The sequence below is a fragment of the Gordonia sp. ABKF26 genome, from assembly GCF_041103195.1.
Lineage (GTDB): Bacteria > Actinomycetota > Actinomycetes > Mycobacteriales > Mycobacteriaceae > Gordonia > Gordonia terrae.
The window spans coordinates 3793566-3851236 of sequence record NZ_JBGCVZ010000003.1 but is presented as its reverse complement, the minus strand read 5'-3'; the positions used below and the strand labels follow the sequence as shown (position 1 = coordinate 3851236).

Here is a 57671-nt window from a genome sequence, read left to right as displayed (position 1 = left end):
AAGCCGAACGCGCGCAGGCACAACGGGCACAGTCCCAGGCGGCCCAGCCCGGTCAGGCGCCTGCCCCGGGCGGACAACCGGCGGCCGCCGGCGCGGGACCCGCGTCGGCAGCGGTCCTCGACGTCACCGAGGAGACGTTCGAGGCAGAGGTCCTCAACCGGTCGATGCAGCAACTCGTCGTCATCGACCTGTGGGCGGAGTGGTGCGGTCCGTGTAAGCAGCTCTCGCCGGTCCTGGAGCGTCTGGCCGCCGAATCGGGCGGGCGCTGGATGCTGGCGAAGGTCGACGTCGATGCGAATCCGCGTATCGCACAGGCGTTCCGGGTGCAGTCGATCCCCATGGTCGTCGCGATCGTGCAGGGTCAGCCGGTGACCGCCTTCAACGGTGTCCGCTCCGAGGCCGAGATCACCCAGTGGATCGACGACATCTTCGCCCAGGTCGGCGACGTCCTGCCCGGTGTGCCGGACGGGCCCGCTCCCGAACCGGAACCCGAGGACCCGAGGTTGGTCGCGGCCGAGGCGAAGCTGAACGACGGTGACTTCGACGGTGCCCTCGCAGACTATCGGGCCATCGCCGAGGCGGAGCCGGAGAACCTCGAAGCGGCATCTGCCGCACGCAATCTCGAGTTCATCCTGCGTGCGCAGGCGCACGATCCCGCGATCGTGGAGACGGCGTCCCCGCGTGACGTCGACGCGCAACTCGCGGCCGCGGATGTCCTGCTGCTGTCGCAGCAACCCGAGGCCGCGTTCGACCGCATCATCGACGTGGTCCGGGTGACCGCGGGCGAGGAGCGCACCCGTGCGCGCACGCGACTGCTCGAGCTGTTCGAACTCTTCGATCCCGCCGAACAGTTCGTCGTGAGCGCCCGTCGCAAGCTCGCCAGCGCGCTCTACTGACGGGGTGAGGCCACGGCGGGCCGGCTCCGCCGCGGCACCAGCCAGATCGCCGAGTTGGCGGGCAGCATGACCCGCGCCGACACGGGACGCCCGTGATATGACGGACCGTCCGCCGTGACCGACCCCATGTTGCCGCGTCCGGCGCCGCTGTAGGCGTCGGCGTCGGTGTTGAGGATCTCGTCCCAGACGCCCGCCGACGGCAGCCCGACCTGATAGTCGGAGCGATCGGAACCGCTGAGGTTGAACAGGCAGGCGACGACCGAGCCGTCGGTGCCGTATCGCAGGAAGCTGATCACGTTGTTCGCGGTGTCGTTGGCGTCGATCCACTCGTAGCCGAGTGGGTCGGTGTCCTGCGAGTACAGCGCGGGTCGCAAGCGGTAGATCCGGTTCAGGTCGGTGACGAGAGCCGAGATGCCGGAATGCAGTTCGCCCTCCCAGCCCTCCAGCTGATGCCAGTCCAGACTGCGGTTGTCGGCCCACTCGCCGGTCTGCCCGAACTCTTGTCCCATGAACAGCAACTGCTTACCCGGGTGCGACCACATGTAGGCGAGGTACACCCGCACACCCGCGGCCTTGGCGAACGAGTCGCCCGGCATCCGCGTCCACAGCGTGCCCTTGCCGTGCACGACCTCGTCGTGGGAGAGGGGCAGCACGAAGTTCTCGCTCCACGCGTACACCAGCGAGAAGGTGATCTCGTGGTGGTGGAAGCTCCGGTGGATCTGGTCGCGCGACAGATAGTCGAGGGTGTCGTGCATCCAGCCCATGTTCCATTTGAAGCTGAAACCCAACCCGCCGAGATCGGTCATGCGGGTCACGCCCGGCCAGGCGGTCGACTCCTCGGCGACCGTGATCACGCCCGGAAAGTGTTTGTGGACGGTCGCATTCGTCTCCTGGAGGAACTGCACGGCCTCCAGGTTCTCGCGGCCGCCGTGGACGTTGGGGCGCCACTGCCCGGCCGGGCGCGAGTAGTCCAGGTACAGCATCGAGGCGACGGCGTCGACGCGCAGACCGTCGATGTGGAATTCGCTGAACCAGAACAGGGCGTTCGCGACGAGGAAGTTGCGGACCTCGTGGCGACCGAAGTCGAAGACGTAGGTGCCCCAGTCGAGCTGCTCACCGCGCATCGGATCGGCGTGCTCGTAGAGCGGGGTGCCGTCGAAACGGGCCAGCGCCCAGTCGTCCTTGGGGAAGTGGGCCGGCACCCAGTCGACGATGACGGCGATGTCGCGGGAGTGGAGATGGTCGACCAGGTAGCGGAAGTCGTCGGGCGTCCCGAAGCGGGCCGTCGGCGCGTAGTAGGACGTGACCTGATAGCCCCACGAGCCGCCGAACGGATGCTCGGCGACGGGTAGGAACTCGACGTGGGTGAAGCCCTTCTCGACCGCGTACTCGGCCAGTTCGTGGGCGAGTTCGCGGTACCCGAGGCCCTGACGCCACGACGCGAGGTGGACCTCGTAGACGCTCATCGGCTCACGTTCGGGTGCCGACCGCTCCCGGCGAGCGATCCAGGCGTCGTCGGACCACACGTGTTCGGACACGGTGACCCGCGACGCGGTCGCCGGCGGGGTACTGGTGCGGAAGGCCATGGGATCGGCCTTGTCGCGGATGACGCCGTCGGCTCCGTGGACGCGGAACTTGTAGTGGGTGCCGTCGCCGACGTCGGGGACGAAGACCTCCCACACGCCGCTGACCCCGACCTTGCGCATGGGCGCGACCCGTCCGGTCCAGGCGTCGAAGTCGCCGATCACGGTGACGCCGTGGGCATTCGGTGCCCACACGGAGAAGGCGGTGCCGTTCACCTCGCCGTCGGTGGTCGTGTACGACGTCACGCGCGCACCGAGGGCGTTCCACAGTGACTCGTGACGGCCCTCGCTGAACAGGTGGATGTCGATCTCGCCGAGGCTCGGCAGGAAGCGGTAGCCGTCGGCGACGACGAATTCCGCGGTGCCGCCGGCGGAATCGGGATAGACGACGCGGTACCGATAGTCCATCAGGTCGGCCATCGGTACGGTGACCACCCAGAGGTCGTCGGTCTGGCGGGTCATCGGGTGATCGACCCCGCCGATGACCGCGGACACCGAGAGCGCGTCCGGGCGCAACGTACGCAGGATGGTGGTGCCGCCGGGGGCGTCGTGGGCACCGAGGAACGCGTGCGGGTCGGGATGGGTCTGCGCGGCCAGCCGACGGAGGTCGTGGTCGGTGGCAGCGGGGTCCGGCAGGTCCGGCAGGCCCGGCGGATCAGGGCGATCGGTCACGAATACCTCACTGGATCCGAAGGGCGAGTTGCTGTGCGACGGCGGGGTCGAGGGGCGGCAGGGCGAGGATGTGCGCCACCGCGCGCCAGGGCTCGAGGCGGACGTAGTTGTCCTGGCCCCACCAGTACTCCTCGCCCGAGACCTCGTCCCGGACGGAGAAGTGGTCGTACCACTCGAAACCGAGCTTCGGCAGATCGAGCCAGACCGTGGAGTCCTCCGCGCCGAACGGATTCAGGTTGATGATCACGACCACGCGGTCGCCCGAGACGGGATCGATCTTCGAGTAGGCGATGAGCGATGGGTTGTCGACGTGGTGGAAGTGGATGTTGCGAAGTTGCTGCAGCGCCGGGTGGCGGCGGCGGATCTCGTTGAGCGAGGTGATCCACGGCTCGAGTGACTCGCCACGACTCGCCGCGGCCTTGTAGTCGCGGGGCCGCAGCTCGTACTTCTCCGAGTTCAGGTATTCCTCGCTGCCCTCGGTGACGGCGACGTGCTCGTAGAGTTCGTACCCGCTGTAGACGCCCCACGTCGGGGCGAGGGTGGCGGCGAGGGCAGCGCGTAGGGCGAACATGCCCGGTCCGCCGTGCTGCAGGCTCGCGTGGAGGATGTCGGGGGTGTTCACGAACAGATTGGGACGGGCCTCGTCGGCGTGGTCGGCGATCTCCCGGCCGAACTGTTCGAGCTCCCACTTCAGCGTCTTCCAGGTGAAGTAGGTGTAGCTCTGGGTGAAGCCGAGTCGTGCGAGGCCGTAGAGCCGGGCCGGCCGGGTGAACGACTCGGACAGGAACAGCACGTCCGGGTGCCGCTTCTTGACCTCGCTGATCAGCCATTCCCAGAAGTTCGGCGGTTTGGTGTGGGGATTGTCGACGCGGAAGATGTCGACGCCGAGCCCGACCCAGTGCAGGACGACCTTCAGCACCGCGCGGTAGATGCCGTTGCGGTCGTTGTCGAAGTTCAGCGGGTAGATGTCCTGGTACTTCTTCGGCGGGTTCTCCGCGAACGCGATGGTGCCGTCGGGCTGGGTGGTGAACCACTCGGGGTGTTCGATCGCCCACGGATGGTCCGGCGCGCACTGCAGTGCCAGATCGAGCGCGACCTCCAATCCGAGTTCCCGAGCCCGGCCGACGAAATACTCGAAGTCCTCCTCGCTGCCGAGGAGGGGATGGATCGCGTCGTGACCGCCGTCCGCCGACCCGATGGCCCACGGCGAACCGACGTCGTCGGGTCCCGCGACGAGCGTGTTGTTGGGACCCTTGCGGTTGACCTCGCCGATGGGGTGGATCGGCGGCAGGTAGACGACGTCGAATCCCATGTCGGCCACGCGCGGCAGGTCCTGGGCGGCGGTGAGGAACGTGCCGTGGACGGGATTGCCCTCGCCGTCCCAGCCGCCGGTGGAGCGGGGGAACAGCTCGTACCACGAGCCGAACAGCGCCCGGGTGCGGTCGACCCACACCCGGTAGGTGCGGCTCTTGGTGACGAGTTCGCGAACGGGGTGCGCGGAGAGCAACTCGACCACCTCGTCGGAGATGGCCAGACCCACCCGGTTCTCGACGCGGCGCCGGCGCGCCCGGAGCTGACGAGCGGCGTCGAGCAGCAACTCGCGGTCCTCGCCGGAGACGAACCCGGCGGCTGTGTCGAGCACCCGCGCCCCGGTCTCGATGTCGTTGGCGAGGTCGGCCGCGCCCTGTCCGGCGTCGAGTTTCTTGATGACGGCCGACCGCCACGTGGCGTAGGGGTCGCTCCAGGCCTCGATGCGGTAGGACCAGAACCCGACGGCGTCGGGCACGAAGGCCGCGTTGAAGGTGTCCGGTTCCGGGGCCGGGACCATCCGGATGTCGAATGCCTCGCGGCGGGGCGCCTCGACGTGCAGTGTGACACCCAGGGCGTCGTGCCCCTCGCGCCAGGCCGTGGTGCTGACCGGGAAGTATTCTCCCACAACGGCTTTGGCTGGCTGCTGGCCCGCCGACACCAGGGGTGCGATGTCGTCGATACCCATGCGCCCGATCACGTGGAGCCTCCTGTCGTCAGCTCCCGTGACTGGCCGGGGTGCGCTGTCGGTCTCGCCTTCGTTGGTATCACCGGTACCCAACCTAGTGCCCCGCGGACGGGATTGTCTTGTCCTGGACCGCGCGGCCGTGTCGGCCCCGTCGGGTGCTCTCCGGGTCGGTCGAGGTCAGCCCACCGAACGAGCGGGATCGGTCAGCCGGGCGAGTGCCGACCGGACCACCGCGGGATCGGTGGTGCGCCACATCGGTGGCAACGACGCGAGCAGATAGCCGCCGTAACCGGCCGTCGCCAGCCGGGAGTCGAGGACCGCCACGACACCGCGGTCGTCGACCGAACGCAGCAACCGGCCGGCGCCCTGGGCGAGGAGCAGGGCGGCGTGGTTGGCCGCCACCGACAGGAACCCGTTGCCGCCGCGGGCGTCGACCGCGCGCTGTCGAGCGGTCAGCAACGGGTCGTCGGGACGCGGGAAGGGGATGCGGTCGATCAGGACCAGGCTCAGCGACGGGCCGGGTACGTCGACCCCCTGCCACAGGGACAGCGTGCCGAACAGGCAGGTCGCGGGATCGTCGGCGAACCGCCGGACCAGGGTCGAGGTGGTGTCGTCGCCCTGACACAGCACGGGATGATCGGTGCGGTCGCGGATCGCGTCGGCGGCTTCGCGGGCCGCGCGCATGGAGGAGAAGAGGCCCAGCGTGCGACCGCCGGCGGAGTTCACGAGTTCGGCGATCTCGTCCATCGTCCGCGACGCGATGCCCGAGCGGTCGGGCCGGGGGAGGTGGCGCGCGACGTAGAGGATCGCCGACCGCGGATAGTCGAAGGGCGAGCCGGCGTCGAGACCGGTCCAGCGGGCCGAACCCGAATCCGAGGGGACCGCCTTCCCGCTCGCGGTGACGTCGGAGACGTTCGTCTCGTCCGTCACCGGACGGTCGGTCCCGCGCCCGGACGCCGGGAGTCCCCAGGTCGCGGCGAGGGCGTCGAAGGAGCCGCCGATGGTGAGAGTCGCCGACGTGAGGATGACCGTGGCGTCGGCGAACAGCGAGGCCCGCAGGAGGCCGCCGACCGACAGTGGCGCGATGTGCAGGATCGGCCGGGGTTCGGCGCCGCGGCGCGAGGTGTCCAGCGACGCCCACACGACGTCGCGTCGTTTGGCCTCGTCGGGTTCGTCGAACGCACCCAGGATCCGCACGACGGTGTCGTGCATGTCCTCCAGTGAGGTCAGCGCGGCCGATCGGGCGGCCGCCGCACCGTCGTCGGCGCCGGCCATCCGGACGGGACCGATGGCGGTACGGGCCTGCCACAGTCGGTCGCGGAGCATGACCAGCACCGCGGTGGCGTCGGCCGGCAGGCCGGTCCACTGGCGCATCGGTGCGGAGTCGAGCAGCTCACCCAGCTGCTCACCGGCGCCGAGCAGGGCATCGGCGGTCTCCTCGTCGACGAGCTTCCCGCACCGGCGGGCGACGAGCGCCACCGAGGCGGCCGACAGCTCGTCGGTGGCCACCGAGGTCATCCGGTCGACGAGTTCGTGGGCCTCGTCGATGATGACGACGTCGTGCTCGGGCAGGACGTTCGCCGGGCTCGTCGCGTTGATGGCCAGCAGGGCGTGGTTGGTGACCACGACGTCGACCTTGCCGGACCGGCGGCGCGACTGCTCGGCGAAGCAGTCCTCGCCGTAGGAACAGTTGGCCGCGCCGAGACACTCGCGTGCGGTGACGCTGACCTGCCGCCACGACCGGTCGGACACGCCGGGGACCAGGTCGTCGCGGTCACCGGTCTCGGTGTCGCTGCTCCACTCTCGCAGGCGCGTCACCTCCCGGCCGGTCCGCGACAACTCGAACGGGTCGAACAGCTCGGTGTCCGGTTCCTCCGCGGTTCCGGAATGGATCTTGTTCAGGCACAGATAGTTTCCGCGACCTTTGAGGATCGCGAAGGTGGGCTCGCGGCCGATCGGCTTCTTCAGCGCCTTGGCCAGGCGAGGGAGATCGCGCTCGATGAGCTGACGCTGCAACGCGATCGTCGCGGTGGACACCACGACGGTGCGGCCGCTCTCGACGGCGTGGCGGATGGCCGGCACGAGGTAGGCCAGCGACTTGCCGGTGCCGGTGCCGGCCTGGACGGCCAGGTGCTCACCGGTGTCGATGGCGTGCGCGACCGCCGAGGCCATCGCGACCTGGCCGTCGCGGCGACGGCCGCCGAGTGCGGTGACCGCAGCGTCGAGCAGGTCGGTCACCGGGGGTGTGTTGGGCATGAGGTGGGTTCCGGTTGTCCTTGCTGTGGTCGCGGTGAGCTCGCGTACGGGTAAGGGCGTGTTGTCTCAGACGTGTCGCGGCGCCGGTCGGTTCCCTCGATCGACGCCAGGATCGAGAATCGCGAGGTCGGCGGGCCGGCTATCCGGTCCGGCTCGACCCGTCGTAGAGCAGGTCGCCCACGAGTTCCACGCCCGCCTCCCGCAACGCCGACAGCGCCGTCGAGGTCGTCTCCGGCGCGACGCCGGCGGTGAAGTTGAGCAGCACCCGGGTGCGGAACCCGGCCTCGACCGCGTCGAGGGCGGTCGCCCGCACGCAGTGGTCGGTGGCGATGCCGACGACGTCGACCGACTTCACCTTCCGCTCGCGCAGCCATGCGGCGAGGGTCGAGCCGTCCTCCGCCGCACCCTCGAACCCGGAGTACGCGGCGCTGTACTCGCCCTTGGAGAAGACCTCGTGCGTGGCGCCGGCGTCGAACTCGCGATGGAACGCCACTCCGTCGGTGCCGACGCGGCAGTGGGGCGGCCAGGTGTCGACGAAGTCGGGTTCGTCGGAGAAATGCGCACCGGGGTCGATGTGGTAGTCGCGGGTCGCGACGACGGTCCGATACTCGTCGAGGATCGACGTGACCGCCCGCGCCACCGCGGCGCCGCCGTTGACCCCGAGGGCTCCGCCCTCGCAGAAGTCGTTCTGCACGTCGACGACGATCAGCGCGTCGGCGGGACGGGTGCCGTCGCTGCGTTCGGCGCTCATCCATGTCTCCTGTCGTCGGGGGTCATCGGGTCCGGGCGTGTGGGGCGGTTCAGCCGAGTTCGTAGCGGGTCGGCACCGCGGGATCTCCATGGGACAGGCCCAGACCCTCCCACGGCAAACTGACCAGGCCGGCCGCCAGATGGGCGCGGGCATCGGCGAGTGTCGGCAGCGCCTCGACGGGCGTGCCGCCGCGGACGAGCGGGATCTGCAGGTCCCGGAAGCCGAGCCCGTTCGGCGCGGGGCGGGTGCCGTCGGCGCGATAGACGATCTCCTCGACGATCGTGCCGCTCGATCGTGCCGCACGCACGGCCGATTTGGCCCCACCGCGTGACTCCTTGTGGCTCGCCCGTTTGGCCACCGGCAGACCGTCGACCTCGACGAGCTTGTAGACCATCCCCGCCGTCGGAGCCCCGCTACCGGTGACCAGCGAGGTCCCGACACCGTAGGTGTCGACGGGCTCGGCGCGGAGCGAGGCGATCGCGTACTCGTCCAGATCGCCGGAGACCACGATCTTGGTCTCCGTCGCACCGAGGTCGTCGAGCTGTGCGCGTACCTGTCGGGCGAGCACACCGAGGTCGCCGGAGTCGATGCGCACGGCACCGAGCCCGGGCCCGGCCACCTCGATGGCGTTGCGCACGCCCTGGGTGATGTCGTAGGTGTCGACCAGCAGTGTGGTGCCGACGCCGAGGGCCTCGATCTGTGCGGCGAACGCGGCCTTCTCATCCGGGCCGTCGGGTCCGGTGAAGCCGAGGGTGAACGCGTGGGCGGCGGTGCCGGCGCTGGGCACGCCGAAACGGCGCGCCGCCTCCAGATTCGAGGTGGCGGCGACGCCCGCGATGTAGGCGGCACGCGCGCTGGCGACGGCCGCGCGCTCATGGGTGCGCCGCGATCCCATCTCGATGATCGGCCGCGACCCGGCGGCGCTGACCATGCGCGCCGCGGCCGAGGCGATCGCACTGTCGTGGTTGAGGATCGACAGGATCAGGGTCTCGAGCAGGACCGCCTCGGCAAACGTCGCGCGGACGGTGAGGATCGGCGACCCGGGGAAGTAGAGCTCGCCCTCGCGGTAGCCGTCGATGTCACCGGAGAACCGATAGTCCCGCAGCCAGGCCACCGTGTCGGGTTCGAGGAATCGTTCGACGACGGCGATCTCCTCGTCGCCGAACCGGAACGCCGCGAGCTCGTCGAGGACGCGGCCGGTCCCGGCCACGACGCCGTAGCGCCGACCGTCCGGGAGGCGGCGCGCGAAGACCTCGAATACGCACTGGCGGTGCGCAACCGGGTGGCGAAGCGCTGCCGCGACCATCGTCAGTTCGTACTGATCGGTCAGCAGCGCGGTGTTGTCGATGCTCACAATCGCTTACCCTGTCCCTATGGCGCCTGACGAAACTCGTGCGCACGAGGCTACCCCCGGCGGTACGGCGGTTGCCGAACCAGAGGTCGCCGACGGCGCGGCGGGACTCGACAAGCCCTGGATGACGATCGTGTGGGACGACCCGGTCAACCTGATGCGGTACGTCACCTTCGTCTTCCAGAAGATCTTCGGCTACTCCGAGTCCCGGGCCAATGAACTGATGATGCAGGTCCACACCGAGGGCCGGGCCGTGGTGTCCTCCGGCGACCGCGACAAGGTCGAGGCCGACGTCGCGAAGCTGCACGCCGCCGGTCTGTGGGCCACGATGCAGCGGGATTCGTGACCGGCCGGTCCGCTTCGCGCACACTCCGGGCACACTGAACGCGTGCGCACCTGGAAACGCAAAGGGCGCGGCGACACGATGCGGATCGCATCGCAGCTCGACGCGCACGAAGCAGAACTGCTCGCATCCATGGTCACCTCGATGTGCGAACTACTCACCGAGCGGGCCGATTCCGCGCCCCACGACGACCTGGCGACGCTCACCGGCATCAGTGTCGGTCACTCGGAGGCACCCGACGACGTCACCCTCGGGCGCCTCCTACCGGACTTCCATCGCCCCGACCAGGACGACGAGCTCTCCGCCGAGGTCGTCAACGGAAAACTGAACTCGGCGCTGCGCAGCGTGCACGAGCCGCAGATCATCGACGCCAAGCTCGGTGCGGCCCGGGTGCTGCTCGACACGCTCCCGGCGGGTGGCGGGGACCTCGTCCTCACGCCCGAGGAGGCCGCGGCCTGGCTCACCGCGCTCAACGACGTCCGGCTCGCGCTCGGCGCGATGCTCGGCATCTCCGAGGACACCCCCGAGCAGCTGCCGCCGGATCACCCGCACGCCGCGCATCTCGACGTCTACCACTGGCTCACGGTGATGCAGGATCTGCTCGTCGAAGCGCTGATGTGAGCCGACGTCCAGGGAGTTCGAGGTCTGTGTCCGCATCGACGTCAGGAGTTCTGTGAGCACACACGGTCGACCGGCCCGCGCCGGCAACCGCATCACCGCCATCGCAGGCATCTCCGTGGGGCATGCGCATCGCATCGACGACGATGCGCGGGTGGCCGGATCCCCAGCGGCGCCCGACGGCCACGGATGGGCCACCGGCACCACGGTCGTGCGCGTGTCGGCACCGGGCGCGATCGCCGCGGTGGACGTCCGCGGCGGCGGTCCCGGTACGCGCGAGACCGACCTGCTCGACCCGTCGAACACGGTGCAGACCGCGCACGCGATCGTGCTCGGCGGGGGGAGCGCCTACGGGCTGGCCGCCGCCGACGGCGTCATGCGCGCGCTCGAGGCCGACGGTGTGGGCCTACCGCTCGACGATCGGGGCCATGTGGTGCCCATCGTCCCCGCCGCGGTGATCTTCGACCTGCCGGTGGGTGCGTGGGATCACAGGCCCGACGCGGACTTCGGAGCGGAGGCGGTTCGGTCGGCGCACACCGAGTTCGCCGTCGGATGCGTCGGCGCAGGTGTCGGTGCCCGGGCCGGCGCGCTCAAGGGCGGGGTCGGGACGGCATCGGTGACGATCGACGCCGGCCCCGCGGCCGGGATCACCGTCGGTGCACTGATGGTCGCCAATCCGGTCGGTGCGGTCATCGACCCGCAGACCGGGTTGCCGTGGGATCTGGGCGAGGCCGAACTCGCCGATCTCGGATTGTCCCGTCCGTCGGCCACCGACCTCGACCGGCTCGCCGACCTCGCCGCGAAACAGACCGTGCTCAACACGACGATCGGTGTCGTGGCGACCGACGCCGTCCTCGACGCCCCGATGACCAAGCGGTTGGCGATGGCCGGGCACGACGGTCTCGGGCGCGCGATCCGGCCGGCGCACTCGCCGCTGGACGGGGACACGGTCTTCGGCATCGCGACCGGCGCGGTCCGGCCGGCGACGCCCGTGCCGGCGCCCGCGGGCATGCACGCCGACGTCGCGGTGGTCGCCGAGGTGTGCCGGGTCGCGGCCGACGTCGTCCAGCGGGCGATCGTCGACGCGGTCCTCGCGGCGGAACCGGTCGCATCGATCCCCACCTACGCGCAGGCGGCGCCGTCGGCGTTCCGATGACCGCTCCGCGGGCCGGGCTCCGACGCCCTCAGCCGTGCCCGCTGGTGCAGCCCCAGTAGTAGATCGAGCCGCCGCCCGCGTAGTAGAGCGCGTTGGCCTGGGCGGTGTAGAGCCGTGATCCCGTGCCGTATCCCCAGTAACTCGGCGACGACGCGATCGCGCCGCACCCGTTGACGAACTGCGCGACGACGCGGCAGTCGTCGGCCGGGCAGACCCGCGTCGCGGCGGCGGAGGCCGCGGCGTACGACCCGTAGTCGAGGGCGCGGCCGACCGAACCGGTCGACGGCGACAGCGCCAGCGCGCCGTAGTAGTCGTAGTACGCGTGCGCCGGAGCCGGGTCGGCGACCGCGGTGCCGACGAGGGCGGAGGCGGTCGCCGCCACGGAGGCGGCGAGCACGGTGACACGTCGGGTCAGGCCCGGGCGGGTGGATCTCACGGAAGCTCCTCGGTGTGCAGTGGCAGAGGTGGGCATGGCGTTCTAACCTCCGGCCGGTTCACGGGTGGGCTGGCCGGGAGTCGGGGTGCCGGAGGGGGTCTCGGTCGGCGTCTGGATCACGTCGGGCTTCTCCACGTCGACGGTCTCGTTCCACTTGGTCAGGTCGACGGTGATCGTGGTGTCCGGGTCCGCGGGGTTCGGGCTGAAGACGAGCCGGGCGAGCTGGTTGGTCCCGGTGGTCAGCCAGACAGTGGTCGGAACCGGCGCGTCCTGCGGCCCGACGACCTGACGCGCGCCGGTCAGCGCGGCGAGGGCACCCGCCGGCACAGTGCCGTTGATCTGTGCCGTCTCCACGCCGTCGACGGTCTCCGAGCCGACCTTGGCCGGGTTCTGGAATTCGCTCAGCACGTTGGCCAGGCCGTTCTCCGGGTCGAGGAACACCGAGACGTCGTAGATGGACTTCCCGTCCCCGTAGCTCAGGTATCCGTCCCCGGCGATGTCGGCGTAGAGCACTCCGTCGACGTAGACGAACGGGGCCGAGGCCTCCTGCGGGTCCTTGGTGCCGAAGACCACGGTGGCCTCACCCTTGGCGGCGTCCGCCGGGGTGGTCACCAGATCCGCGGTGACCTTCTTCGCGTTCAGGTTCGGGACCGTGCCGTCGACCACGAGGTCGAGGTGGGCGCCGGTCAGGGCCTCGGTGTTCGTGGCCGCGGCCGCGAGCTGGGCCGCCGGGTCGACGATCACCGTGGTCGAGGCCGACGCCCTGGTCGCGGTCGGCGAACCCGTCTGGGAGGTGGAACATCCGGTCAGAACGATCGCGGCGACGATCCCCGTCGACAGTGCGGCCGCGGCCACCCGTTGGGCTCGTTGCATGAGAAGCGCCTCCTCCGTTGACTTTTCGACACACCCCCGGTGCCGTTGGGACGCAACACTAGCGGCGTCCCGCGTCGGATCGGGGGTACGTACGGTTGCCGAATGACGTCTCGTCGGATGACGGTCGATCCGCTCATGCAGCCCCGCGCGTCGAGGTGGAGGGACCTGGTGGCGGAATAGGTGCCGCGACGCCGACGTTGCACGTCGGCGAGATCCGCCACAATGGGGACACCCGCGAGGAGACCTTCGGAAACGACCTCGGGGCGCGTACACGTCTGGACAGGAGAACGGGACACCGATGCTCACGATCGGGCAGGAGCTGGTCGACGCCATGGTCGCGCACGCACGCGCCGACCATCCCGACGAGGCGTGTGGGGTGATCGCCGGTCCCGAGGGGTCCGACGACCCGCAGCGCTTCATCGCGATGGTCAACGCCGAGCGATCGCCGACGTTCTACCGCTTCGACTCGGCCGAACAGCTCGCCGTCTGGCGCGAGATGGACCGCCGCGACGAGGAGCCGGTGGTCATCTACCACTCGCACACCGCCACCGAGGCGTATCCGAGCCGCACCGACATCTCCTACGCGGGAGAGCCCGGCGCGCATTACGTGCTGGTGTCCACACGCGATCCGGAGACCACCGAGATCCGTAGCTATCGCATCGTCGATGGTGCGGTCACCGAAGAAGAGATCGAGATCAGGAGCTGAGAATGTCTGTCACCGTATCCATCCCGACGATCCTGCGCACCCACACCGGCGGGGAGAAGCGCGTCGAGGGGTCGGGTTCGACGCTGGCCGCGCTGATCGACGACCTCGATTCGGGCAACGCCGGCCTGAAGGAACGTCTCGTCGCGCCCGACGAGAACGGCACCGCCAAGCTGCACCGCTTCGTCAACATCTACGTCAACGACGAGGACGTGCGCTTCTCCGGCGGCCTGGACACCCCGATCGACGACGGCGACGAGGTGACCATCCTGCCCGCGGTCGCCGGCGGCTGAGCGTGGCACGTTATGACTCCCTGATCGACTCGGTCGGCAACACCCCGCTCATCGGTCTGCAGCGGCTCTCGCCGCGCTGGCACGACTCCGACGACGGCCCGCACGTCCGCCTCTGGGCCAAGCTCGAGGACCGCAACCCCACCGGGTCGATCAAAGACCGTCCCGCCCTGCGCATGATCGAGCAGGCCGAACGGGACGGGTTGCTGCAGGCGGGGTCGACCATTCTCGAGCCGACCAGCGGCAACACCGGCATCTCGCTCGCGATGGCGGCGAAACTCAAAGGCTACGAGCTGATCTGCGTGATGCCGGAGAACACCTCGGAGGAACGCCGTTCGCTGTTGCGGATGTTCGGGGCCCAGGTCATCTCCTCGCCCGCGGCGGGCGGGTCCAACACCGCGGTCGCCGTGGCCAAGGAACTCGCCGCGGCGAACCCCGACTGGGTGATGCTGTACCAGTACGGCAATGCGGCGAACGTCGCGGCGCACTACGAGGGCACCGGGCCCGAGATGTTCGCGGATCTGCCCGAGATCACGCACTTCGTGGCCGGTCTCGGGACGACCGGCACCCTGATGGGCGTCGGGCGGTTCCTCCGCGAACGCAATCCCGACATCGAGATCGTCGCCGCCGAACCGCGGTACGGCGACGAGGTCTACGGTCTGCGCAACATCGACGAGGGGTTCATCCCCGAGCTCTACGACGACTCGGTGCTCACCCGGCGTTTCTCGGTGACCGGCGTCGACGCGGTCGCGCGCGTCCGCGAACTGATCGAGCTCGAGGGCATCTTCGCGGGGATCTCCACCGGAGCGATCCTGCAGGCGGCGCGTGGCATCGGCCGTCGCGCCCTGAAAGCGGGTACCCGTGCCGACATCGGGTTCGTCGTCCCCGACGCGGGATGGAAGTATCTGTCGACCGGGGCGTACGAAGGTAGTCTCGACGACGCGGAGCAGGCACTCGACGGCCAGCTCTGGGCATGATCCCGCTACCGAGGAACTCCGCTACCCGAGGAACCACCAGGCCATGAGCTCGTACACCCCGCCGGTCGGGCAGCAGCCCACCCGGCGCACCCGCCCGCTGTGGTTGCGATCGGCGATCATCACCGCCTGCATCGTCGCGGTGCTGTTCGTGATCGAGGCGATCGACGTGGCGACGAGCGTCGATCTCGACCAGAACGGCATCGAACCACGACAGGTCGACGGGCTCGACGGCATCGTGTGGGCGCCGTTCCTCCACGGCGACTGGCAGCACCTGTTCGCCAATCTGATGCCCGGCGCGGTGTTGTGTTTCCTCGTGCTCATGACGCAGCGGTTCCTGATCGTCACCGGCATCATCTGGGTGGTGTCGGGGGTCGGCGTCTGGCTGTTCGCGGCGCCGTACTCGGTGACCGTCGGGGCGTCGGGCATCGTGTTCGGCTGGCTCACCTTCCTCATCGTCCGCGGTCTGTTCAACCGCGATCTGTGGCAGATCCTCGGCGGCCTCGTGCTGTTCCTGGTGTACGGATCGATCCTCTGGGGCGTCCTGCCCTCGGATCCGCTGATCTCCTGGCAGGCCCACTTGTTCGGCGCGATCGCCGGTGTGTTCGCGGCGTGGGCGCTGGCGGCTCGCGATCGGCGCAAGCCGGCGGCCACCAACCCGGGGGTGACGCCATAATCGCGGCGGGCGGCCAGGACGCGCCCATCGGGATCTTCGATTCGGGCGTCGGCGGGCTGACGGTGGCACGCGCCATCATCGACCTGCTGCCGGACGAGGACATCGTCTACATCGGCGACACGGCCAACGGGCCGTACGGGCCGTTGACGATCCCGGAGATCCGACGCCACGCCCTCGCGATCGGCGACGACCTCGCCGAGCGCGGCGTGAAGGCCATCGTCATCGCCTGCAACACCGCGTCGGCCGCCTGCCTACGCGATGCTCGCGAGCGGTACGCACCGATCCCGGTCATCGAAGTCGTGCTGCCCGCGGTGCGTCGTGCGGTGGTCGCCACCAAGACGGGCCGGATCGGCGTCCTCGGCACCGAGGCCACGATCTCTTCACGGGCGTACCAGGATTCGTTCGCGGCGGCGCGGGACGCGGTGATCACCGCGGTGCCGTGTCCGCGATTCGTCGACTTCGTCGAACGCGGGATCACCAGCGGCCGGCAGATCCTGGGGCTCGCCCAGGGATACCTGGAGCCGCTGCAGCAGGCCGGGGTGGACACCGTGGTTCTCGGCTGCACGCACTATCCGTTGCTCTCAGGGGTCATCCAGCTCGCGATGGGCGACGAGGTGACCCTGGTGTCGAGCGCGGAGGAAACCGCGAAGGACCTCTTCCGGGTCCTCACCGAGGCCGACCTACTGCATCCGCACACGGGCCGCGACGCGACCCGCGTCTTCCAGGCGACGGGCGATCCGGACCTCTTCGCGAAGCTCTCGAACCGATTCCTCGGTCCGGTCATCGGAGCCGTGCAGCACGTCTGAGGAACCCACCGCGCTTCGCCGCGCAGTTGTGACCCGTATGCCGACGCCCGGGCGCGGAATCGTGGCACAGTGGGGCCTATGCGTCTCACGGTCCTCGGGTGCTCGGGCAGTGTGGGCGGGCCGGGCGCCGCGTGCTCCGGTTATCTGCTCTCCGTTCCCGGTGAACAACCGGTACTGGTGGACTGCGGCCCGGGAGTCTTCGGTGAGCTGCAGCGCGTTGCCGACCCCAGCAACGTCGCCGTCGTCCTCAGCCACCTCCACGCCGATCACTGTCTCGATCTCCCCGCGATGCTCGTCTGGCGGCGGTACGCGCCCGAGCCGGCCAGCCGGCGGGCACCGTTGTACGGGCCGCACGGCACCGCGCTGCGGATCGGCTACGGGTCATCGGAGTTCCCCGGCCAGCTCGACGACATCACCGACACGTTCGACGTCCACGAATGGAGCGACGATCAGGAGATCACGCTGGGCGGGATGCGGATCCGGGCGATGAACGTCAACCACCCGCCCGACACCTTCGGATTGCGGATCACCGGACCCGAGGGGCAGGTCATCGCCTACAGCGGGGACACGGCACCCTGCGACGAACTCATCGATCTCGCGGCCGACGCGGACCTGTTCCTGTGCGAGGCGTCGTGGACACACGCACCGTCGGAACGCCCACCGGATCTGCACATGTCGGGGATCGAGGCGGGGGAGGCCGCGACCAAGGCCAACGTCCGTGCGCTCGCCATCACCCACGTCGCGCCGTGGTCGGATTCCGCGGAGATCCTCGCCGAGGCCCGCAGTACGTTCTCCGGCCCGACCGAGCTCGTCAGCCAGGGACAGGTCATCGACCTCACCTAGATGTCGTGCGCGCGCCGGTCGTTACAGTGAGACCCGTGACCACACGAGCTGACGGCAGAGCCGACGACGAACTCCGTCCCATCACGTTCACCCGCGGGTTCACCAGCCACCCGGCGGGTTCGGTCCTGGTGGAGTTCGGCAGGACCCGGGTGATGTGCACCGCGAGTGTCACCGACGGCGTGCCGCCCTGGCGTCGTGGTTCCGGGCTCGGGTGGCTGACCGCGGAGTACGCGATGCTGCCGGCCGCCACCCACGATCGGTCGTCGCGTGAGTCGGTCAAGGGGCGGGTCGGCGGACGCACCCACGAGATCAGTCGGTTGATCGGTCGCTCGCTGCGCGCGTGCATCGATCTCGGCGCGCTGGGCGAGAACACCATCGCTCTCGACTGCGACGTCCTGCAGGCCGACGGCGGTACCCGCACCGCGGCCATCACCGGCGCCTATGTCGCGCTGGCAGATGCGGTCACCTACCTGCGCGCGGCGGGCAAACTGTCCGACCCGCAACCTCTTTCGTGCGCGATCGCCGCGGTGAGCGTCGGTGTCGTCGACGGCCGTGTCCGACTCGACCTTCCCTACGAGGAGGATTCGCGGGCCGAGGTGGACATGAACGTCGTGGCCACCGATGCCGGCACCCTCGTCGAGGTGCAGGGCACCGGCGAGGGAGCGACCTTCCCGCGTTCGACGCTCGATGCGCTGCTCGACGTCGCCGCCGTCGGTACCGAGAAGCTGTTCGAGGCTCAGCGCGCGGTGCTCGCCGAACCGTACCCGGGCGAACTCCCCGGACGGGCCTGATGTCCTCGGTGCTCCTGGCGAGCCGCAATGCCAAGAAGCTCGCCGAACTCCAGCGCGTCGTCGATGCCGCGGGCATCACCGGGGTCGAGATCGTCGGCCTCGACGCGGTGCCCGACTACCCGGAGGAGCCCGAGACCGGCGCCACCTTCGAGGACAACGCGCTGATCAAGGCTCACGCAGGTGCTCGAGCGACCGGGTTGCCCTGTCTCGCCGATGATTCCGGTATCGCGGTCGATGCCCTGAACGGAATGCCGGGCGTGCTGTCGGCGCGCTGGTCGGGCCGGCACGGCGACGACCCGGCCAACAACGCGCTCCTGCTGGCCCAGTTGTCGGACACCCCGGACGAACGCCGCGGCGCGGCGTTCGTGTCGGCGTGCGCCCTCGTGCTGCCGGACGGGACCGAGACGGTGGTGCGCGGCGAGTGGCGTGGACGCGTCCTGCGGGAAGAACGCGGGCCGCACGGATTCGGCTACGACCCGCTGTTCGCCCCCGAGGACGAGATCGCCGCCGGCCGGTCCGCGGCGGAATTGTCGCCGGGGGAGAAAGACGGGCTCAGTCACCGCGGAAAAGCGCTGGCGCAGTTGGTCCCGGCGCTGCGCGCGCTCGCGGGCTGACGCCCGTCGCGTCGACGCGCGGACGAGATCAGCTCGCCGTGCCGGTGTACATGTAGACGCCCAACGTATGGGGCCGGCCGTCGAGCAAGATGTTCATGTCGTCGGCGCCGGCACGCGACATCCCTTGTCGCTCATAGAATCCGAATGTGCACAGCGAGTCCGTGTACAGATGGAAGTCCGAGCGGCCGCGTCCCCGGAGATGGTCCAGGAACGCGCGGTAGAGTGCGGCTCCGACGCCGTGTCCCCGGGTGGTGGAGGCGACGGCGAAGAGGGTCAGTTCGTCGTCGAGCGGCCTGCCGGTGCGGGCGCCGAGCCGGTGGGCCACCGATTCGTATGCGAAGAAGCCGCGCAGCGACTTCAGCTGGGGTAGTCCGAGAACGGCGGCTCGGGCGGTGTGTGCCCAGAGCAGTGCCCTGTTCGTCGCCCGCTCGGGCAGGTGCGGCTCACCGTCGACACGTCCCAGGATGATCCCGACCACGTGACCGTCCTTCTCGGCGACGCGGCTCCAGGTGCTCGCCACCAGTTGCTCACGCAGATAGACCTCGAGTGCGCTGTCGAGAACGCGACGACCGCGGACGTACCGGTGGATGAAGAACGCCTCGTCGATGATCTTCTTGACGTCCTCGGCGTCGGTGGAACGGTATGGGCGATAAGTGATGTCGGTCATGATCCCTTCTTTTCGTAGGTGTTGTCGAGTGTGGTTGTCGGGTTGGGGGCGACCGGACCCGAGCCGTGGGTGAGTGCGATGAGGTCTGCTTCGAGTGCGGCCCGGTCGCCGTCGTCGAGGACCGCTCCCCAGAGCGGGGCGGTGTTCGAGCCATCGGCGGCCGCGATGATGAGTCGTGTGATCGCCGGGTCGAGGCCGTCGTCGGCCAGCGTGGTTCGCCAGTGATCGGCGTCCTGCTGGGCGAGTTCGGCCGGGCCCGGTTCGTACATCAGGCTCGCGGCCAAAGCGATCTGGTCGCGCAGACCGGCGGAGTCCCGGGCGTCGGCGAAACTCACCCGGATGTAGGCCCTGGTGAGTCGTCCCGGTGTCTCGGCCTCCTCGCCGGCGACTCGTTCGACCTCGGCCCGGAACTTGGCCATCAGGTCGGCGGCGAGTTCTTCGAGCAGTCCGTCTTTGGCGGGAAAGTGATAGAGCAACCCGCCTTTCGACACCCCGGCCGCGGCGGCGATCTCGGACACCGATACCGCGGCACCCTGGCGCGCGACGAGACGGGCCGCGGCGTCGAGGATGGACCGTCGCGTATCGGCGGCGGTGCGTCCGGATGTGCGTCCCATGTCGTCCTCCTTCTGATCGGACCCGGGGGTCTCCTGACGTCATCTACAACTGTACCGTCCAGACGGTACAGTTTCAATCCCCGAGGGAATGCGAGGGTCCTGGCGGTCTCGCCCGGTCCGTCGAGCGCGCGTCCGATCCCGTCGAGAGCGCGTCGACATTCGTCGACCGTGCACGGGAGAGGTGCGAGGGTGATCAGCTGCCGGCGTGGACACCCAGCATCCGCGCGACCGAATCGGGCCAGCGGTACTGGGTGGCCCGGTGCCGGGCCGCTCGTTCGCGATCGAGCCGAGGGAGGCTGAGCACCTGCCGGATCGCGCTGGCGAAGCCCGACCCGGAATTTTCGGCAGCAGCGCCGCACGTGTCGTCGACGAGGCTCGCGACGGCCGACGAGCGCGATCCGATGACCGGTGTACCGGCGGCCAGTGATTCCAGCGCGGAGAGGCAGAACGTCTCGTGCGGCCCGGGGGAGAGCGAGAGGTCGGCGCTCGCGAGGAGTGCGGCGACCTGCCGCCGGTCCGTGAGGTGCCCCAGAAATGTCACCGGTAGTCCGCGCGCCAGGTGTTGCAGCGGGCCTCGCATCGGCCCGTCGCCCGCGACCACCAGATGTGCGGGCGTCCCGGAACGGTGGAGCCTGTTGAGTGCCGCGATGCTTCGGTCGGCGCGCTTCTCCACCGAGAGGCGTCCGCAGTGGGCGATGAGCGCGCCGGTGCCGTCGGACCATTGCTCGCCCAGATTGGGATCGAGGTGCCGCGGGTCGAAGACGTCGAGGTCGACACCCAGCGGAGCACGGACGACGTTGGGCGCCGCGACGCGATCGAACTCCGCGGCGGCGAAGTCGGTGGTGCAGACGACGGTGTCGTAGTCGCGGGCGGTGGCCGCGTTGGCTCGATCGGCGAGCGCCCGCGCCGTCGGGCCGGGCATGATCTGACCGAGTAGGCGGTCGAGGCGCTCGTGGGACACCATCGTCGAATGGATGTCCCGGGCGCGCGCCCACCGGCCGAAACCGCGGAGGGTCAGGCGGTCAGAGACCTCGAGGGCGTCGGGGTGGAGATGGGCGAGGACGTCGGCGACGCGACGCGCAGACGCGAGGCGGTAGCCGCCCGAGGCCGGGATGCGTGGTGCTGCGACGGTGATCCGGGTGACACCGGAGGGAAGTGCCTCCTCGCCGGGGTCGGCGCCGGGGACGATCAGGACGACGTCGTGACCTGCCTCCACGTAGCCGGCGCCCCAGCGGTCCACCGCGGTGCGCAGACCGCCGGAGCGTCCGCCGTAGAAGTTCGCGAGCTGGACGATCCGCACGGAGTCCAGTGAGCCGGACCCGGGTGAACGGACGTCCAGCGTGGGGATATCAGAGGTTGAACTGCGCCTTCACTTCCTGGGTGCGCTTGTGCTCGAACCAGAAGGACAGGAAGGGAATCGTGCCGGCGATGGCGGTGATGACGGTCTTGCCCACACTCCAGCGCACCTTGATCGCCAGGTCGATGGCCATGATCAGGTAGACGAAGTAGACCCAGCCGTGCACGAACGGCACGAAGTCGAGTGCGTGATTGTCGAAGCCGTACGTCAGCACGAGCTCGACGACGAGCAGCAGCAACCACACGCCGGTGATCCAGGCGAGGACGCGATACCGCAACAACGCGCCGCGGACCTTCTCCACCGGGGCGGCGAGGGCGGGGGCGGTGGAATCGGTCTCGGTCACTGCTGGCCTTTCGATGAGGGGGTGGGTTTCGTGTCGGTCGGACGGGCGTCGGCGTCGCGGAGCTCGGCCAGATAGCGGTTGTACTCGGCGAGGGCGACGTCGTTCGCGGGGTCCGACGAGGTCAGTGACGACGCACTGGGAGTCGTCGGACGTTCGGGGAGGATTCCCTCGGGGATCTGGTCCGTGGACTTCCCGGCGCCGACCCTGCGTGCCTCGTCGGGATCGCTCTCCAGGATGACGAACTTTCGATAGGCGTAGATCACCGCCGCCGCGAACGCCGGCCACTGCAGGGCGTAACCGAGGTTCAATCCGGAACCAGACGCCGACTCGTACCGCGACCACTGCCACCACGCAAGCGCCAGGCACACCACGGCGGCGGAGACGGCGAGCACCGTGAGCGCGGGCCGGTGGGCGCGGCGACGGGTGGAGGACATGCCTACGACGGTACCTGGCCTGCGATGATCAGAACGCGGCCGGTAGGGTGGTCGCCGTTACACTGCGTGACTCCCCGCCTTCCTGGGGCGTCGCGCCCACGCGCGAGTGGCGGAATTGGCAGACGCGCTGGATTTAGGTTCCAGTGTCTCAGGACGTGGGGGTTCAAGTCCCCCCTCGCGCACTCTGAATTGTGTTCGGCGCGGTCCGGCGTGACGCGTCCGTCGACGGAAGCGGGGTCGGCAGAGATGCTGGACGACACGAGTTCGTCGCCGTCGACGCGGACTTGGACCTCTGCGCTGGTGCTGGTGTCGATCGTCGCTCTCGCGTTCGTGGTGGTCGGGCTCGTGCTGCCGTCACCCGATCCCGGACTCACGACGACACCGCCGCCGGCGTCGTCCGGGACCGAGCAGTCCGATCCCGCTGCCACCGAGGCACCGACGGTGGTCGACGAGCCGGTCGACCCGAAAGCACCGATCCCCGGATGCGACATCGTGGAGGTGCCCGAGGAGTCGGGCTACACCGCGTTCACCGGAATGGGGCCGCCGCCGACATACGACAATCCGGAGTTCCCGTGGTTCAACGGACCGAAGGCGACCGCGATGTCCACCGCGCTGGCGAGAGCGCTCCCGGCCCGGGCCGAGATCGCCTTCGCGAGCCCGCGGCAATCGTTCATCTTCCAGCCGATCACCTCTTTCAAGGCCCCGGCCCCGGAGCCCCGCGGGTCGACGTACGCCGGGGGTGAGCTGATCAACGGAGATGCGAGGGGCTCGGTGTCTGTCGATGTACAACGCTCGTCGCTACCGATTCCGCCCTGTGTGGCAGGGCAACTCGATGAACGCCGCACTCTGCGCGACGGCGTGGTGGTCGACGTCCACGACACTTGGCAGGAAGTGGACGGCGTTCGCACCCTCAGCAGGACGGCCCGCGCCTACGTGGCCGACGGATCCTGGATCGCCGCGCGGGCCAGTGACGCGACCGGTGCGAACCAGCAAGACCGCAGCGGCTCGGTGCCGTTGTCCATCGACGACCTGGTGCGCATCGTCGACGACCCGGGACTTCGTGTCAGCACCCCGGTTGCCCCGGGTACGCCGACGCCGATCGAACACTGTGAGAGCCCTTTCGAGTCGTACAAGGGCACCCCGGTGACGCGTGAGGAGGCACGCGAACTCGACGCGGTTCTCGCCACCGTCGATCTCGGCGGCGCGCGGTTGCCGCCCATGGCGCCGGTGGGTTCGCCCGCGGAGGGCATGCTGTGCACCGGTGTCGCGGATCTCGGGGATGGTGTGGCCATAGACATCACGATCATCGGTGGCCAGCCGAGGCCGTCCGCAGAACGCCCGGTTCCGGGCCGGGGTAGCCCGAAGACGCTGCGCGCCCTTCCCGATGGGACCCTGGTGCAGACCGACGTCATGTCGCAGTCGAGGTCGTCGACGACCGACCCACGCGAACAGATCCGTGAGACGACCCATTCCGTGGTGGTGACCCGCCCGACGGGCACCCGCGTCTCGGTCAGTTCCTCGGCAGCCTCGCCGACCGAGCCGCTGCCGATGAAAGAGCTCGAGAACATCGCGTTGACACCAGGATTGGAGCTCTGACGATGCCGGCCCGGAGTACCTGGACGCTGGTTGCCGCCGCGGTGGTCGCGGTCGTGACGGTCTCCGCGGCGGCCGTGGTGTGGGTGGACCGCGTTCCGTCGACGGTCAAGAAGATCACCGGAACCACTGCGGGGACGCCTGGTCTCGCCTGGTCGCTCGATCCCGCGGAGTCGCTGGGTCGTCCGTTCGCCGCGTTCGCCGACCCGCGCGGAGGAACCGCGTTCGCCGCAGGCGAGCCGGGGATGATCCGGTCCGGCGACACGCTTCTCACTGTCGTCGGCACCCCGAATGAGGGGACGACCCTCGGTGATCCCCTGATGATCGGCATCGACGCGGGCAGCGGAGACGTGCGCTGGCAGGCTCCCGCGCACGATCTCGTCAGCTGCAGTGATGTTCCGCTCCACGGCAAGATCTACTGCCACGCCCTTCAGAAGGACCACGAACTCGTCAGCTACGACATCGACTCGGGTGACTCGACACGACGCACGGTGTCCGAGAGTATCTTCGCCATCGCGACCACGTCTGACGCCCTGTACGTCGCCGAGGGCAGCGTCGAGGAGAACGACGTGCGAGTCCACTCGGGCACCTTCGACGACGTGTCGGCTCACTGGACCCGCCAATTCGACGTCGGTGCCTCCTATGAGGAGGTGTACAGCAGCGAGGCGCTCACCGTGATCGATGGTGTCGGGCTCGTGCGCACCGGTGGCGACGTCGCCCTGTTCGATGCCGGATCGGGCGCCGAATTGTGGAGTAACGGAACACAATGCGTCGGAACCTCGTCGCTGCTGCCGGGCGGGTTCCTCGTCCACGCCGACACCGGCTGCGAGTCGGCCGGCAATGCGTCCGAGCAACTGCTCAGGGGGCCGGACGGGAAGGTGGTCGCGTCGAGCTCGAATCCCACCGTCCAACGGCCGGGGTACGAGTCCACGACCGACTCCGACCCCGTCCTACTCGGCGACTCGGCCTACGACCGCGCCACCGGCGACCGATTGTGGACGAACAGCGACCTCACATCGCGCGACACCAACGCAACCGGAGCCGTGACCGCGGTCGCCGGCGGCGTTGTGTACGTGACGGACAGCACCGCCCGCAGCGACGGTGGTGTCGACCTCAGAACCGGTAAACGTTTGTGGCACAGAGCGTGGCGCGACGATGCTTCTGCCGGCGTGAACCCAGATGGCTATCGCGACCGTCTGTTGGCCGGCAGTGATGGCGTCACCCTCACCGCTGTCGACGTGACCACCGGCGAGATCGCGTGGACGGCACCGTTCCTCGCCATCGATTCCGACCCGGATGCGTTCGTCACCGGCACAGCACTCGAGCCCTACGGCGACGGGTGGATCTTCTCGTCGGACCGTCGAATGATCAGGCTCGCGCCCCTCTGAGTCACATCTGGGCCGGGATGACCTCGACCGCGTCGTCGTCGGCGAAGACGATGTCGTGATCGTCGGTCGAGATCGCCCAGCGGCGCAGGCGCGCGGTGTGCTCGTCGTCGATGCGGGTTTCGATGGTGGTGTCGCCGGCCAGGTCCGCGAAGTCGTCGACGACCTCGCCCTCTCTGGTCGAACCGTCGTCGAGTGTGACCCTGACCCGTGCCGCCACGGCGACCTCGTCCGGGGCCTCACTGTCAGCGCCGTCGTGGTCGACCGGCTCGTTCTCCGTTGTGCTCATCCGATTGTCCTGTCCCCCTCGGGGTGGCCTCCGACGGTGAACTGCTCCGCACGCCGGTGGCACACCGTTCGTGCGCATCAGCTTATCAAATGAGTCCATTGACAGCGTGAATGTCGCGGAAGGTGCTGCTCGTGCGACGGAGCCGGCCCAGCGTCTCGATTCGACGCCGCAGTGAGTTTCCGTCGTGTGTACCGAATCGTCTGCGGCGCAGCGCGATCGCGATCAGGGTGTACGTGACGGCCTGGCCAAAATGCGGATCGCCAGAGTCCGCGGTATCGGACTCTGGCGATCGATCAGGCAGTCGTCGACTGGATCAGTGGGCGGCGTTGTACGCCTCGACAATGTCGTTCGGAATCCGGCCGCGAGCGGAGACCTCGTAACCGTTGTCGGCCGCCCATTCCCGAATTGAGGCATTCACCGACGAACCGGCCCCGCCGGAATTGGTCTTCGTTCGTGCGGATGGTGACCGCCGACGCCCACCGACTCGGGTCGACGCCTTGAGCAATTTCGCGACGGTCACTTTTCCCTGCTCGATCTTGTCGAGATTGGTCGAGGACACGTCTAGTTCGTAGTCTACGCCGAGCCACGACCACGAAACCGTCTGTGCGTCTTGGGGATCGAGTTCGCGACCGTCAAGATCGTCGACAAAGGTCACTGTCTGTATTTTCGACACACTGACCACGGTAGTCGAAAGACGAGGCGGATTCATGGACGTCTGCATTCCCGGTGTCGGGAGTCACTTCGGATATAGAGCGACAAGTCCGTCGAATGCGGACTCGTCCGCTCAATTCAGGCCGGGAATGCTGAATCGAGGTGCTTCGGGACACGGAATCGTGGAGGTGGCTCGCGACGGCTCCGCAGTTCTTGACGCCGACGGCCGGGTTGATTCGCGTTTCCGGGTCACGCCGACTCGCGGAGTGGGGTCGGTTGTCTTCCGTCGGTTCGCCTCGGCGCCCAACCCGCTACCGGTGGTGTCGTCGACGCGCAGGCACATCGACCGGATCACATGGTGCGCGGTCACCAGCCCATAGGTCATCGGCAGTCCCAATACGGTCACCAGCAGGCGGGTCGGACGCAGTGGGCTGTCTCCGAGGATGGACGGCTCGACGACATTGCCGACCTCACGGATCAGGTGCAGCGCGAGTTTGTACGCGTAGTGCGCCGCGGTGATCGGTTTGCTGACGGTGAGCTCGTCGAGCGACACGGTTTCCCAGGGATCCGCGCCGTGGCCGAGGTTGTGTCCGATGCCGAGCAAGATGTCGAGCGGGGCGCCGCCGAAGATCGGGATCAGGGAACCGAAGAGCGAGACGCCCAGTTCCCCGACGGAGCGATCCTCCGCCGGGTCGAGCGGGATCAGGTTGTGGTGGATGCGGATTCCGCGCATGACGCTCAGGATTCGCGTCGTCTCGCCGCGAATCCTGGCTGCATCGGCGGGGTTGTTCTCCTGCGCCTGCGCGGACACGTAGCGGACCAACCGGCCGAGCGTGAGGGAGCCGATCGGCGTGCAGGTCTCGACATCGGCCAGTGCGAGGTGGTCGGCGATCTCGGCCACCATCGGCGGGATGGGGATGTCGAAGCGGACGGTGTCACTCGGGCGTCCCGCCTGGGCGCGCTGCTCGTCGGTCACTCGTGCGACGCATTGGTCGAGAACGGTCTTCGCCGTGGCGCGCAAGAGGGCCTTCACCGCGAATTCGGACGAGAAGACGAAGGCGGACAGCAGCCAGTTGTATGTGACGAACTGCGCGAGGCCGTCGGCGTCGGTGCCGGCGAACGGACTGCCGAGGTCCGGTGCCGACCCGACGAGGAGCCGGGCCGGGATCAGGACGGTGGTGAACATGTACAGCCACACCGTTTCGACGGCCTGGATCACGGTGATGTTCCCGAGCGGGATCGCCTCGGTGTGCCGGCCGTCGCGGATCTTGAGGAGGTTCGAGACGAGAAGCTGCGAGATCGGGTCGCGGTAGTCGAGGGCGGGATCGTCGTCGTCGGCACCGAGGGTGAGCGGATGCTCGGTCACGGCGAGGGTCGAGATGTGCAGCCTGCGCATGTCGCGATGCGCCGCAGCCCGGCTCGCGCGAGCCGACGCCTGCAACGAGGGCGGCAGGATGTCGTAGACGGCCTCGAAGATCGACTCGTACACGACCGACAGGGTGGTGAAATCGCCGCTCGCGCAGCGTGTCTCGGCGCCCTCGAGCGACTTCGGCGTCGGCAGCAGGGGGTGGGTCAGGGTCTCGATGCGTTCGAGGCGTTCCGGATAGGTCTCGGTTTCCGGATCGACGGTCGGGGTGAGCTCGTGGACCGGCGTCGCGCGCAGCGGAGCTGCCGAGAACGGTGCCGTGCTACCGACGATCGCGGCAGTGCTCGTCCCGGCCGCCAGAGTGGGCAGCGACATCGTCAATGTGAACACCGCGACGAGTCGCAGTACCCATGGCTGTACGCGCCGTGCTGCATTGCCCCGACCTGAACTCATGCACCCACTACCCGAATAGTCGTCTGGTACCCCGGCGAGGAGTGTCGGCGCCCGCCGCCATCACGGCGTCGTGCGCGACCAGAGCAATCCGCGAAGGGGAAGTTAGTCGAACGAATCTTAAGGTGCGCGGCGCCGGTCCGCGCACCGGGTGGACCGGAAGCACTGTCGGTGCGTCGTGCAACGATTTCGAGGTGAGACGTCGAGCGGCATGGTTGTCGGTGATGATCGCCGCGGTGTCGGTCGTCGTGGGACTCGGTGCCCTGTTCGTATCCGGGACCGACACCGAATCGGGGCAGGTGCTCCGCCCGTCGGCTCCGCCCGTCGGCTCGTCGACATCTGCGCTGCCGTCACCAGAGGTCCGGACGCCGGTACCCGGCGTCGGTCAGGCCCTCGCCGACCTGGCAACTCTCCAGGTGAAGGGACGTGCCCCCAAGACCGGTTATGCCCGGGCGCGGTTCGGCAAGGCGTGGGACGACGCGGTCGACGTGCAGTTCGGCCGCAACGGTTGCCGGACGCGAGAGGACATCCTCCGCCGAGACCTCACCGGGATCACGGTCCACGACGACGGGTGTCGAGTTCTCGCCGGCACGCTGGCCGACCCGTACACCGGTACGACCATCCCGTTCACCCGAGGACAGGAGACGTCGGCTCTCGTTCAGATAGATCACGTCGTCGCGTTGTCGGACGCCTGGCAGAAGGGCGCGGCGGGCTGGGCCGCGGGCAAGCGCATCGAGTTCGCGAACGATCCGCGGAATCTGCAGGCCGTCTCCGGGACCGTGAACCAACGGAAGAGCGACGGCGACGCCGCCACGTGGCTCCCGCCGAACAAGGCGTACCGATGTACTTACGTCGGCCGGCAGATCGAGGTCAAGAAGTCGTACGGACTGTGGGTGACCCCGGCCGAACGCGACGCCATGCGGCGGGTGCTCGCATCGTGCTGAACCCGTCGGGCCGCGGTCGGCGGTCTCGTCGGTAGCCTTGGCGACCGTGACCGCCGACCAGGGACGACCCCAGCCATCCGACGACGCCGCCGGCCATCCGCTGACCGACGACACCGTCGTCGCGGCGCTCGGTGCCGATCTGCGGTCGGCGGGGTACACGAACGACGGCGTCACCGGCCTGCTCGGCGCCGACGCGCACGAAGCGCTCGTGCGGGGTGTGTGGTGGCCTGCGCTCGCCGCCACGCGCGACGCCGCAGGCGAGGACGGTCGGCTGGCCACTCTGATCCGCTTGTTCCTGTTGGGTTCGGACGAGCCCGAAGACGCTGTCGCCGCGTCGTTCCCGACGGCCGGAATCGACGCGCTGATCGCCCAGGGGGTATTGGTCCGGGTCGATGGGTCGCGGGTTCGCGCGAACCTCGACATCCGGCCGCACGCCGACGACACCCGCGACTACCTCGTCGTCGCCGATCAGGACGCCGCGATGCGGCCCGGACCCGTTGCCCGCGACCACGTCCTGGGGATCGGTGGTGCGTCGATCTCGCTGGCCCGAGCGGTCATCCGTGAGCCCGTCCGTCGCGCGCTCGACATCGGTACCGGGTGCGGCATCCAGGCTCTGCATCTCGACGCCCACTGCGAGCAGATCGTGGCCACCGACACCAACGACCGAGCGCTGGCGCTGGCCGCGGCAACGGCCCGCCTCAACGGGATGTCGTGGGATCTGCGCTCGGGCAGCATGTTCGAGCCCGTCGGCGGGGAACGCTTCGATCTCATCGTGTCGAATCCGCCGTTCGTCGTCGGCGCCGGTGGCCAGGATTACATCTACCGCGATTCCGGGGTCGTCGGGGACGGGCTCTGCGAACAACTCGTCCGCGGGCTGCCCGCGCATCTGAATCCTGGTGGCACCGGCCAGATCCTGGCCAACTGGATCATCCGCGACGGCGAACCGTGGGAGGAGCGCGTCCGGTCGTGGCTCGCCGGCACCGGACTCGACGCGTGGGTCGTGCAGCGCGAGGTCGCCGACCCCATCAGCTACATCTCCCTGTGGCTGTCCGACGCCGGTGAGGACGAGTCCGACGCCGCCCAGCGGGGAGCGGAGTGGCTCGAATGGTTCGAGACCAACGGCATCGCGGCGATCGGGATGGGCTCGATCACCGTCCGGCTTCCGATGCCGGACGAGAACCGCGCTCCCGACGTCGTGGTCGAGGAGATCACCGGCGCCGGTGAAGAGGTGACCGGATACGAGGCGCAGGCCTTTCTCGCGCGACGGCGCTACCTGCGGGAGACCTCCGACGGCCGACTGCTCGCGCGGCGGCTGTCGGTGGCGCCCGTCATGCTCGAGGAGCACTCGCTCCCGGGTGACGAGGGCTGGCAACAGGTGTCGGCCGCGGTTCGCCGGCCCGGGGGTCCCGGCGCAGTTCTCGGCGTCGACGAGATCTCGCGCGCCCTGCTCGCCGGTTGCCGGGGACAGGTGCCGCTGGGTGTCCTGCTCGAACTCCTCGCCGACTTCCACGGCGTCGATGCCGACGCCCTGGCCGACGCCGCGCTGCCCGTCGTCCGTGAGGCGATCGGCCGGGGGATTCTGTACGAAGCGACCTGAGAGTGGTTGCGGGGGAGGTGGTTTCGACTCGGCTCCTCGCTTCGCTCGGTGCCGGCTCAACCAGCAGGGGAAGCGCCTCGCTTCGCTCGGTGCCGGCTCAACCAGCGGGGGAAGCTCCTCGCTTCGCTCGGTGCCGGCTCAACCAGCAGGGGGTGGCGCCGGCTCAACCACCTGGGGTGGCCGGGAACGTCGCGTCGAGCGCTGCGGCGAGGTCGGCGATGAGGTCGTCGGCGTCCTCGAGGCCCACCGAGAATCGCAGATGGCCCCACTCGCGGAAGGGTTCCGGGTACGCGGCGACCCGCGGCCCGTCGGCACCGACGTGGACGATGAGCGATTCGTCGTGACCGAGTGACACCGCCGAGGTGATCGTCGTCAGCGCCGAGACGAAGCGATTCTGGGTGGCCGGATCGCCGCGGACCGCGAAGGCCATCATGCCTCCGAAGCCGCGACCGCCGAACTGTCGCGCGGCCAGGTCGTGTTCGGGATGCGACGACAGTCCCGGGTAGCGCACGTAGGCGATGCGCGGGTCGTCGTCGAGGAAGGCCGCGACCCGCTCGGCATTGCGTTGATGCTGAGCGAATCGCAGTGGCAGGGTGATCGCACCGCGGGCGATCAACCACGCGTTGAACGGCGAGATCACGCCGCCGACGTCGACCATCGCCTGCTCCCGGATCTGCGCGATCAGGTCCGGCCGGCCGAGCACGGCGCCACCCATCGCGTCACCGTGACCGTTGATGTACTTGGTCAGCGAGTGCACGACCAGATCGGCGCCGTCGGCGAGCGGGCGGTACAACACCGGTGGGGTGAAGGTCGAGTCGACGAGCAGCAGCGCTCCGGTGTCGGCGGCGATCTGTGCGAGAGCGCCGATGTCGGCGACCTTGGTGGTCGGGTTGGCGATCGTCTCGGCGATCAGCATGCGGGTGGTGCCGGGCCGCACGGCGGCGCGGGTGGCATCCAGATCCCCGACATCGACGAAGGTCGCCTCGATCCCGTATTTCGTCGGCAACAGGTCCGACCACAGTTTCCACGTGGCCTCGTACGTCGTGTCCGACACGACGACGTGGTCACCGGCGGACAGGAGGGTGAAGAACACGGCGTGCAATGCGGCCACCCCGGACGCGAGGACGACGGCGTCGTCGGCATCTTCGAGTGCGGCGAGCTTGTCCTGCAATGCGACCTGGTTGGCGCCCGTGTTGCGCGTGTAGAACAGTTGCTCGGTGCCCGACCAGCTCATCGCCTCGGGTTCGGGCGGCAGGTGATACGAATTCGCCATCGTGATGGGAGTCCGCACCGACGGACCCGACGCGTCGTTCCCGGCGTGGACGCTGCGTGTCATCTCACCTGTCACGGATGAACTCCCATCGGTTCGTCGATGCTTGACCCGGCCGGGTCGATCACGTCCCGATCCATTCCGGACAGGTCGTCGGACACCACACCGGCCGACAGGTCGTCGACGACCGGTCCCGCAGACCGAGTGGCGTCCGGTTTCTCGTACGGGGGTACGCCGGGTCCGGATCCGGGGGCGACCTCGGCTCGGCGTGGGCGGACGAGGTCGACCACCCGTACCGGGAGCTTGTGCAGTTTGTCGATGTGGGCGACGTGGCGGAACTCGGCCCAGCCCCAGCAGGCGGCGAACACCAGTAGCGCCACGGCGTCCATCGTGACCGAGTTCCATGGGCGGTGCGCGATGTGGATGGGGACCACGACGAGGGCGATCGCCTGGATCACGTAGGAGTCGAGGCTGCGGGTCCCGGTCATGACCAGAGGTCGCAGCCAGTCGTGGTGCCACCACTTGAGCAACAGCCGGAAGAGCCCGTAGATGGCCGGGATCGCGAGATACGCGCCGATGGCCCGGGCCGGTCGGAAGTCCAGCTTGTCGGCGACGTAGGGCTCGAGATGCGCCCAGGGGCCGTGGTCGATGCCGAAGTGGAAGAACAACGCCACCGCGAGGGCGACGACGACGATCGCGACCAGCCACCGGTCGACGAACTCCGGGACCTTCCAGGTCGACCAGTTCCAGCCGATGACGAGCGCGGGGACGAACATGATCTGCCAGCCGGCGACGTTCTGGATGTGCGGGGCGGCCTGGTAGGCGCTGAGGTAGAACCAGCCGGGGGAGTAGATCAGCGAGAACACGTAGAGACCCAGCGAGGCGGCGAGGACCCAGATCCACCAGCCTCGGCGCAGTAGAGGGAAGAGTCCGAACGCCGAGATCAGCAGGACCATGTACAGGAGCAGGATGTTGCCGCCGCTCGGCAGGTACTGCATCGTCAGCGCGAGCCGGATGCCGTCGGCCCAGCCGTCGACCGGCAGCAAGAGCGTCAGCCAGCGATGACCGGCCAGGGCCGCGGCGACCGCGACGAGCGCGATGACCAGCTGGCACAGATAGAGCACGACTATCCGCTTGGCCAGCCGCCGGTAGGCGAAGGCGAGTCCGTGACGCGCGACCCACCGCTGGTAGACGAGGCCGAGGACGATTCCCGACAGCATCACGAACGCGGACATGCCGTCGACGTAGGGGTAGGCGTGCGTCGGGGTGGCCAGCGTGGACTCATGCGCGAAGTGCGCCGTGATCATGCTCCAGATCGCCACCCCGCGGGTGGCATCGATGGCCAGGTCTCGTTTCATTGACTTGCACGATAGACAGCGCCGCGGCCCGGGGTCATCCCGGGCCGCGGCGAGTCGTGCTGAGAGATTCGCTCAGGTGTAGAGGTCGGCGATCGCTTCCTTGTGCGCGTCGTGGATGACGTTGCGCTTGAGCTTCATCGTCGGGGTGAGCTCTCCGGTGTCGATGGTGAAGTCGGTCTCTAGGATGGAGAACTTCTTGATCGCCTCGGCGTTGGAGACCTTGGTGTTGGCCTCCTTCACCGCGGCGTCGATCTCCGCCTTGAGGTCGGCATTGTCGACCAGGTCGGAGACCGGGGTGTCGGCAGGCAGCCCGTGGCGCTCGAGCCATCCGGGAACGGCCTCGGCATCGATGGTGATGAGCGCCGCGATGAACGGCTTGTTGTCGCCGACGACGAGACACTGGCTCACCAGGGGATGCGCCCGGATGGTGTCCTCGAGTTGGGCGGGGGAGACGTTCTTGCCGCCGGCGGTTACGATCAGTTCCTTCTTGCGGCCGGTGATGAACAGATAGCCGTCGTCGAGCGTGCCGATGTCACCGGTGTGGAACCAGCCGTCGCGGATGGCGTCGTCGGTGGCGGCCTGGTTCTTCCAGTACCCGCCGAACACAACCGGTCCTTTGAGCAGGACCTCGCCGTCCTCGGCGATGGCGACGGTGACGCCGGGGATCGGTCGGCCGACCGAGCCGACCTTCTGGTTGTCCTCGTTGTTGGCCGTGACCGCCGCGGTGGTCTCCGACAGCCCGTAGCCCTCGTACACCGGGATGCCGACGCCGCGGAAGAAGTGGCCGAGACGCGCGCCGAGCGGGGCGCCGCCGGAGATGGCGCCTTCGCACTGGCCGCCCAGGGCGTCGCGCAGCTTGCCGTAGACCAGCTTGTCGAAGACGGCGTGGCGGAGCTTGAGGCCCAGTCCGACCTTGCCGGCCTCGGTGGCCTTGCTGAACTCGATCGCGGTGTCGGTCGCCTTGTCGAAGATCGAGCCCTTGCCGCCGTCGTAGGCCTTCTGCTTGGCGGAGTTGTACACCTTCTCGAACACGCGGGGCACCGACAGCACGTAGTTCGGTTTGAACACGCCGAGGTCGGCCACGAGGTTCGTCAGGTCGTTGGTGTGTCCGAGGATCACGCCGTTCTCCACGCACCCGACGGTGACGACCCGGGCGAAGATGTGGGCCAGTGGCAGGAAGAGCAGCGTCGACTTGCCCTCGCGCATTCCGGCGCCGACCGCGTCCCGCGTCGCGGCGGTCTCGGCGAGGAAGTTCGCGTGTGTCAGGACGACGCCCTTGGGACGGCCGGTGGTGCCCGACGTGTAGATCAGCGTGGCGGCGTCGGACGACAACGCGTTCGCCTGACGCTGGTCGAGGTCGGCATCGGCGATCTTCGCGCCGCGCTTGGTGACCGTGGGAAGCGCGTGGTCATCGATGACCAGGGTTTCCTTGAGGGTCGCTGTCTCGTCGATCACCCGGAGGTGGCGGGTGTAGTGCTCGTGGTTCTCGACGAACAGCAGGGTGGCGCCGGAGTCCTCGAGGATCCACTGGACCTGGTCAGGGGCCGAGGTCTCGTAGATCGCGACGGTGCAGGCGCCGGCGCGCCAGATCGCGTAGTCCAGGACGGTCCACTCGTAACGGGTCGAGCAGAGGATGGCGACGCGGTCCCCGGCCTGCACGCCCGAGGCGATGAGTCCCTTGGCGACCGCGTCCACCTCGTCGGTGAAGTGCTTGGCGGTGACGTTGACCCATTGATTGTGTGAGCGCTTGCGGAAGAGCGGCATCGTGGGGCGCTCGGCGCGGTAACGCAGGATCGTGTCGACGGTCGTCGCCTTGTCGTCGATCGTCAGATCAGACGGGGTGGCGTACTGCTGCTGCATGGCACTCCTGAGACGGGAGAACAAATGGACATTCCGGACATCGGTATGCGTGTGACCGGGACCGATGGCCGGATGAGTGGCACCGACAGTACCAGTATTCGTGGGATGCATCACACCGGTCGGCGATCGTGGTCCGTGCCCTGCTCAGGGGGCTGATGCGACCCCGGCAAGCCGCGATGCCGACATTCTGGTGCAGGGCCATTACAGTTGAGGGCGATGAATGAGACTTCCGCCGCATGAGTACTTCCGATCACGGCGAGCACGACGCCCCGACCGACCCCTCCGTGGGCACGTTCGACGACCTCGAGATCGATCCGCGCGTTCGCGCCGCCGTCACCGACGTGGGCTACGAGACGCCCTCGCCGATTCAGGCGGCCACCATCCCGACGCTCCTGTCGGGGCGCGACGTGGTGGGTCTGGCGCAGACCGGTACGGGTAAGACCGCAGCCTTCGCCATCCCCATCCTGTCCCGGCTCGACACGTCTGCGCGGACTCCGCAGGCGCTGATCCTGGCGCCGACTCGTGAGCTCGCCCTGCAGGTCTCCGAGGCGTTCGGCCGCTACTCGGCCCATATGCCCGAGGTGAAGGTCCTGCCGATCTACGGCGGGCAGTCCTATGGCGTCCAACTCGCCGGGCTGCGTCGTGGCGCGCAGGTCATCGTCGGTACCCCGGGTCGTGTGATCGACCACCTCGACAAGAAGACGCTCGACATCTCGGGGCTGGAGTTCCTCGTCCTCGACGAGGCCGACGAGATGCTGACGATGGGCTTCGCCGAGGACGTCGAACGCATCCTGGCCGAGACCCCGGACACCAAGCAGGTCGCCTTGTTCTCGGCGACGATGCCCAGCGCCATCCGGCGTCTCGCGCAGCGCTACCTGAACTCGCCGCAGGAGATCACGGTCAAGGCGAAGACCGCGACCGCGCAGAACATCACGCAGCGCTACCTCCAGGTCTCCCACCAGCGCAAGCTGGATGCGCTGACGCGGTTCCTCGAGGTCGAGACCTTCGACGCGATGATCGTGTTCGTCCGTACCAAGCAGGCGACCGAGGAGCTGGCCGAGAAGTTGCGGTCCCGCGGATTCTCCGCGGTGGCCATCAACGGCGACCTCGCGCAGGCGCAGCGTGAACGGACCATCAACCAGCTCAAGAACGGTTCGATCGACATCCTGGTCGCGACCGACGTCGCCGCGCGCGGACTCGACGTCGATCGCATCTCGCACGTCGTCAACTACGACATCCCGCACGACACCGAGTCGTACGTGCACCGCATCGGCCGCACGGGTCGCGCCGGTCGTTCGGGCAACGCGCTGCTGTTCGTCTCGCCGCGCGAGCGCCACCTGCTGCGCGCCATCGAGCGCGCCACGCGACAGACGCTCACCGAGATCGGTCTGCCCAGTGTCGACGATGTCAACGCGCAGCGAGTGGCGAAGTTCGCCGACTCCATCACGCAGAACCTGTCGTCGGACAATCTCGATCTGTTCCGCGGGCTGATCGAGAACTATGCGCGGGACAACGACGTCGCGATGGCCGACATCGCCGCCGCGCTGGCACTCGAGACGCGGGACGGCGGATTCCTGATGACCCCGGATCCGCCGCAGTCGGAGAAGCGCCCCGAGCGCGAGCGTGCACCGCGTCGCCCGGGCGCGAGCTTCGCGACGTACCGGATCGCCGTCGGCCGGAAGCACAAGGTGTCGCCCGGCGCGATCGTCGGTGCCATCGCCAACGAAGGCGGCCTGACCCGAGCCGACTTCGGCAACATCAGCATCCGCGACGACTTCAGCCTCGTGGAACTGCCCGACGACCTCGACAGCGAGACCCTGTCCAATCTGCGGCACACGAAGATCGGCAAGAACCCGATCGACATCCGCAAGGACATGGGGTCACCGCGTACTCGTGGCGGCGGCAAGCGCGGAGCGGGTGGTCATGGTGGCGGACGCGACGGTCGCCGCGGCGACAGCTGGGGTAAGCGTCCGTCACCGCGCGTGGCCGGTCGCGGTCGCCACTCCTGAACCGACCCCGGACTGTCCCGCCGCCGGCGGGCTCCCAGTACCAGAAACTGCGTACAACGGCGCACTTCTGAGAGCTGCGTGAGAAAACTTGTCAATTCGAGATCGTTCCGTAACCTGGTCGACGGGGGTCATCCCGCGGGGTCACCATGCGGTGGTCACCGCGAAACACGATGTACACGGACAAAATTCGAGCAACAGGGTTGGTGAGTCACCGGTGTCAGTGGTGAATTCGATTTCGGCAGCAGAGGCAATGAATCACAGCCGCGAGGGGCACGCAGTGGTCGTCGATGCACGTCCGCAGGTGGTGCGACATCAGGGCAGCCTGCCCGGTGCGCTCGTGGTCGATCCGACCGAGGTGCCGAGGCGGTTCACGCCCACTCCCTCGGGCACCTTCCCGGTCATCCGCGATCGCGACACCGAGATCGCCGTCGTGTCGGTCCGCTCGGAGGCGCCGCGCATCGCCGAACAGATCGCCGACTGCGGCTACACCAACGTGCGTTACGTCGACGGGGGTTACCGCGCGCTGCGTTCGCGCACCGTCGGCTGAAGCACCCGCGAGAGAATCCGGCGCCGTCCCGCGCGACTGCGCGGGTCCCTCTGACCAGCGTCTTGTAGCGTAAGAGTCGCCGGCGACGAGAGGAACACATCGGTATGCAGGATGACACTCGCGAAGTGCTGCGCGATCAGGTCACCCGGCTGATGTCGTTTCTGGCTGATCTCGTCCGGTCCCGCTCCGGGGACGTGCTCGACATCGCCGATCATCCCGGTCACGTCTGGCTCGGCCCTTCCACCTCCATCTCCGCACGCACGAACGCGGTCCCGGGGCAGGTCGTCGTGGAGCTGCGACCGGAGGACGCCGGACAAAACGACTCGGGCCACGCCGACCTCGGCGAGCTGGTCGACGACCTCCTCGACAATCCCGAAGACCTCGAGCTCGTCGTCGCGTCGGCGCTGGTCACGGTCCGGCAGGCCGCGAACGACGACGCGGCGCCGCTCGTCCGGGAACACCTTCTCACCCAGGCGCTCGTCGCCGAACGCGACGCCGACGACACGATCCGGTTGGCCCTGGCTGCCGGGTCGTCCCCGGCCCTGCACGACACGCATCTCCTGGCGGCGCTGGACGGTCTCGATCTCGCGGGTGCGGTCAAGATCCGCGGCAAGCTGGCCGCGCAGGCGTCGGTGCTGACGGCGAAGACCACCGAGCTGATGGCCGAGTGGCGCGACGCGATCGACGTCGACACCGAGCGCGTGACCCTGTCGGTCGAGACCCGTCCGGCAGTCGTGCTCCGCCGGCGTGGCGTGGAGAACTCGCTCGCGTTCTACGACGCGATCATCGACGACCTGCGGGACGAGGGTTCGGACGTGCCGGTCGGACTGGCACAGCTCGTCCGGCCGATCGAGGCCGCCGACCGACTCGCCGCCCTTCGGGGTGACGGCGTTCTCGATCCCGCGGGGCTGGTCGCCGATGCGCTGTTCCCGCTGCCGTCCAACGTCGAACAACGCGACGTCCTCGCCCGGCTCGGCGCCGACACCGGTGTGGTGGTCGAGGGTCCGCCCGGCACGGGAAAGACCCACACCATCGCCAACGTCACCTCGGCACTGCTGGCAAAAGGTCAGCGGGTCCTGGTGGTGAGCGAGAAAGCTCATGCGCTCCACGTCCTGCACGACATGCTGCCGCCCGCGCTGCGGGCGCTCACGGTGTCGATCGCCGATGTCTCCCAGGACAGTGCCGAGGGGATAGTGGACGCGGTGACCGAGCTCGCCGAACGCAAGGCGTCGTTCACTCCTGGGGTCGCCGACGCCGAGATCGCCGATCTGGCTGCTAGGCGGGAACATGCTCTGCGGCAACGGGATCAGACGCTCCGCGACCTGTGGGATCTGCGCGCCGGGGAGACCGAGACACACGAATGGGTCGCGGGGGACTACCGCGGCTCCCCGGCGCAGATCGTCCGGCGGGTACGGGCCGACGCCGCCGCGTTCGACTGGCTGCCGGGCCCTGTGCACGGCGCCGTGCCGCCGCTGGACTCGGCCGAGTTCGTCCGGCTCGCGGAGTTGCTCGCGAGCACCGGGGGCTCCACCTCGCGCATCGCACAGCGCTTCGTCGACCTCGATGACCACCTGCCCGACCCGGGGCAGATGGATGCGATCTGCGAGCGGATCGCGTCCCGGCCCCGCGGACCGATGGCCGGTGCCGAGACCCTGCTGTCTGTGCTCGACGGGGTCGACAGTGGCCGCTTGGTCCGGATCAAGGACATCTGCGATGACCTGGCCGTGGCGTCCGGCGAGGTGTCCTCTTACCCGCGTCCGATGATCGACATGGCCGACCGGTTGCTCGCCGGTCGGGCCGCGCACCTCTGGTCGCGGGTGACGACGCTGTCGCCGGTCATCGCCGAAGCTGCTCGCCGGGACCGCGATCTGGGCGGGCACGCGGTCGTCGTCGACGGCAACCGGCCCGGGGACGCCGCGCTGTTCGATGCCGCCGCCGACTTCCTGCGGGACGGCGGTCAGTGGCGGGGACGGCTGCGCCGCTCGCCCGAGCAGCGCGCCGTGGAGGACGCGCCGGTGCGGGCGACGGTGGACGGTCGTCCGCCCCGGGACGAGGCGTCGCTGCGGCGGGTCGCCGATCACCTCACCGTCGTCGACGCGACGCACCAGGTGCATCGCATCCTCGCGGACCTGCACGTCCCGGTCGACGCCTCGGGGTCACGGTCGGCTCAGCTGGACCACCTCGTGCGCCTCGACACCCAGCTGTCATGGATCTCCCGGTTGCTCTCCGGGCGTGAGCATCTGGTGCGCGAACTCGAGGCGATCAGCCCCGGCGGTCCGCGCCCGCGCACCGTCGCCGAGGTGGCCGAGGTGGCGCATCAGGCCCGGTCGGTCGCCGTTGCCAACGACGCGGTCCTGGCCGAGCAGGAACTCGCCGATCGCGTGTACGGGCTGACGACCGAACTCGAGAAGGGGCCGTCGCCGGAGGGTGACGCGCTGCTCTCGGCGCTGGGTACGGCCGATCCGGCTTCGATCCGCGATGCTCGTCGTGCCTTCACCGCGGCCGCGGCCGACGCCGACGAGCAGAACGCCCTCGAGCTCCTCGGACTCCGATTACGTGGCCGCGCACCCGAACTCGCCAAGATCATGTGGGCCGGTGCGCAGGATCCGGTCTGGACCGAACGCGCTCGGGACATGGGCGCGGCATGGGCGTGGCGATTCGCCCACACCTGGGTGCAGGACCGTAGCGATCCGCTCGCCGAGGACCGGTTGCAGTCGGCACTCGACGCCATCGACGTGGACATCGCGTCCCTGACCACTCGTCTCGCGTCTGCGCAGGCCATCCGGGAGCTGCTGACACGCACCACATCCGGCGAGCTGCAGGCCGTCCAGTCCTACCGCGACCACATGATCAACCTGGGCAAGGGATCGGGCAAGCACGCCAATCGTTTCCGGCGCGCGGCGCGCGAGGCCATGGTCGAGGCGCAGAATGCCGTCCCCGCCTGGATCATGTCGATCAGCCAGGTGGCCGAGACGTTGCCGCCGCGCCGCAACTCCTTCGATGTCGTCATCGTCGACGAGGCGTCGCAGGCCGACATCACCAGTGCCTTCTTGCTGTGGCTGGCTCCCCGGGTGATCGTGGTGGGCGACGACAAGCAATGTGCGCCCGCCGGTCTGAACGGCACGACACTCGACTCGGCGTTCGCCGAACTCGACGCCGCGCTGCCGGATCTGCCGACGTATCTCCGCGACGGGCTGACGCCGCGGTCGAGTCTGTTCTCGTTGCTGCGCAGTCGGTTCGGCAACGTCGTCGGCCTTCGCGAACACTTCCGGTCGATGCCCGAGATCATCGAGTTCTCGTCTCGCCAGTTCTACGGGTCCGCACCACTGATCCCCGTGCGCCAGTACGGTTCCGACCGGCTCGAACCGTTGCGGGCGGTCGCGGTCGACGGGACGGCGACGGGAACCGGCAACGGTGTCGTCAACGACGCCGAGGTGGGCGCGATCGTCGACGCACTGCGGGGCTGCCTGGCGGATCCGGCCTATGACGGACTGGACTTCGGCGTGATCGCATTGCAGGGCGTCAAGCAGGTCGAGGCGATCGAGAAGGCGCTGCACACCGAGTTCGATCCCGACACCTGGCGTTCCCGCCGGATCCGGGTCGGGTCCCCGCCCGATTTCCAGGGCGACGAGCGACGCGTGATCTTCCTGTCGATGGTCGTCTCGGATGCCGGTGCGATCTCGGCGCTGACCCGGGCGGAGTCGCAACGCCGATTCAACGTGGCGGCGACTCGTGCCATGGACCAGCTGTGGCTGTTCCATTCGATCGGCCTCGACGAGTTGCGCCCCAACGACCTTCGCCATTCATTGCTGTCCTATGTCACGGCGAACGAGGGGCCGTCGATCGGGGTCATGCCCATCGACGTCCCGGATGACCGTCGCGTGCCTCCGTTCGACAACCTGCTCGAACAGCGGGTGTTCAACCGCCTCGTCGCCCTCGGCTACCACGTCACCCCGAAGGTCACGGTCAACAACCGCGTCGTCGACCTGGTCGTGCTGGGTGCCGATGCCCGGATGGCCGTCGAGTGCGACGCCGACGAGTTCGCCGGAACCGGACAGCAGGCGCGCTCGGATCTCGAGCGTGAGCGTGAGTTGCGTCGTTGCGGTTGGCAATTCGTGCGGGTGCGCGAGTCGGAGTTCGAACTCGATCCCGAACGCGTCCTGGAGTACGTTGCGACCGCGCTCGACGAACGTGGATGCAAGCCGGGCTCCCTCGTCGCTGTTCCGACCGCGGACACCGCCGGCGACGCGGTGAGGTGGCAACCGATCGATCTCACCGCGGGGGAGTGACGCCGGCCGCGCCCGGTCCGCCGGTCAGCGCACTGATCTGAGCAGCGCGGGCAGGCCGACCGCGGCGGGCATCCGCAGGCTGTGGGTCACGACGTCGGACAGCGCCGACGGCGCCGGGTTGAACTCGATGACCGGGATGCCCGCGCGCACCGCTCGCTCCGGCAACGCGGCTGCCGGGTAGACGATCCCGCTGGTACCCACGACGAGCACCACCTCCGCCGCGCGAAACGCCTGATCTGCACGCTGCCAATCCGATTCGGGCAGCGCTTCGCCGAACCAGACGATGCCGGGCCGCACGACACCACCGCAGCGCGGGCAGGTGGGCGGGTCGACGCGTGGGTCGTCCGCCGGCGTCGCATCGGGGCGGTCAGCGGGGTCGGGATATGCGCCGGGGCCGTCGTACGGGGTGCCGCAGACCGAACACCGGGGGGCGAACAGGCTGCCGTGCAGATGGCTGACGACGTCGCTGCCCGCCCGCTCGTGAAGATCGTCGACATTCTGCGTCACGACCATGACGGTGCGCGAGGCGGCGAGCTCGGCGAGTGCGAGGTGGCCGGCATTCGGCTGCGCGGCAAGCACTTCGCGAGCGCGCCACCGGTACCACCCCCAGACCAGGGCCGGGTCGCGCGCCCACGCCTCGGGGGTGGCGAGTTCGGCGGGGTCGAACTTCTCCCACAACCCGGTCTGGGCGTCCCGGAAGGTCGCGATCCCGCTCTCGGCCGACATGCCTGCGCCGCTGAACACCGTGATCCACTCCGCGCGACGCACGAGGTCGGCGACCGCGTCCGGAATCGGTTCGCCGGAGTCCGGGTCCGGTGTCCCGGCGAGGGTCATCCGGCGGACCCGATGCAGGCGCGTACCAGGGCGGCGGTCTCGTCGGGGTCGGGATCGCGGCGGACCAGGAAGCCCTTGGCGAAGCTGAGCTTGTCGCCGTCGTGCCGCGGCACGACGTGCAGATGGGTGTGGAAGACGGTCTGGAAGGCCGCGCGGCCGTCGTTCAGTGCAAGGTTCACGCCGTCGGCCGACATCGGTCCGGTCTTCATCGCGGTGGCCAGTCGCTGGCCGGCGCGGAAGAGCGAGGCGCCGATCGCCGGGTCCAGGTCGTCGAGCCCGGACGAATGGACGCGCGGCACGAGGAGGGTGTGCCCGCGGGTGACGGGGCGGATGTCGAGGAAACCGAGCACGTCGTCGTCGGAGTACACGATGCGCCCGGGGGATGTGCCGTCGACGATGCCGCAGAAGATGCAACTGCTCATATGCGCGACTCTAGGGCACCGGGGTCGGCGGCACTCCGGCTCGTGACGCGCGGCCGTGCTCCACATCACATCACGTTTTGATAACGGTTGACCGAGCGGATGCTCGGCCGTTGGCGTACCCCTGGGTATGTTGCCTGGCCTGGCGGTTTTCCGACCCTTCCCATGGCGGTTGGCACGGTGGCCCAAGTTACCCGCGGGGTTACTCGTCGGTATACCCGTAGGTCACCGACAAACATGAGGGTTCCCTCACTTTCGTGTGTCATCATAGGAGTCACGTTCACGCCGACACCGGCTCCCCAAGAGTCGGTGCTCGTCAATGTTGTTGTGCAGCAGGCGTGTTCCTTTGTAGTACCAGCTAGCTCGACCCGGCAGTGTCGCCTCGGCGGCCGGTTGTGCGCGCGACGTCGACGAGACCGTTCACGGCAGCGCACGCCATACGCCGCTGCTGACAGCGTTTCTCGCGGCCACAGCGGCCGCGCACCCGCCGCCCGCACAACACCCACAGACATCTACCGCACCGCACCTACGCACTCCGCAAATCCACACTCTGAGACCGACCACCACAGAGGAGTATCCGTGACCGTCGACCAGTTCCGCTCCGGCTCGCAGGGCGCCGCCAACGCAGAACGCCCCACCGCCACGCTCATCGAGCGACTCACGCAGGGCGAGCCCTACGCGATCAGCTTCGGCGGGCAGGGCGGCGCATGGCTGCCCACGCTGACCGAGCTGGTCGTCGACGCCGACCTCGAACACCGGGTCGCCACGATCGTCGATTCCGCCGAACGGCTCGTCGAGCCGGTCGCCGACGAACTCGTCGTGGCACGTGTGTCCGGGTTCCACCCCCTCACCTGGGTCCACGCCCACGACGCGGGAGACGACGTCCCCGCCGAGGCCACTCTCGCCGACTTCACCCTCTCCGGCCCGGGCGTCCTGCTCACCCAGCTCGCCGCTGTGGAAGCCCTCCGCAAACAGGGTCTGGACACTGCCGCGCTGCCGCCGAACGCGGTGGTCGGGCATTCCCAGGGGTCGCTGGCCACCGATGCGGTCGGTGCCGACGGTCGGGTCGCGGAATCCGGCCAGGGTCTGTTGCTGGCGGTTGCGCACCTCATCGGTGCAGCCGGTTCGCTGACCGCGCGCCGCCGCGGGCTGGGCGTCACCACCGACGGCACGCCGATGCTCGCCCTGACCAACATCAGCCCGGCTCGCGTCGACGAGATCCTGGCGCAGTACCGCGATGGCCTGCCCGAGAGCGATCTGACGACGGCGCCGGTCGTCGCCATCAGGAACAGCCGTACCGCGGTGGTGCTGTCCGGTGCGCCGCGGCACCTCGCCGCCTTCGCCGCCCTCTGCGAGCGGATCGCCGCGACCGAGGCCGATGAGCGTAAGCGCAAGGTCACCGGTGGGGCACCCTTCGCGCCGAAGTTCGACCACCTGCAGGTGTCGGTCGCCTTCCATCACCCGGCGATGGCCGAGGCCGTCGAACTGGTCGGCCAGTGGGCCGATCGGTGCGGCATCGACCGTGACCTCGCCACCCGCCACGCCCACGACATCCTCGTCGGGCACGTCGACTGGGTCGCGTCGGTCGACGCGATCGTCACCGGTGGCGCCAAGTGGGTCCTGGACTTCGGACCCGGAGACATCGCCACCCGCCTCACCGCCTCACTCGTCCGCGGACAGGGCGTCGGACTGGTTCCGGCCGCTCTGCGCGTCGGACAGCGCAATCTGTTCAGCCCGGGTGGCGTGCCCGAGGTCGCCACGCCGTGGTCCCAGTTCGCGCCGACCCTCGTCGAACTGCCCGACGGGCGCACCGTCGTCGAGACCTCCTTCACCCGGCTCACGGGACGGTCGCCGATGCTGCTCGCCGGCATGACGCCGACCACCGTCGATCCCGCGATCGTCGCCGCTGCGGCCAATGCCGGGCACTGGGCGGAACTGGCCGGCGGTGGCCAGGTCACCGAAGATATCTTCGCGCGCAACATCGCCACGCTCACCGACCTGCTCGAGCCCGGCCGCGAGGCACAGTTCAACGCGCTGTTCCTCGACCCCTACCTGTGGAAGCTGCAGCTCGGCGGCAAGCGCATCGTGCAGAAGGCGCGTGCGCAGGGCGCCCCGCTCGACGGCGTGATCGTCTCCGCGGGGATCCCCGAGCTCGAGGACGCCGTTGCACTCGTCGACGAGTTCGTCGAAGCCGGACTCCGATTCGTGGCCTTCAAGCCCGGCACGGTCGAGCAGATCCGGTCCGTGGTGCGCATCGCGGCCGAAGTGCCGCACCACCCCATCATCGTCCAGATCGAGGGCGGTCGCGCCGGCGGTCACCACTCGTGGGAGGACCTCGACGACCTGCTGGTCGCCACCTACGGCGAGCTTCGTGCCCGCCCCAATGTCGTGATCTGCGTCGGCGGCGGCATCGGCACCCCCGAACGCGCCAGCGAGTACCTCACCGGCACCTGGTCGGCCGCCCACGGCTACCCGGCCATGCCATTGGACGGCATCCTCATCGGCACCGCGGCCATGGCGGCGAAGGAAGCGACGACCACCCCTGAGGTCAAGCAGCTCCTCGTCGACACCGCCGGTATCGACGAGTGGATCGGAGCCGGTCACGCCACCGCCGGAATGGCCTCCGGCCGGTCCCAGCTCGGCGCCGACATCCACGAGGTCGACAACACCGCCTCACGGTGCGGTCGACTGCTCGACGAGGTCGCCGGTGACGCCGAGGCCGTCGCCGCCCGCCGCGACGAGATCATCGCCGCGATGGCCGACACCGCGAAGCCCTACTTCGGCGACGTCGCCACCATGACCTACCGCGAATGGCTCGACCGATATGCCGCCCTGGCCGTCGGCGACGCCCGTGGTGAACAGGTCCCGTGGGCCGACATCACCTGGCAGCAGCGCTTCGTGGAGATGTTGCAGCGCACCGAGGCGCGCATGCACCCCCAGGACTCCGGGCCCATCCCGACGATGTTCGCCGAGGCCACCGCCGCCGCCGATCCGCATGCCGCGATCGACGCGCTCGGCAGCGTGTACCCCGAGATCGACACCGACATCCTGCATCCCGCGGACGTCGCCTTCTTCCTCGAGCTCTGCCGCACTCCCGGCAAGCCCGTCAACTTCGTGCCGGTCATCGACAAGGACGTGCGCCGGTGGTGGCGCAGTGACTCCCTGTGGCAGGCCCACGATCCCCGCTACGGCGCCGACGCCGTGTGCGTGATCCCGGGGCCGGTTGCCGTCGCGGGCATCACCCGCGTCGACGAGCCCGTCGGTGAGTTGCTCGACCGATTCGAGGCGCGCGTCGCCGCCGACCTACAGGCCGCAGGGGAGCGTCCGGCCGCCGTCGCCTCCCGGCACCGCGCCGGGCTGGCCGACGAGGCCGGCGTGCTGACCTCGGTGCTGGAGTCCGACGACGTCAGCTGGGCGGGCCGGATCGTGGCGAGTCCGATCGCATTGCTCGGTGATCGTGACGCCTGGACCGTGGTCGGACCCGAGCGGGCCGAGCACGCCGTGAGCGGAGCGGTCCTGGAACAGGTCGCCGCCGATGCCGTCACCCGTTTCGACCTCGTCGTCCCGATCTCGGGTGCGTCCGTGCGCATCCCGCTGCTGGCCGGCGAGAGCCTGCGCGACGGAGGTTCGCCGCTGGTCGGCCTGGACGACGCGTCGAACGCGATGCGCGAGATCCTCACCGTGGCCGCCGGCGGCAGCCTCGCCGAGGTGAACGACGGTGTGTCGGTCACGACTGTCTCCTGGCAGCCGGACTCGGTCGCCGACCACGCGGCGGTGACCGGTTTCTCCCTGCCGCCACACCTGCGTCCGACCACCCCGACCGACCCGTTCGGGTTCGCCGTGCCCGACACCCTGGTCGGCGCCTGCTGGCCGAGCGTCTTCAGCGTCATCGGCGCCGCCCGAACCGAGTCCGGTGACCCGGTGGTCGAGGGACTGCTCGATCTGGTCCACCTCGATCATGCGATCGCGCTGACCGGCGAGATCCCCTCCGCGGCTGCCGAACTCACCGTCACCGCGCGTGCCGGCGCGGTCCGTGACGCCGACGTGGGCCGAGTTGTCGAGGTGTCGGTGGAAGTCGCCGGGCCGGACGGCCCGATCGCGACGCTCGACGAGCGTTTCGCGATCCGTGGACGCCTGGGCGCCGCTGAGCTCACCGACCCGGCCCGGGCCGGAGGTGCGCCTGCCGCCGAGCAGTCGGCCACCCGGAAGCTGATCCGGACGGCCACCATCACCGCGCCGAACCGGATGAACGGCTTCGCCGTCGTGTCCGGTGACCGCAACCCCATCCACACCGACGCGTCCGCGGCCAAGCTCGCCGGTCTCGGTGACCCGATCGTGCACGGGATGTGGTTGTCCGCGGCCGCCCAGCAGGTCGTCACCGCGACCGACGCGAAGAACCCGACGCCATCGCCCCGTCCGTTGATCGGCTGGACCGCACGCTATCTCGGCATGGTCCGGCTCGGCGACCGCATCACCGTGCGTGTCGACCGGGTGGGCCTCGACAACGGCCGCGAGGTCGTCGAGGTGAGCGCCAAGGTCGGCGACAACCTGGTGATGAGCGCGACCGGCCTGCTCGCCGCGCCGCGCACCGTCTACGCATTCCCCGGCCAGGGCATCCAGAGCAAGGGCATGGGACTCGACGCCCGGTCCCGGTCGAAGGCCGCCCGGAAGATCTGGGACCGCGCCGACAAGCACACCCGTGCGGCACTCGGTTTCTCGATCCTGGCTGTCGTCCGCGACAATCCGACGACGCTCGTCGCCAACGGGACCACCTACAACCACCCCGACGGCGTGCTGTACCTGACGCAGTTCACCCAGGTGGCCATGGCGACGCTCGGTGTCGCCCAGATCGCCGAACTCAAGGAATCCGGCGGGTTCGTCGAGGGCGCCATCACCTGTGGTCACTCCGTGGGCGAGTACAACGCGCTGGCCGCGTGCGCCGGAGTGCTGCCGCTCGAAGCCGTCCTGGAGGTCGTGTTCCAGCGCGGCGAGGCCATGCACCACCTCGTCCCGCGGGATGAGCAGGGACGCAGCGACTATCGGATGGCGGCCATCCGGCCGAGCCAGTTCGGTCTGGCCGATGCCGAGGTCACCGCGTTCGTGTCCGGCGTCGGTGCCGAGGCCGGCGAGTTCCTCGAGGTCGTCAACCTCAACCTGCTCGGCTCGCAGTACGCGATCGCCGGCACGGTTCGTGGCCTCGAACTCCTCGAAGCCGAGATCGACCGGCGCCGCGCCGATTTCGGCGGGAAGCGGGCCTTCATCCTGATCCCGGGCATCGACGTCCCGTTCCACTCCAGCGTGCTGCGCGCCGGCGTGCCGGAGTTCCGCGGCAAGCTCGCCGAACTGCTGCCGGCCGACATCGACATCGACATCCTCATCGGTCGTTACATCCCGAACCTGGTGCCCCGTCTGTTCAATCTCGGGCGCGACTTCGTCGAGGAGATCGCGGCACTGGTGCCGTCGGATCCGCTGAACGAGGTCCTCGCCGACTGGGATGCCTGGGAGGCGACGCCGAACGAACTCGCCCGCGTGGTCCTGATCGAGCTGCTCGCCTGGCAGTTCGCCAGCCCGGTGCGGTGGATCGAGACCCAGGAACTGCTGTTCAGCGGACCCGAGCGGAACGGGCTGGCGGTACAGCGCTTCGTCGAGATCGGTCTGAAGGGCGCCCCGACGCTGTCGGGTCTGGCCACCAACACGCTCAAGCTCGACGACTACGCCGCGGCCACCACCGAGGTCCTCAACGTCGAGCGGGACACCGACACGATCCTGGCCAAGGATGCCGGTCACGAGCCCGACGAGGACGAACCCGACGTTCCCGCGGCGGCCGAGACGTCGGCGGCCGACGCCGCCCCGGCGCCCGCGGCCACGCCCGCCCCGGCCGCTCCTGCGGCTCCCGCGGGTGGTCCGCGGCCCGATGACATCGCCTTCACCCCCTCGGACGCGGTGAAGTCCGTCATCGCACTGTGGACCAAGATGCGCGTCGATCAGATCGGTTCCGCGGACACGATCGAGGCGCTGTGCGACGGCGTGTCGTCGCGGCGCAACCAGCTGCTGCTCGACATCGGCGGCGAACTCGGCCTCGGTGCCATCGACGGTGCCGCCGAAGCCGACATGACCGCGCTGTCGTCCACGGTCGAGACCCTCGCCCGCGGATACCGCCCGCTGGGCGCGGTGCTCACCGACGCGGTGAGCGATCAGGTGCGCAAGGTGCTCGGTCCGCTGGGCAAGCGCCAGAACTACATCACCGACCGCGTGTCGAGTGTCTGGCAGCTGGGCGAGGGGTGGGGTCTGCACACCACCGTCGCGCTGGCGCTGGGCACCCGGGACGGTGCGTCCGTCCGCGGTGAGGCCCTGGGCAACCTGCTCGACGGGCCGCTGACGAACACCGACTCCCTCGATGCGCTCATCGACAAGGCCGTGTCCGCGGTGGGTGCGGTCAAGGGCATCCCGGTCGGCAAGCCGGCGGCCGAATCCGGCGGTGGCGCAACGGTCGACGCCGCGGCGCTGGGTGAGTTCACCGAACAGATCACCGGTCGCTCCGGCGCGCTGGCGTCGGCTGCGTACACCCTGCTGGACAAGCTCGGACTCGCCGAGGTCGCCGATCTCGCCGAGGCGGCTGCGGACCCGAACGCCGAGCTCGCCGAGCTCGTCAGCGCCGAACTCGGTTCGGACTGGGCCCGGACCGTCGCGCCGTCCTTCGACGCGGCCAAGGTCGTCCTCATCGACGACCGGTGGGCAACCGCCCGTGAGGATCTCGTCCGGTTGTGGCTGACCGACGAGCACGATCTCGACGCCGACTTCGACACGATCGTCGGCGGATTCGCCGGAGCCGGGGACACCGTCGCCGACCACGCCACCTGGTGGCAGGGCAAGGCCCTCGCGAACGGAAACGCCGTGCACGGCCGCGTCTTCGGCGCGATCGCGCATGCTGCGGAGAACCCGGAGAAGGGTGGCTACAGCGGTGAGATCGCCGTCGTCACCGGCGCGAGCAAGGGCTCCATCGCCGCCGGCGTGGTCGCCGGGTTGCTCGCCGGTGGTGCGACCGTCATCGCGACGACGTCGCGACTGAACTCCGACCGTCTCGCGTTCTACAAGAAGCTGTACCGCGAGAACGCCCGGGCCGGTGCCGCGCTGTGGATCGCCCCGGCGAACATGGCCTCCTATGCCGACGTCGACGACCTCGTCGACTGGATCGCGGCCGAGCAGACCGAGAACCTCGGTGGCACGACGGCAGTGGTGAAGCCGGCGATGAAGCCGACGCTGCTCTTCCCGTTCGCCGCACCGCGGGTCGCCGGTGACCTCACCGACGCCGGTGGTCGTGCCGAGCTGGAGATGAAGGTGCTGCTCTGGTCGGTGGAGCGGCTCATCGGCGGGCTCGCCGACGTCCACTCCGACCACGACATCGCTTCCCGCGTGCACATCGTGCTCCCCGGTTCGCCGAACCGCGGCATGTTCGGTGGCGACGGCGCCTACGGCGAGAGCAAGGCCTCGCTCGATGCGCTCGTGCAGCGCTGGTCGGCCGAGGAGTCCTGGGGTTCCAAGACGACGCTCGCCCATGCCCTGATCGGCTGGGTGCGCGGCACCGGACTGATGGGTCACAACGACGGAATGGTCGACGCGGTCGAGGCGGCTGGTGTGCGCACCTGGAGCACGGCGGAGATGGCGGCGAACCTGCTGACCCTGTGCACGCCCGAGCAGCGTTCGAGTGCGGCGAGCGCACCGGTGCTCGCCGACTTCACCGGCGGCCTGGACAGCTCGACCGACCTCAAGGCGCTCGCGGCCACCGCGGCGGCGGCCGCCGAGGAGTCCACGGACACCGACGAAGAGCCGGCGACAACCGTCGCGGCATTGCCCGCACCGGCGCGCGCGCCGAAGGCGATGCGTCCCGAGTGGCCCGCGATCGACGCCCGACCCGAGGACCTCGTGGTCATCGTGGGCGCCGGTGAGCTCGGCCCGTTCGGTTCGGCCCGCACTCGCTTCGAGATGGAGGTCGACGAGAAGCTCTCGGCCGCAGGTGTTCTCGAGCTCGCCTGGAACACCGGACTGGTGCACTGGGATTCGGCGCCGAAGCCGGGCTGGTACGACACCGAGTCCGGAGACCCGGTGCCGGAGAGCGAGATCGCCGATCGGTACCACGACGAGGTCGTCGCGCGCTGCGGCATCCGCCGCTACGCCGACGACGGCGCGATGGTCGACAACACCTCGCCGCTGCTCACCTCGGTCTTCGTCGACGAGGACCTGACCTTCACGGTCAACTCCGAGGCCGAGGCGCGGGCGTTCGCCAGTGCCAACCCGGAGAAGACCCGCGTCGCGCAGAACGCCGACGGCGACTGGCAGGTCACCCGCCTGGCGGGCACCGAGATCCGCGTCCCGCGTCAGTTCGCGCTGACCCGGACCGTGGGCGGTCAGATCCCGACCGGCTTCGACCCGACCCGCTGGGGCGTCAGCCCCGACATGGTGGAGTCGATCGACCGGGTCGCACTGTGGAACCTGGTGGCCACGGTCGACGCGTTCCTGTCGTCGGGCTTCACCCCGAGCGAGCTGATGCGCTGGGTGCACCCCGGTCTGGTGGCCAACACGCAGGGCACCGGCATGGGCGGCATGACCTCGATGCGCGACCTGTACGTCAACACCCTGCTGGGGGAGGCCAACGCGAACGACATCCTGCAGGAGGCGCTGCCGAACATCGTTGCGGCACACGTGGTCCAGTCGTATGTCGGTAGCTACGGCGCGATGATCCACCCGGTGGCGGCGTGCGCGACGGCCGCGGTGTCGGTCGAGGAGGGCGTCGACAAGATCCGCCTCGGCAAGGCGCTGTTCGCGGTCGCGGGCGGTTTCGACGACCTGGGTATCGAGGGCATCGTCGGCTTCGGTTCGATGTCGGCGACCGCGGACTCGGCGAAGATGACCGCGCGCGGCATCGACGACCGCCGGTTCTCGCGGGCCAACGACCGTCGACGCGGCGGGTTCGTCGAATCGGCCGGCGGCGGCACGATCCTGCTCGCCCGCGGCGACGTCGCGGCCGAGATGGGGCTTCCCGTGCTCGGTGTGGTCGCATGGGCACAGAGCTTCGGCGACGGCGTGCACACCTCGATCCCGGCTCCGGGTCTCGGTGCCCTGGGCGCGGCTCGCGGGTCGCTGTCCTCGCCGCTGGCCCGTGCGCTCGGCTCGCTCGGTGTCAGTGCCGACGATGTGGCGGTCGTGTCGAAGCACGACACCTCCACCAAGGCCAACGATCCGAACGAGTCGGAGCTGCACGAGCGGCTCGCGGCGGCGATCGGCCGCGGCAAGGGCGCACCGCTGTTCGTGGTGTCGCAGAAGTCGCTGACCGGTCACGCCAAGGGTGGCGCGGCAGCCTTCCAGCTCATCGGCCTGTGCCAGATCCTGCGTGACGGCGTCATCCCGCCGAACCGCAGCCTCGACTGCGTCGACGACAAGATGGCGGAATACCCGCACCTGGTGTGGCCGCGCGAGACGCTGCAGCTCGGCGAGCTGTTCCCGCTCAAGGCCGGCCTGCTGACCAGCCTCGGCTTCGGCCACGTGTCCGGGCTCATCGCGGTGGTGCACCCGGAGGCGTTCATCGCCTCGCTGAACCCGGCGGCGCGCGACGCCTACCGTCAGCGCGCCGACGAGCGCACGCGTCAGGGCAGCCAGCGCTTCCTGCAGTCGATCTGCGGTGGCGAGCCCGCCTACCAGCGTCCGCCGAACCGTCGCTTCGACGAGTCGGTCGACGAGCACGACGCCGAGGCGGGCATGCTGCTCGATCCGCAGACCCGTCTGGATGGCGCCGACGTCTACGTCGCCGGTGAGCCGGTGGCGGGAAGCCGGTGACACCCGGTGAGTCCGACGGTGCAGGCGAACCCGCGGGGATGAGCGTCCTCGGGGTGGGGATCGACATCGTGTCGATCCCGGAGTTCGGCGAGCAACTCCGGCAGCCGGGTACGACGTTCGCCGACCGGTTCACGGTCGGCGAGCGTCGGGACTCGGCCGCCGGGACCGGTGACGACGCCCGGCATCTGGCCGCCCGCTGGGCGGCCAAGGAGGCCGTCGTGAAGGCGTGGTCGGTGAGCCGCTTCTCGCGTTCGCCGCTGCTGCCGCTCATCCGGCACAGCGACATCGAGGTCGTGACCGACACCTGGGGCCGCCCGGCCATCCGGCTGTCCGGCGAGATCGGTGAACACTTGCGCGACACGAACGTTCACGTGTCGCTGACCCATGACGGCGACACCGCCGCCGCCGTGGCGATCCTCGAGGGCAGGTAGCCCCGCCCACGCTCAGACCGTCGTCGACTCCTCCAGGAGCAGGTAGCCCGCGAGCATCCGCTTCAGTTCGGCGACGGTCTCGTCGTGGTCGTGGCCGTCCTGAACGGAGAAGCTCAGCAGCGAGTAGGCCGTGTGGACGAGTACCTGGGACATCATCTCGCGTCGCTCGCGTTGAGACGGCGTGAGCGGCGCGATGATCCGTGCGACCTGTTCGGCGAGGACGCGTTCGTTCAGTGACGCGGTCGCACGGGTCGCCGGGGTGGATTGAACGGCGAGCCATACCGCTCGCCGCGACGGGTCGGTGCGCCACAGCGCGGCGAGGTGGTCGAGGAACTTCTCGAGCAGACTCGGCCACTCGAGGGACGGCACCTCGGACGAGAACGCGGTGAGCTCTTCGCGGACGTCGACGGTGTCCTGGCGGTCCAACTCGCACACGATGACGTACTTGTTCGCGAAGTACTGGTAGAGCGTCCCGATGGGGACCTCGGCTCGGGTCGCGATCTCCTCACACGTCAGCGACTCGAACCCGACGTCGATCAGGAGCTCCCGGGCCGATTCGAGCATCGCCTGGAACTTGCGCTTGCTGCGCTCCTGCGTGGGCCGCTTGCGCGGTACCAGCGGTTCGGCGGACTCGGGCATCGGGTGGCTCAGACAGACAGGTCGCGGCGCAGTTTGGCGACGTGCCCGGTGGCGCGGACGTTGTACTGGGCCAGTTCGATCGTGCCGTCGGCATCGACCAGGAACGTCGACCGGATGACGCCGGTGACGGTCTTCCCGTACATCTTCTTCTCGCCGAACGCGCCCCACTCGGTGAGCACCTTCTTCTCCGGGTCGCTGAGCAACGGGAACGTGAGTCCCTCGGCCTCGACGAACTTCGCGAGCTTGGCCGGCTTGTCGGGGGAGATGCCGAGCACGGCGATACCCGCCTCGTTCAGCTCGCCCAGATTGTCCCGGAAGTCGCAGGCCTGCTTGGTGCAACCCGGGGTGGATGCCGCGGGATAGAAGTAGACGACGACTTTGCGTCCGGCGTAGTCCGCCAGCGAGACCGGGTCGCCGTCGGCGTCGGGCAGCGTGAACGGCGGGGCCTTGTCGCCCACGGACAGTCGGGTGGTGGTCTCTGCCATGAGAGCCAGGCTAATGCATGGCCACATGCCCGGATGCCGGGATGTCGTAGCATCGAGACGCTGCCATCTGGCGGTTCATCCCCGGCCCCGAGAGGTCGTTCGGCCGGTCGGGGAAGCGGAGAGACAAACGAGAAGCGCCGGAAGGATGCAACGTGGCCGGAGATACCGAACGTATCGAGCAGGACATCGCCAAGGCCCGCGAGGACCTCGCCAGCACGCTCGACGCGCTGGCCGAACGCACCAGCCCGCAGCGGCTCGCCGACGACGCCAAGTCCAAGGCCCTCGCGACCCTGCAGACACCCGCGGTCAAGTACGCGATCGCCGGCGTCGGTGCGCTGGTGCTGCTCATCGTCGTGCGCAAGGTCGCGTCGAAGTGATCTGCTGACTCCGCCGGGGGCGGGGCGAGTTCGCCCCTGCGGGCCCGTCGTGCGGCAGAAACCGCGCCGACCAGGCGATTTCACTTCTGCCGCGAGGGTCCTGTAAGGTTCCTTCTCGCAACGCCAAGCGCCATTAGCTCAATTGGCAGAGCAGCTGACTCTTAATCAGCGGGTTCGGGGTTCGAGTCCCTGATGGCGCACAGAGTCCACAAGACGCCTCGCATCGAGCGGGGCGTCTTGTGGCATCTCAGCGGGTTTCGGTCGCCGGTGGCGATCGATGAACAACAGGTGAACGTTCGGCGTTTCGGGTGCGCAACACGCCACTCGAACGGATGACCGGCGAAGTGTTCGGTCCGATTTCTCGTACACTGGTCCGCGACATCGGGTTCGGAATGTCCGGTTCGGCGGTTCGGGGTCGAGATGTCAGGTTTTCACAGGTTGCGGGGCAGCGTGACCGACCGGTTCGGGGTCGGGACGCCGACAGGCGGGAGTGAGATGGGGATCGGTCGTACTCGGCGGATGCCGCTGATCATCAGCGGTGTGATGTTGGCAATCGTCGCGCTGGTGACGTCGTGCACGCAGGAAGCGTCGTACTCCGACAACGTCAGCAGTTCCAGTCTTTTCGACGACCTGCTCAAGCCCGGTCTCGAGATCACCGAGTGGGCTGAACGTCCCCTGAACGACAACGCGGTCGGCGTGCAGCCCGGCGCACCCATCAAGGTGAAGACCAGTGAGGGCACGATCAGCCGGGTGCTGATCAAGAAGTCCGACGGCACTCCCGTCAAGGGCACCCTCGCCGACAACGACACCGTCTGGGTCAGCGACGAGGCCCTCGGCTACAACCGCACCTACACACTGGAGACCGACGCCGTCGGCATCGGTGGCGCGGTCACCAAGAAGGTCACCTTCACGACCAGTAGCCCCAACAACCTGACGCAGGCGTACCTGACACCGAGTCCCGGCGAGACCGTCGGCATCGGGCAGCCGGTCGCAGTGAAGTTCGACGAGCCGATCGCGGATCGTCGTGCGGCGCAGCGCGCCATCCGGATCACCACCGACCCGCCGGTCGAGGGTGCCTTCTACTGGATCAGCCCGAGCGAGGTCCGGTGGCGGCCGGCGGAGTACTGGAAGCCGGGCACCAAGGTGCGCGTCGCGGTCAACACCTACGGCATCGACCTCGGTGACGGGCTGTTCGGCCAGGAGAACGTGCGCACCAACTTCACCGTGGGACGCTCGATGGTCATCACGGCCGACGACAACACCAAGCAGGTCGTCTTCGAACGCGACGGCAAGGTCATCCGGACCATGCCGACGTCGATGGGCAAGGCCGGCGACGAGACCGACAACGGCATCTACCTGGTCTCGGACAAGCACGACCACATCATCATGGACTCCTCGACCTACGGTGTGCCGGTCAACTCGTCGAACGGCTACCGCACGCCGGTCGACTACGCGACGCGGATGTCCTACAGCGGTATCTTCTTCCACTCCGCACCGTGGTCGGTGTGGGCGCAGGGCAACACCAACACGAGTCACGGCTGCCTGAACCTGAGCCCGGAGAACGCGCTGTGGGTCATGGAGAACACCCTCCGCGGCGACCCGGTCGTCGTGAAGAACACGACGGGCGGAACCCTGTCGGGCACCGACGGACTCGGTGACTGGAACATCCCGTGGTCCGTCTGGCGTAAGGGCAACGCCGACAACACCTGACGCTCAGCGTGCGGTGGCGACGCGGAACGTCCGGCTCGTGCCGGTGACGGGTCTCGTCGACCCGCTCGCGTCGCGTCGGTCCCCGAAGTAGCGGATGCGGTACACCCCGGACGCATTCGCGGGTGATCGCCAGGTGATGGTGATGCGCGACGTGTCCGGACTGCCGGCCGGTCGCGCCCACCGGAACTCCGTGGACCAGTCATTGTCGTCGGCGACCGTCGTCCACTGGCCCCCGGTGCGCCGGTGCACCTCGAGGTAGGTCCGGCCGTGCCGGGAATCGTTGTTGGGGTGGGCTCCGACGAACTGCACGGTCACCGTCGAACCGGGGTGATAGGTGGCGTCGGGCTGGCGCAGGACGTCGCCGAAGCGACGTCCTTCGATGGGACGGTCGGCGGGCACCGGTGGCACCAGATCGGGCTGTAGGCCCGACTTGTCGACCGGCGCCGGACCGCGGCCGAGCCCGCGCCCCGACGCCATGGCCGCTGCGAGCGCGGCGAATTCCTGGAGATAGGCGGACAGGGTGTACCGGCCGTACTGGGTCTCACCGCCCTCATAGTGCTGCAGGTCGTATTCCTCGGGCGTCGTGACGTACTGGGTGTAGGCGTTCGCGAACCCCTGCACGAGAACGTTGTCGAGGTCGGTGCGCAGTTCGTCGGCGACGACCTGTCGAAGCCGCAGACCGGCGACGACGGTCACCTCGGCCGGCACGCCGACGAGCACGATCTCGCCGATCCGCATCAGCTGCAGCGGCACCACCGACGGAATCCAGCCCGACGGCGGGAGCAGACCGAGCGGGAACGCGATCAACTTGGGCGCCTGCATGTCTCGCATCCAGGGGGCGATCGGCGGGACGCGGTCACCACCGAGGGCGGTGACAAGGGGGTTGGTCATGCCCTCGACGAGAAAGGGGAGCGGCTGCTCGTAGTTGTCCTCGCTGCTGGTCGCCACCGCGCCCGCACCCATCATCGCGGGAGTGGTCGAGGCCGGACGCCCGTCGGGTGTGTAGGTACCCGAGATCGAGACCGACGACATGTCGACGTACCGCACGATCGAATCGACGCCGCCCTGGGTCATCGGGCGGGCGGCCTCGAAAGCGCGCCGGCCCGCGATGTACTGACGCTCACCGATGAGTTCGCAGTTCCGGCGGTTGTCCGAGGTCGGTCCGGTCGGATCGAACTGCGCCAGCGCGAGGTTCGGTGTCATGTCACCGGAGTTCGTCTGCGGGAACGCGGCGACGAATCCTGGTTGCGCACGTTCCCACAGGTGGCTCGCGTACCCCTTGTTGTCGCCGGCG

46 protein-coding genes and 2 tRNA genes (2 of these 48 cut by a window edge) are annotated in these 57671 nt (G+C 69.0%); 25 read left to right on the top strand and 23 right to left on the bottom strand.

Annotated elements, in window-relative coordinates; genetic code table 11:
- On the top strand, window positions 1–896 hold the 3' portion of the coding sequence (locus AB4Z55_RS17790; protein WP_004019515.1) for a tetratricopeptide repeat protein. Its footprint begins 49 nt before the window's first position; the window shows 896 of its 945 coding nt (coding positions 50–945); its start codon lies off the left edge, out of view; it ends in the stop codon at window positions 894–896.
- Here AB4Z55_RS17790 and glgB read toward each other — a convergent pair.
- The 5 genes from glgB to AB4Z55_RS17765 all read right to left on the bottom strand — a co-directional run bounded on the left by glgB (window position 890) and on the right by AB4Z55_RS17765 (window position 9508).
- Complete coding sequence (gene glgB / locus AB4Z55_RS17785; RefSeq protein ID WP_369520196.1) at window positions 890–3151, bottom strand: 1,4-alpha-glucan branching protein GlgB; 2262 nt, start codon at window positions 3149–3151, stop codon at window positions 890–892. The genes AB4Z55_RS17790 and glgB overlap by 7 nt on opposite strands.
- Window positions 3152–3158: 7 nt before the next feature.
- On the bottom strand, window positions 3159–5159 hold the full coding sequence (locus AB4Z55_RS17780) for a maltotransferase domain-containing protein (RefSeq protein WP_354559817.1): 2001 nt from the start codon (window positions 5157–5159) through the stop codon (window positions 3159–3161).
- 165 nt (window positions 5160–5324) lie between these two features.
- Complete coding sequence (locus tag AB4Z55_RS17775) at window positions 5325–7403, bottom strand: ATP-dependent DNA helicase (RefSeq protein WP_101822802.1); 2079 nt, start codon at window positions 7401–7403, stop codon at window positions 5325–5327.
- A 139-nt stretch (window positions 7404–7542) separates the two neighbouring features.
- Window positions 7543–8154, bottom strand: a complete 612-nt coding sequence (locus AB4Z55_RS17770) for an isochorismatase family protein (RefSeq protein WP_248645207.1) — start codon at window positions 8152–8154, stop codon at window positions 7543–7545.
- 49 nt (window positions 8155–8203) lie between these two features.
- Complete coding sequence (locus AB4Z55_RS17765) at window positions 8204–9508, bottom strand: nicotinate phosphoribosyltransferase (RefSeq protein WP_354559815.1); 1305 nt, start codon at window positions 9506–9508, stop codon at window positions 8204–8206.
- Window positions 9509–9527: 19 nt separating this feature from the next.
- Between AB4Z55_RS17765 and clpS the strand changes: the two genes are divergently transcribed.
- Genes clpS through AB4Z55_RS17750 form a run of 3 tightly spaced genes read left to right on the top strand, consistent with a single transcriptional unit; the run spans window position 9528 to window position 11622 of the window.
- Window positions 9528–9851, top strand: coding sequence for an ATP-dependent Clp protease adapter ClpS (clpS, locus tag AB4Z55_RS17760; RefSeq protein ID WP_033203522.1), 324 nt, complete (start codon window positions 9528–9530; stop codon window positions 9849–9851).
- A 42-nt stretch (window positions 9852–9893) separates the two neighbouring features.
- A complete protein-coding gene (locus tag AB4Z55_RS17755; protein WP_354559813.1) occupies window positions 9894–10469 on the top strand; it encodes a DUF2017 domain-containing protein in 576 nt (191 codons plus the stop codon).
- A 52-nt stretch (window positions 10470–10521) separates the two neighbouring features.
- Complete coding sequence (locus AB4Z55_RS17750) at window positions 10522–11622, top strand: P1 family peptidase (RefSeq protein WP_354559812.1); 1101 nt, start codon at window positions 10522–10524, stop codon at window positions 11620–11622.
- Between the two features lie 28 nt (window positions 11623–11650).
- Here AB4Z55_RS17750 and AB4Z55_RS17745 read toward each other — a convergent pair whose 3' ends face one another.
- Window positions 11651–12058: a DUF4189 domain-containing protein gene (locus AB4Z55_RS17745; protein WP_231896014.1), complete on the bottom strand. Its 408-nt coding sequence runs from the start codon at window positions 12056–12058 to the stop codon at window positions 11651–11653.
- 42 nt (window positions 12059–12100) lie between these two features.
- Entirely contained in the window at window positions 12101–12931 is an 831-nt protein-coding gene (locus AB4Z55_RS17740; RefSeq protein WP_248645210.1) for an LppX_LprAFG lipoprotein, read from the bottom strand.
- 298 nt (window positions 12932–13229) lie between these two features.
- Between AB4Z55_RS17740 and AB4Z55_RS17735 the strand changes: the two genes are divergently transcribed.
- From AB4Z55_RS17735 to rdgB, 8 genes are all read left to right on the top strand, one after another.
- Entirely contained in the window at window positions 13230–13637 is a 408-nt protein-coding gene (locus tag AB4Z55_RS17735) for a Mov34/MPN/PAD-1 family protein (RefSeq protein WP_004019526.1), read from the top strand.
- A gap of 2 nt (window positions 13638–13639) precedes the next feature.
- Window positions 13640–13927 carry a MoaD/ThiS family protein gene (locus AB4Z55_RS17730; protein WP_064571500.1) on the top strand — a complete coding sequence of 96 codons (288 nt, stop codon included), beginning with the start codon at window positions 13640–13642 and terminating at the stop codon, window positions 13925–13927.
- A gap of 2 nt (window positions 13928–13929) precedes the next feature.
- A complete protein-coding gene (locus tag AB4Z55_RS17725; RefSeq protein ID WP_354559810.1) occupies window positions 13930–14901 on the top strand; it encodes a cysteine synthase in 972 nt (323 codons plus the stop codon).
- 43 nt (window positions 14902–14944) lie between these two features.
- On the top strand, window positions 14945–15574 hold the full coding sequence (locus AB4Z55_RS17720; RefSeq protein ID WP_101822813.1) for a rhomboid family intramembrane serine protease: 630 nt from the start codon (window positions 14945–14947) through the stop codon (window positions 15572–15574).
- Window positions 15574–16380, top strand: a complete 807-nt coding sequence (murI, locus tag AB4Z55_RS17715) for a glutamate racemase (protein WP_180819514.1) — start codon at window positions 15574–15576, stop codon at window positions 16378–16380. The genes AB4Z55_RS17720 and murI overlap by 1 nt, the downstream gene beginning before the upstream one ends.
- Window positions 16381–16458: 78 nt before the next feature.
- Window positions 16459–17223, top strand: a complete 765-nt coding sequence (locus AB4Z55_RS17710) for a cyclic nucleotide-degrading phosphodiesterase (RefSeq protein ID WP_004019531.1) — start codon at window positions 16459–16461, stop codon at window positions 17221–17223.
- Window positions 17224–17258: 35 nt separating this feature from the next.
- Entirely contained in the window at window positions 17259–18014 is a 756-nt protein-coding gene (gene rph / locus AB4Z55_RS17705; RefSeq protein ID WP_248645211.1) for a ribonuclease PH, read from the top strand.
- Window positions 18014–18628, top strand: a complete 615-nt coding sequence (gene rdgB, locus AB4Z55_RS17700) for an RdgB/HAM1 family non-canonical purine NTP pyrophosphatase (protein ID WP_101822815.1) — start codon at window positions 18014–18016, stop codon at window positions 18626–18628. The genes rph and rdgB overlap by 1 nt, the downstream gene beginning before the upstream one ends.
- 28 nt (window positions 18629–18656) lie before the next feature.
- On the opposite strand, the gene AB4Z55_RS17695 is transcribed toward rdgB, so the two are convergent.
- The 5 genes from AB4Z55_RS17695 to AB4Z55_RS17675 all read right to left on the bottom strand — a co-directional run bounded on the left by AB4Z55_RS17695 (window position 18657) and on the right by AB4Z55_RS17675 (window position 22043).
- Entirely contained in the window at window positions 18657–19295 is a 639-nt protein-coding gene (locus tag AB4Z55_RS17695) for a GNAT family N-acetyltransferase (RefSeq protein WP_354559808.1), read from the bottom strand.
- On the bottom strand, window positions 19292–19909 hold the full coding sequence (locus AB4Z55_RS17690; protein WP_004019536.1) for a TetR/AcrR family transcriptional regulator: 618 nt from the start codon (window positions 19907–19909) through the stop codon (window positions 19292–19294). The genes AB4Z55_RS17695 and AB4Z55_RS17690 overlap by 4 nt, the downstream gene beginning before the upstream one ends.
- Window positions 19910–20102: 193 nt before the next feature.
- Window positions 20103–21209 carry a glycosyltransferase gene (locus AB4Z55_RS17685; RefSeq protein ID WP_354559806.1) on the bottom strand — a complete coding sequence of 369 codons (1107 nt, stop codon included), beginning with the start codon at window positions 21207–21209 and terminating at the stop codon, window positions 20103–20105.
- Between the two features lie 49 nt (window positions 21210–21258).
- The gene (locus AB4Z55_RS17680) at window positions 21259–21609 is read right to left on the bottom strand and encodes a DUF3817 domain-containing protein (RefSeq protein WP_004019538.1); all 351 of its coding nucleotides are present in this window, start codon (window positions 21607–21609) and stop codon (window positions 21259–21261) included.
- Window positions 21606–22043 carry a transcriptional regulator gene (locus AB4Z55_RS17675; RefSeq protein ID WP_101822820.1) on the bottom strand — a complete coding sequence of 146 codons (438 nt, stop codon included), beginning with the start codon at window positions 22041–22043 and terminating at the stop codon, window positions 21606–21608. Before AB4Z55_RS17675 ends, AB4Z55_RS17680 begins: the two co-directional genes overlap by 4 nt.
- A 100-nt stretch (window positions 22044–22143) precedes the next feature.
- Here AB4Z55_RS17675 and AB4Z55_RS17670 point away from each other — a divergent pair.
- The 3 genes from AB4Z55_RS17670 to AB4Z55_RS17660 all read left to right on the top strand — a co-directional run bounded on the left by AB4Z55_RS17670 (window position 22144) and on the right by AB4Z55_RS17660 (window position 25024).
- A tRNA-Leu gene (locus tag AB4Z55_RS17670) sits at window positions 22144–22225 on the top strand.
- 64 nt (window positions 22226–22289) lie between these two features.
- Window positions 22290–23639: a hypothetical protein gene (locus AB4Z55_RS17665; protein ID WP_354559804.1), complete on the top strand. Its 1350-nt coding sequence runs from the start codon at window positions 22290–22292 to the stop codon at window positions 23637–23639.
- Window positions 23640–23641: 2 nt separating this feature from the next.
- On the top strand, window positions 23642–25024 hold the full coding sequence (locus tag AB4Z55_RS17660; RefSeq protein WP_248645216.1) for a PQQ-binding-like beta-propeller repeat protein: 1383 nt from the start codon (window positions 23642–23644) through the stop codon (window positions 25022–25024).
- Between the two features lies 1 nt (window position 25025).
- Here the strand turns inward: AB4Z55_RS17660 and AB4Z55_RS17655 are convergent, their stop codons facing one another.
- From AB4Z55_RS17655 to AB4Z55_RS17645, 3 genes are all read right to left on the bottom strand, one after another.
- On the bottom strand, window positions 25026–25310 hold the full coding sequence (locus AB4Z55_RS17655; protein ID WP_354559801.1) for a hypothetical protein: 285 nt from the start codon (window positions 25308–25310) through the stop codon (window positions 25026–25028).
- A gap of 313 nt (window positions 25311–25623) precedes the next feature.
- Complete coding sequence (locus AB4Z55_RS17650) at window positions 25624–26019, bottom strand: Lsr2 family protein (RefSeq protein ID WP_172622052.1); 396 nt, start codon at window positions 26017–26019, stop codon at window positions 25624–25626.
- Window positions 26020–26094: 75 nt separating this feature from the next.
- Window positions 26095–27702, bottom strand: coding sequence for a hypothetical protein (locus AB4Z55_RS17645; RefSeq protein WP_354559799.1), 1608 nt, complete (start codon window positions 27700–27702; stop codon window positions 26095–26097).
- Window positions 27703–28001: 299 nt separating this feature from the next.
- Here AB4Z55_RS17645 and AB4Z55_RS17640 point away from each other — a divergent pair, with 299 nt between their 5' ends.
- Together AB4Z55_RS17640 and AB4Z55_RS17635 are read left to right on the top strand one after the other, a co-directional pair.
- Window positions 28002–28721, top strand: a complete 720-nt coding sequence (locus AB4Z55_RS17640; RefSeq protein ID WP_248645576.1) for an HNH endonuclease family protein — start codon at window positions 28002–28004, stop codon at window positions 28719–28721.
- Window positions 28722–28767: 46 nt separating this feature from the next.
- Window positions 28768–30318, top strand: coding sequence for a methyltransferase (locus AB4Z55_RS17635; RefSeq protein WP_354559798.1), 1551 nt, complete (start codon window positions 28768–28770; stop codon window positions 30316–30318).
- 163 nt (window positions 30319–30481) lie between these two features.
- Here the strand turns inward: AB4Z55_RS17635 and AB4Z55_RS17630 are convergent, their stop codons facing one another.
- The 3 genes from AB4Z55_RS17630 to AB4Z55_RS17620 all read right to left on the bottom strand — a co-directional run bounded on the left by AB4Z55_RS17630 (window position 30482) and on the right by AB4Z55_RS17620 (window position 34806).
- Window positions 30482–31654: an aminotransferase class I/II-fold pyridoxal phosphate-dependent enzyme gene (locus AB4Z55_RS17630; RefSeq protein WP_354559797.1), complete on the bottom strand. Its 1173-nt coding sequence runs from the start codon at window positions 31652–31654 to the stop codon at window positions 30482–30484.
- An 8-nt stretch (window positions 31655–31662) separates the two neighbouring features.
- Window positions 31663–32946, bottom strand: a complete 1284-nt coding sequence (opgC, locus tag AB4Z55_RS17625; RefSeq protein WP_354559795.1) for an OpgC domain-containing protein — start codon at window positions 32944–32946, stop codon at window positions 31663–31665.
- A 72-nt stretch (window positions 32947–33018) separates the two neighbouring features.
- On the bottom strand, window positions 33019–34806 hold the full coding sequence (locus AB4Z55_RS17620) for a long-chain fatty acid--CoA ligase (protein WP_101818619.1): 1788 nt from the start codon (window positions 34804–34806) through the stop codon (window positions 33019–33021).
- Window positions 34807–35042: 236 nt separating this feature from the next.
- Here AB4Z55_RS17620 and AB4Z55_RS17615 point away from each other — a divergent pair, with 236 nt between their 5' ends.
- The 3 genes from AB4Z55_RS17615 to AB4Z55_RS17605 all read left to right on the top strand — a co-directional run bounded on the left by AB4Z55_RS17615 (window position 35043) and on the right by AB4Z55_RS17605 (window position 41651).
- Window positions 35043–36815: a DEAD/DEAH box helicase gene (locus AB4Z55_RS17615; protein ID WP_239402700.1), complete on the top strand. Its 1773-nt coding sequence runs from the start codon at window positions 35043–35045 to the stop codon at window positions 36813–36815.
- Window positions 36816–37029: 214 nt separating this feature from the next.
- Window positions 37030–37362, top strand: a complete 333-nt coding sequence (locus tag AB4Z55_RS17610; RefSeq protein WP_033203518.1) for a rhodanese-like domain-containing protein — start codon at window positions 37030–37032, stop codon at window positions 37360–37362.
- Window positions 37363–37466: 104 nt separating this feature from the next.
- Window positions 37467–41651: an AAA domain-containing protein gene (locus AB4Z55_RS17605; protein ID WP_369520195.1), complete on the top strand. Its 4185-nt coding sequence runs from the start codon at window positions 37467–37469 to the stop codon at window positions 41649–41651.
- A 24-nt stretch (window positions 41652–41675) separates the two neighbouring features.
- Here AB4Z55_RS17605 and AB4Z55_RS17600 read toward each other — a convergent pair whose 3' ends face one another.
- Window positions 41676–42485, bottom strand: coding sequence for an NAD-dependent deacylase (locus AB4Z55_RS17600; protein WP_275447828.1), 810 nt, complete (start codon window positions 42483–42485; stop codon window positions 41676–41678).
- Complete coding sequence (locus AB4Z55_RS17595; RefSeq protein WP_064571485.1) at window positions 42482–42907, bottom strand: HIT family protein; 426 nt, start codon at window positions 42905–42907, stop codon at window positions 42482–42484. Before AB4Z55_RS17595 ends, AB4Z55_RS17600 begins: the two co-directional genes overlap by 4 nt.
- A gap of 576 nt (window positions 42908–43483) precedes the next feature.
- Here AB4Z55_RS17595 and AB4Z55_RS17590 point away from each other — a divergent pair.
- A complete protein-coding gene (locus AB4Z55_RS17590; protein WP_369520194.1) occupies window positions 43484–52735 on the top strand; it encodes a fatty acid synthase subunit beta domain-containing protein in 9252 nt (3083 codons plus the stop codon).
- A 38-nt stretch (window positions 52736–52773) separates the two neighbouring features.
- Window positions 52774–53166, top strand: a complete 393-nt coding sequence (locus AB4Z55_RS17585; RefSeq protein ID WP_033203568.1) for a holo-ACP synthase — start codon at window positions 52774–52776, stop codon at window positions 53164–53166.
- A 12-nt stretch (window positions 53167–53178) separates the two neighbouring features.
- On the opposite strand, the gene AB4Z55_RS17580 is transcribed toward AB4Z55_RS17585, so the two are convergent.
- Both AB4Z55_RS17580 and bcp read right to left on the bottom strand, forming a co-directional pair.
- Window positions 53179–53805: a TetR family transcriptional regulator gene (locus tag AB4Z55_RS17580; RefSeq protein WP_033203516.1), complete on the bottom strand. Its 627-nt coding sequence runs from the start codon at window positions 53803–53805 to the stop codon at window positions 53179–53181.
- 8 nt (window positions 53806–53813) lie between these two features.
- A complete protein-coding gene (gene bcp / locus AB4Z55_RS17575) occupies window positions 53814–54290 on the bottom strand; it encodes a thioredoxin-dependent thiol peroxidase (protein WP_369520193.1) in 477 nt (158 codons plus the stop codon).
- 152 nt (window positions 54291–54442) lie between these two features.
- Between bcp and AB4Z55_RS17570 the strand changes: the two genes are divergently transcribed.
- From AB4Z55_RS17570 to AB4Z55_RS17560, 3 genes are all read left to right on the top strand, one after another.
- Window positions 54443–54667: a DUF3618 domain-containing protein gene (locus AB4Z55_RS17570; protein ID WP_004019562.1), complete on the top strand. Its 225-nt coding sequence runs from the start codon at window positions 54443–54445 to the stop codon at window positions 54665–54667.
- Between the two features lie 127 nt (window positions 54668–54794).
- Window positions 54795–54867 (top strand) — tRNA-Lys (locus tag AB4Z55_RS17565).
- A 319-nt stretch (window positions 54868–55186) separates the two neighbouring features.
- Window positions 55187–56377 (top strand): Ig-like domain-containing protein, encoded by a 1191-nt coding sequence (locus tag AB4Z55_RS17560; protein ID WP_004019563.1) that lies wholly within the window; start codon window positions 55187–55189, stop codon window positions 56375–56377.
- Between the two features lie 3 nt (window positions 56378–56380).
- Here the strand turns inward: AB4Z55_RS17560 and AB4Z55_RS17555 are convergent, their stop codons facing one another.
- A protein-coding gene (locus tag AB4Z55_RS17555; protein ID WP_369520192.1) for a neutral/alkaline ceramidase crosses the window boundary here: on the bottom strand, window positions 56381–57671 show its 3' portion. Its footprint extends 764 nt past the window's final position; the window shows 1291 of its 2055 coding nt (coding positions 765–2055); the start codon falls outside the window, past its right edge — the gene reads right to left on this strand; its stop codon occupies window positions 56381–56383.

What these genes read in the sequence shown, in the direction of transcription:
- AB4Z55_RS17775 (WP_101822802.1), bottom strand. Translation starts at nt 7,403, where the DNA reads ATGCCCAACACACCCCCGGTGACCGACCTGCTCGACGCTGCGGTCACC.
- AB4Z55_RS17770 (WP_248645207.1), bottom strand. Translation starts at nt 8,154, where the DNA reads ATGAGCGCCGAACGCAGCGACGGCACCCGTCCCGCCGACGCGCTGATC.
- clpS (WP_033203522.1), top strand. Translation starts at nt 9,528, where the DNA reads ATGGCGCCTGACGAAACTCGTGCGCACGAGGCTACCCCCGGCGGTACG.
- AB4Z55_RS17740 (WP_248645210.1), bottom strand. Translation starts at nt 12,931, where the DNA reads ATGCAACGAGCCCAACGGGTGGCCGCGGCCGCACTGTCGACGGGGATC.
- AB4Z55_RS17735 (WP_004019526.1), top strand. Translation starts at nt 13,230, where the DNA reads ATGCTCACGATCGGGCAGGAGCTGGTCGACGCCATGGTCGCGCACGCA.
- AB4Z55_RS17730 (WP_064571500.1), top strand. Translation starts at nt 13,640, where the DNA reads ATGTCTGTCACCGTATCCATCCCGACGATCCTGCGCACCCACACCGGC.
- AB4Z55_RS17720 (WP_101822813.1), top strand. Translation starts at nt 14,945, where the DNA reads ATGAGCTCGTACACCCCGCCGGTCGGGCAGCAGCCCACCCGGCGCACC.
- AB4Z55_RS17710 (WP_004019531.1), top strand. Translation starts at nt 16,459, where the DNA reads ATGCGTCTCACGGTCCTCGGGTGCTCGGGCAGTGTGGGCGGGCCGGGC.
- rdgB (WP_101822815.1), top strand. Translation starts at nt 18,014, where the DNA reads ATGTCCTCGGTGCTCCTGGCGAGCCGCAATGCCAAGAAGCTCGCCGAA.
- AB4Z55_RS17695 (WP_354559808.1), bottom strand. Translation starts at nt 19,295, where the DNA reads ATGACCGACATCACTTATCGCCCATACCGTTCCACCGACGCCGAGGAC.
- AB4Z55_RS17690 (WP_004019536.1), bottom strand. Translation starts at nt 19,909, where the DNA reads ATGGGACGCACATCCGGACGCACCGCCGCCGATACGCGACGGTCCATC.
- AB4Z55_RS17675 (WP_101822820.1), bottom strand. Translation starts at nt 22,043, where the DNA reads ATGTCCTCCACCCGTCGCCGCGCCCACCGGCCCGCGCTCACGGTGCTC.
- AB4Z55_RS17665 (WP_354559804.1), top strand. Translation starts at nt 22,290, where the DNA reads ATGCTGGACGACACGAGTTCGTCGCCGTCGACGCGGACTTGGACCTCT.
- AB4Z55_RS17660 (WP_248645216.1), top strand. Translation starts at nt 23,642, where the DNA reads ATGCCGGCCCGGAGTACCTGGACGCTGGTTGCCGCCGCGGTGGTCGCG.
- AB4Z55_RS17655 (WP_354559801.1), bottom strand. Translation starts at nt 25,310, where the DNA reads ATGAGCACAACGGAGAACGAGCCGGTCGACCACGACGGCGCTGACAGT.
- AB4Z55_RS17650 (WP_172622052.1), bottom strand. Translation starts at nt 26,019, where the DNA reads ATGAATCCGCCTCGTCTTTCGACTACCGTGGTCAGTGTGTCGAAAATA.
- AB4Z55_RS17645 (WP_354559799.1), bottom strand. Translation starts at nt 27,702, where the DNA reads ATGTCGCTGCCCACTCTGGCGGCCGGGACGAGCACTGCCGCGATCGTC.
- AB4Z55_RS17640 (WP_248645576.1), top strand. Translation starts at nt 28,002, where the DNA reads ATGATCGCCGCGGTGTCGGTCGTCGTGGGACTCGGTGCCCTGTTCGTA.
- AB4Z55_RS17630 (WP_354559797.1), bottom strand. Translation starts at nt 31,654, where the DNA reads ATGACACGCAGCGTCCACGCCGGGAACGACGCGTCGGGTCCGTCGGTG.
- opgC (WP_354559795.1), bottom strand. Translation starts at nt 32,946, where the DNA reads ATGAAACGAGACCTGGCCATCGATGCCACCCGCGGGGTGGCGATCTGG.
- AB4Z55_RS17620 (WP_101818619.1), bottom strand. Translation starts at nt 34,806, where the DNA reads ATGCAGCAGCAGTACGCCACCCCGTCTGATCTGACGATCGACGACAAG.
- AB4Z55_RS17615 (WP_239402700.1), top strand. Translation starts at nt 35,043, where the DNA reads ATGAGTACTTCCGATCACGGCGAGCACGACGCCCCGACCGACCCCTCC.
- AB4Z55_RS17605 (WP_369520195.1), top strand. Translation starts at nt 37,467, where the DNA reads ATGCAGGATGACACTCGCGAAGTGCTGCGCGATCAGGTCACCCGGCTG.
- AB4Z55_RS17600 (WP_275447828.1), bottom strand. Translation starts at nt 42,485, where the DNA reads ATGACCCTCGCCGGGACACCGGACCCGGACTCCGGCGAACCGATTCCG.
- AB4Z55_RS17595 (WP_064571485.1), bottom strand. Translation starts at nt 42,907, where the DNA reads ATGAGCAGTTGCATCTTCTGCGGCATCGTCGACGGCACATCCCCCGGG.
- AB4Z55_RS17585 (WP_033203568.1), top strand. Translation starts at nt 52,774, where the DNA reads ATGAGCGTCCTCGGGGTGGGGATCGACATCGTGTCGATCCCGGAGTTC.
- AB4Z55_RS17580 (WP_033203516.1), bottom strand. Translation starts at nt 53,805, where the DNA reads ATGCCCGAGTCCGCCGAACCGCTGGTACCGCGCAAGCGGCCCACGCAG.
- bcp (WP_369520193.1), bottom strand. Translation starts at nt 54,290, where the DNA reads ATGGCAGAGACCACCACCCGACTGTCCGTGGGCGACAAGGCCCCGCCG.
- AB4Z55_RS17560 (WP_004019563.1), top strand. Translation starts at nt 55,187, where the DNA reads ATGCCGCTGATCATCAGCGGTGTGATGTTGGCAATCGTCGCGCTGGTG.